The organism is Pseudomonas sp. S1_G07 (assembly GCF_054668565.1).
Genome location: NZ_CP162778.1, coordinates 5,998,701 through 6,055,664, shown reverse-complemented (window position 1 = coordinate 6,055,664; position 56,964 = coordinate 5,998,701). Strand labels below are relative to the sequence as shown.

Annotated in this window: 48 protein-coding genes, 3 tRNA genes, 3 rRNA genes and 3 pseudogenes (2 of these 57 running past the window's edge); 41 read left to right on the top strand and 16 right to left on the bottom strand. The window is 58.8% G+C overall.

Annotation, left to right across the window (positions count from 1 at the left end):
• The 7 genes from AB4O05_RS27665 to AB4O05_RS27635 all read left to right on the top strand — a co-directional run.
• Nucleotides 1-297: the 3' end of an LrgB family protein gene (locus AB4O05_RS27665; RefSeq protein WP_460134103.1), read on the top strand. The gene continues 390 nt to the left of window position 1, outside the view; only the last 297 of its 687 coding nucleotides appear in the window; its start codon lies beyond the left edge, outside the window; its stop codon occupies nucleotides 295-297.
• 147 nt (nucleotides 298-444) lie between these two features.
• On the top strand, nucleotides 445-1,227 hold the full coding sequence (locus AB4O05_RS27660; protein WP_460134105.1) for a class II aldolase/adducin family protein: 783 nt from the start codon (nucleotides 445-447) through the stop codon (nucleotides 1,225-1,227).
• Complete coding sequence (locus AB4O05_RS27655; protein ID WP_460134107.1) at nucleotides 1,227-2,153, top strand: alpha/beta fold hydrolase; 927 nt, start codon at nucleotides 1,227-1,229, stop codon at nucleotides 2,151-2,153. The genes AB4O05_RS27660 and AB4O05_RS27655 overlap by 1 nt, the downstream gene beginning before the upstream one ends.
• A gap of 112 nt (nucleotides 2,154-2,265) precedes the next feature.
• Nucleotides 2,266-3,177 (top strand): SDR family oxidoreductase, encoded by a 912-nt coding sequence (locus AB4O05_RS27650; RefSeq protein ID WP_460134109.1) that lies wholly within the window; start codon nucleotides 2,266-2,268, stop codon nucleotides 3,175-3,177.
• Between the two features lie 482 nt (nucleotides 3,178-3,659).
• Entirely contained in the window at nucleotides 3,660-5,441 is a 1,782-nt protein-coding gene (locus AB4O05_RS27645; RefSeq protein ID WP_460134111.1) for a DUF1302 domain-containing protein, read from the top strand.
• 26 nt (nucleotides 5,442-5,467) lie between these two features.
• Complete coding sequence (locus tag AB4O05_RS27640) at nucleotides 5,468-6,826, top strand: DUF1329 domain-containing protein (RefSeq protein WP_460134112.1); 1,359 nt, start codon at nucleotides 5,468-5,470, stop codon at nucleotides 6,824-6,826.
• Nucleotides 6,827-7,092: 266 nt separating this feature from the next.
• Nucleotides 7,093-9,594: a LuxR C-terminal-related transcriptional regulator gene (locus AB4O05_RS27635; protein ID WP_460134114.1), complete on the top strand. Its 2,502-nt coding sequence runs from the start codon at nucleotides 7,093-7,095 to the stop codon at nucleotides 9,592-9,594.
• On the opposite strand, the gene AB4O05_RS27630 is transcribed toward AB4O05_RS27635, so the two are convergent.
• The gene (locus tag AB4O05_RS27630) at nucleotides 9,591-10,463 is read right to left on the bottom strand and encodes a helix-turn-helix domain-containing protein (RefSeq protein ID WP_460134116.1); all 873 of its coding nucleotides are present in this window, start codon (nucleotides 10,461-10,463) and stop codon (nucleotides 9,591-9,593) included. The genes AB4O05_RS27635 and AB4O05_RS27630 overlap by 4 nt on opposite strands.
• Nucleotides 10,464-10,601: 138 nt before the next feature.
• On the opposite strand from AB4O05_RS27630, the gene AB4O05_RS27625 reads away from it, so the two are divergent.
• Entirely contained in the window at nucleotides 10,602-11,504 is a 903-nt protein-coding gene (locus tag AB4O05_RS27625) for a DMT family transporter (protein WP_460134117.1), read from the top strand.
• A gap of 47 nt (nucleotides 11,505-11,551) precedes the next feature.
• Here AB4O05_RS27625 and norR read toward each other — a convergent pair whose 3' ends face one another.
• On the bottom strand, nucleotides 11,552-13,093 hold the full coding sequence (gene norR, locus AB4O05_RS27620; protein WP_460134118.1) for a nitric oxide reductase transcriptional regulator NorR: 1,542 nt from the start codon (nucleotides 13,091-13,093) through the stop codon (nucleotides 11,552-11,554).
• A 148-nt stretch (nucleotides 13,094-13,241) separates the two neighbouring features.
• Here norR and hmpA point away from each other — a divergent pair, with 148 nt between their 5' ends.
• Both hmpA and AB4O05_RS27610 read left to right on the top strand, forming a co-directional pair.
• A complete protein-coding gene (hmpA, locus tag AB4O05_RS27615; protein ID WP_460134120.1) occupies nucleotides 13,242-14,423 on the top strand; it encodes an NO-inducible flavohemoprotein in 1,182 nt (393 codons plus the stop codon).
• Nucleotides 14,424-14,614: 191 nt separating this feature from the next.
• A complete protein-coding gene (locus AB4O05_RS27610; protein ID WP_460134123.1) occupies nucleotides 14,615-15,121 on the top strand; it encodes a disulfide bond formation protein B in 507 nt (168 codons plus the stop codon).
• 473 nt (nucleotides 15,122-15,594) lie between these two features.
• Here AB4O05_RS27610 and AB4O05_RS27605 read toward each other — a convergent pair.
• Nucleotides 15,595-15,885: pseudogene (locus tag AB4O05_RS27605) on the bottom strand (hypothetical protein).
• Nucleotides 15,886-15,912: 27 nt separating this feature from the next.
• Between AB4O05_RS27605 and cyoA the strand changes: the two are divergent.
• From cyoA to AB4O05_RS27560, 9 genes are all read left to right on the top strand, one after another.
• On the top strand, nucleotides 15,913-16,854 hold the full coding sequence (cyoA, locus tag AB4O05_RS27600; RefSeq protein ID WP_460137728.1) for a ubiquinol oxidase subunit II: 942 nt from the start codon (nucleotides 15,913-15,915) through the stop codon (nucleotides 16,852-16,854).
• A gap of 3 nt (nucleotides 16,855-16,857) precedes the next feature.
• Nucleotides 16,858-18,876, top strand: coding sequence for a cytochrome o ubiquinol oxidase subunit I (gene cyoB / locus AB4O05_RS27595; RefSeq protein WP_460134125.1), 2,019 nt, complete (start codon nucleotides 16,858-16,860; stop codon nucleotides 18,874-18,876).
• A gap of 3 nt (nucleotides 18,877-18,879) precedes the next feature.
• Nucleotides 18,880-19,506 (top strand): cytochrome o ubiquinol oxidase subunit III, encoded by a 627-nt coding sequence (locus AB4O05_RS27590; RefSeq protein WP_003176004.1) that lies wholly within the window; start codon nucleotides 18,880-18,882, stop codon nucleotides 19,504-19,506.
• Complete coding sequence (gene cyoD / locus AB4O05_RS27585; RefSeq protein ID WP_003176003.1) at nucleotides 19,506-19,841, top strand: cytochrome o ubiquinol oxidase subunit IV; 336 nt, start codon at nucleotides 19,506-19,508, stop codon at nucleotides 19,839-19,841. The genes AB4O05_RS27590 and cyoD overlap by 1 nt, the downstream gene beginning before the upstream one ends.
• 11 nt (nucleotides 19,842-19,852) lie before the next feature.
• The gene (gene cyoE, locus AB4O05_RS27580) at nucleotides 19,853-20,740 is read left to right on the top strand and encodes a heme o synthase (protein ID WP_460134128.1); all 888 of its coding nucleotides are present in this window, start codon (nucleotides 19,853-19,855) and stop codon (nucleotides 20,738-20,740) included.
• Between the two features lie 104 nt (nucleotides 20,741-20,844).
• Complete coding sequence (gene queC, locus AB4O05_RS27575; protein WP_460134130.1) at nucleotides 20,845-21,543, top strand: 7-cyano-7-deazaguanine synthase QueC; 699 nt, start codon at nucleotides 20,845-20,847, stop codon at nucleotides 21,541-21,543.
• Between the two features lie 286 nt (nucleotides 21,544-21,829).
• Nucleotides 21,830-22,546 (top strand): helix-turn-helix transcriptional regulator, encoded by a 717-nt coding sequence (locus AB4O05_RS27570; protein ID WP_460164820.1) that lies wholly within the window; start codon nucleotides 21,830-21,832, stop codon nucleotides 22,544-22,546.
• Between the two features lie 234 nt (nucleotides 22,547-22,780).
• Complete coding sequence (locus tag AB4O05_RS27565; RefSeq protein WP_460134135.1) at nucleotides 22,781-24,031, top strand: ATP-grasp domain-containing protein; 1,251 nt, start codon at nucleotides 22,781-22,783, stop codon at nucleotides 24,029-24,031.
• Entirely contained in the window at nucleotides 24,031-25,233 is a 1,203-nt protein-coding gene (locus AB4O05_RS27560; protein ID WP_460134136.1) for an MFS transporter, read from the top strand. The genes AB4O05_RS27565 and AB4O05_RS27560 overlap by 1 nt, the downstream gene beginning before the upstream one ends.
• A gap of 169 nt (nucleotides 25,234-25,402) precedes the next feature.
• Here AB4O05_RS27560 and AB4O05_RS27555 read toward each other — a convergent pair whose 3' ends face one another.
• The 7 genes from AB4O05_RS27555 to AB4O05_RS27525 form a co-directional block, all read right to left on the bottom strand.
• A complete protein-coding gene (locus AB4O05_RS27555) occupies nucleotides 25,403-26,119 on the bottom strand; it encodes a hypothetical protein (RefSeq protein WP_460134138.1) in 717 nt (238 codons plus the stop codon).
• 133 nt (nucleotides 26,120-26,252) lie between these two features.
• Nucleotides 26,253-27,503, bottom strand: coding sequence for a 2-aminoadipate transaminase (locus tag AB4O05_RS27550; RefSeq protein ID WP_460134139.1), 1,251 nt, complete (start codon nucleotides 27,501-27,503; stop codon nucleotides 26,253-26,255).
• 210 nt (nucleotides 27,504-27,713) lie between these two features.
• Nucleotides 27,714-28,727 (bottom strand): sensor domain-containing diguanylate cyclase, encoded by a 1,014-nt coding sequence (locus tag AB4O05_RS27545; protein ID WP_460134140.1) that lies wholly within the window; start codon nucleotides 28,725-28,727, stop codon nucleotides 27,714-27,716.
• Between the two features lie 115 nt (nucleotides 28,728-28,842).
• Nucleotides 28,843-30,741, bottom strand: a complete 1,899-nt coding sequence (locus AB4O05_RS27540; protein WP_460134141.1) for an alkaline phosphatase D family protein — start codon at nucleotides 30,739-30,741, stop codon at nucleotides 28,843-28,845.
• Nucleotides 30,742-30,885: 144 nt separating this feature from the next.
• Nucleotides 30,886-33,129 (bottom strand): ATP-binding protein, encoded by a 2,244-nt coding sequence (locus AB4O05_RS27535; RefSeq protein WP_460134142.1) that lies wholly within the window; start codon nucleotides 33,127-33,129, stop codon nucleotides 30,886-30,888.
• A complete protein-coding gene (locus tag AB4O05_RS27530) occupies nucleotides 33,126-33,740 on the bottom strand; it encodes a biliverdin-producing heme oxygenase (RefSeq protein WP_460134144.1) in 615 nt (204 codons plus the stop codon). Before AB4O05_RS27530 ends, AB4O05_RS27535 begins: the two co-directional genes overlap by 4 nt.
• A gap of 215 nt (nucleotides 33,741-33,955) precedes the next feature.
• Nucleotides 33,956-34,315 carry a response regulator gene (locus tag AB4O05_RS27525; protein ID WP_460134145.1) on the bottom strand — a complete coding sequence of 120 codons (360 nt, stop codon included), beginning with the start codon at nucleotides 34,313-34,315 and terminating at the stop codon, nucleotides 33,956-33,958.
• 176 nt (nucleotides 34,316-34,491) lie between these two features.
• Here AB4O05_RS27525 and AB4O05_RS27520 point away from each other — a divergent pair, with 176 nt between their 5' ends.
• Nucleotides 34,492-34,923 (top strand): bleomycin resistance protein, encoded by a 432-nt coding sequence (locus AB4O05_RS27520; RefSeq protein WP_460134148.1) that lies wholly within the window; start codon nucleotides 34,492-34,494, stop codon nucleotides 34,921-34,923.
• 43 nt (nucleotides 34,924-34,966) lie between these two features.
• A complete protein-coding gene (locus tag AB4O05_RS27515) occupies nucleotides 34,967-35,347 on the top strand; it encodes a c-type cytochrome (RefSeq protein ID WP_460134149.1) in 381 nt (126 codons plus the stop codon).
• Between the two features lie 14 nt (nucleotides 35,348-35,361).
• On the opposite strand, the gene AB4O05_RS27510 is transcribed toward AB4O05_RS27515, so the two are convergent.
• The 4 genes and pseudogenes from AB4O05_RS27510 to AB4O05_RS27495 all read right to left on the bottom strand — a co-directional run bounded on the left by AB4O05_RS27510 (nucleotide 35,362) and on the right by AB4O05_RS27495 (nucleotide 37,615).
• Entirely contained in the window at nucleotides 35,362-36,057 is a 696-nt protein-coding gene (locus AB4O05_RS27510) for a ribonuclease T2 family protein (RefSeq protein ID WP_460134151.1), read from the bottom strand.
• A 274-nt stretch (nucleotides 36,058-36,331) separates the two neighbouring features.
• Nucleotides 36,332-36,694: pseudogene (locus AB4O05_RS27505) on the bottom strand (detoxification); the annotation flags it as partial.
• A gap of 137 nt (nucleotides 36,695-36,831) precedes the next feature.
• Entirely contained in the window at nucleotides 36,832-37,203 is a 372-nt protein-coding gene (locus tag AB4O05_RS27500; RefSeq protein ID WP_460134152.1) for a PH domain-containing protein, read from the bottom strand.
• A gap of 82 nt (nucleotides 37,204-37,285) precedes the next feature.
• Nucleotides 37,286-37,615, bottom strand: coding sequence for a hypothetical protein (locus AB4O05_RS27495; RefSeq protein ID WP_460134153.1), 330 nt, complete (start codon nucleotides 37,613-37,615; stop codon nucleotides 37,286-37,288).
• Between the two features lie 567 nt (nucleotides 37,616-38,182).
• Between AB4O05_RS27495 and AB4O05_RS27490 the strand changes: the two genes are divergently transcribed.
• From AB4O05_RS27490 to AB4O05_RS27465, 6 genes are all read left to right on the top strand, one after another.
• A 16S ribosomal RNA gene (locus AB4O05_RS27490) occupies nucleotides 38,183-39,719 on the top strand.
• 123 nt (nucleotides 39,720-39,842) lie between these two features.
• Nucleotides 39,843-39,919: transfer RNA gene (locus tag AB4O05_RS27485), tRNA-Ile, on the top strand.
• A gap of 10 nt (nucleotides 39,920-39,929) precedes the next feature.
• A tRNA-Ala gene (locus AB4O05_RS27480) sits at nucleotides 39,930-40,005 on the top strand.
• Nucleotides 40,006-40,245: 240 nt separating this feature from the next.
• A 23S ribosomal RNA gene (locus tag AB4O05_RS27475) occupies nucleotides 40,246-43,137 on the top strand.
• A gap of 170 nt (nucleotides 43,138-43,307) precedes the next feature.
• A 5S ribosomal RNA gene (gene rrf, locus AB4O05_RS27470) occupies nucleotides 43,308-43,423 on the top strand.
• Together the 16S, 23S and 5S rRNA genes with 2 tRNA genes alongside form the textbook arrangement of a ribosomal RNA operon.
• 367 nt (nucleotides 43,424-43,790) lie before the next feature.
• Nucleotides 43,791-44,309 carry an isochorismatase family protein gene (locus AB4O05_RS27465; RefSeq protein ID WP_460134155.1) on the top strand — a complete coding sequence of 173 codons (519 nt, stop codon included), beginning with the start codon at nucleotides 43,791-43,793 and terminating at the stop codon, nucleotides 44,307-44,309.
• A gap of 287 nt (nucleotides 44,310-44,596) precedes the next feature.
• On the opposite strand, the gene AB4O05_RS27460 is transcribed toward AB4O05_RS27465, so the two are convergent.
• Nucleotides 44,597-44,681: transfer RNA gene (locus AB4O05_RS27460), tRNA-Leu, on the bottom strand.
• A gap of 108 nt (nucleotides 44,682-44,789) precedes the next feature.
• On the opposite strand from AB4O05_RS27460, the gene queA reads away from it, so the two are divergent.
• The 7 genes and pseudogenes from queA to AB4O05_RS27425 all read left to right on the top strand — a co-directional run.
• The gene (gene queA, locus AB4O05_RS27455; RefSeq protein WP_460134157.1) at nucleotides 44,790-45,839 is read left to right on the top strand and encodes a tRNA preQ1(34) S-adenosylmethionine ribosyltransferase-isomerase QueA; all 1,050 of its coding nucleotides are present in this window, start codon (nucleotides 44,790-44,792) and stop codon (nucleotides 45,837-45,839) included.
• A 5-nt stretch (nucleotides 45,840-45,844) separates the two neighbouring features.
• Nucleotides 45,845-46,960, top strand: coding sequence for a tRNA guanosine(34) transglycosylase Tgt (gene tgt / locus AB4O05_RS27450; protein ID WP_010565220.1), 1,116 nt, complete (start codon nucleotides 45,845-45,847; stop codon nucleotides 46,958-46,960).
• 43 nt (nucleotides 46,961-47,003) lie between these two features.
• Nucleotides 47,004-47,342, top strand: coding sequence for a preprotein translocase subunit YajC (gene yajC / locus AB4O05_RS27445; protein ID WP_003175975.1), 339 nt, complete (start codon nucleotides 47,004-47,006; stop codon nucleotides 47,340-47,342).
• Nucleotides 47,343-47,404: 62 nt separating this feature from the next.
• Complete coding sequence (gene secD / locus AB4O05_RS27440; protein ID WP_460134159.1) at nucleotides 47,405-49,273, top strand: protein translocase subunit SecD; 1,869 nt, start codon at nucleotides 47,405-47,407, stop codon at nucleotides 49,271-49,273.
• A 9-nt stretch (nucleotides 49,274-49,282) separates the two neighbouring features.
• Complete coding sequence (gene secF / locus AB4O05_RS27435; RefSeq protein WP_460134160.1) at nucleotides 49,283-50,197, top strand: protein translocase subunit SecF; 915 nt, start codon at nucleotides 49,283-49,285, stop codon at nucleotides 50,195-50,197.
• 123 nt (nucleotides 50,198-50,320) lie between these two features.
• Nucleotides 50,321-50,863, top strand: a complete 543-nt coding sequence (locus AB4O05_RS27430; protein WP_460134161.1) for a glycine zipper 2TM domain-containing protein — start codon at nucleotides 50,321-50,323, stop codon at nucleotides 50,861-50,863.
• A 113-nt stretch (nucleotides 50,864-50,976) separates the two neighbouring features.
• A pseudogene (locus AB4O05_RS27425) lies at nucleotides 50,977-51,330 on the top strand (transposase); the annotation flags it as partial.
• Between the two features lie 219 nt (nucleotides 51,331-51,549).
• Here AB4O05_RS27425 and suhB read toward each other — a convergent pair.
• A complete protein-coding gene (gene suhB, locus AB4O05_RS27420; protein WP_017846186.1) occupies nucleotides 51,550-52,365 on the bottom strand; it encodes a type III secretion system regulator SuhB in 816 nt (271 codons plus the stop codon).
• Nucleotides 52,366-52,510: 145 nt separating this feature from the next.
• Between suhB and trmJ the strand changes: the two genes are divergently transcribed.
• The 7 genes from trmJ to hscB form a co-directional block, all read left to right on the top strand.
• Nucleotides 52,511-53,281, top strand: a complete 771-nt coding sequence (gene trmJ / locus AB4O05_RS27415) for a tRNA (cytosine(32)/uridine(32)-2'-O)-methyltransferase TrmJ (protein WP_460134162.1) — start codon at nucleotides 52,511-52,513, stop codon at nucleotides 53,279-53,281.
• A 2-nt stretch (nucleotides 53,282-53,283) separates the two neighbouring features.
• Entirely contained in the window at nucleotides 53,284-54,069 is a 786-nt protein-coding gene (gene cysE, locus AB4O05_RS27410; RefSeq protein WP_460134163.1) for a serine O-acetyltransferase, read from the top strand.
• Nucleotides 54,070-54,296: 227 nt separating this feature from the next.
• Nucleotides 54,297-54,788 (top strand): Fe-S cluster assembly transcriptional regulator IscR, encoded by a 492-nt coding sequence (iscR, locus tag AB4O05_RS27405; RefSeq protein ID WP_003194020.1) that lies wholly within the window; start codon nucleotides 54,297-54,299, stop codon nucleotides 54,786-54,788.
• 50 nt (nucleotides 54,789-54,838) lie between these two features.
• Nucleotides 54,839-56,053: an IscS subfamily cysteine desulfurase gene (locus tag AB4O05_RS27400; protein WP_460134165.1), complete on the top strand. Its 1,215-nt coding sequence runs from the start codon at nucleotides 54,839-54,841 to the stop codon at nucleotides 56,051-56,053.
• Nucleotides 56,054-56,152: 99 nt separating this feature from the next.
• Nucleotides 56,153-56,539, top strand: a complete 387-nt coding sequence (iscU, locus tag AB4O05_RS27395; RefSeq protein ID WP_460134166.1) for a Fe-S cluster assembly scaffold IscU — start codon at nucleotides 56,153-56,155, stop codon at nucleotides 56,537-56,539.
• Between the two features lie 28 nt (nucleotides 56,540-56,567).
• A complete protein-coding gene (gene iscA, locus AB4O05_RS27390; protein WP_010565230.1) occupies nucleotides 56,568-56,891 on the top strand; it encodes an iron-sulfur cluster assembly protein IscA in 324 nt (107 codons plus the stop codon).
• A gap of 7 nt (nucleotides 56,892-56,898) precedes the next feature.
• On the top strand, nucleotides 56,899-56,964 hold the beginning of the coding sequence (gene hscB / locus AB4O05_RS27385; protein WP_460134167.1) for a co-chaperone HscB. 456 nt of this gene lie beyond the right edge of the window; the window shows 66 of its 522 coding nt (coding positions 1-66); it begins with the start codon at nucleotides 56,899-56,901; its stop codon lies off the right edge, out of view.

Sequence of the window (56,964 nt, the reverse complement as noted above, 5' to 3'; positions counted from 1 at the left end):
ACCACGCCATTCGCCATGCCCGTCTCCTCCGACCTCGGTGGCGTGCCGGAGCTGACTGCGGTGTTCGTGATGTTCACCGGTGTGTTCGGCGCCATGCTCGGCGGTGTGTTGCTCAAGTGGTTGCCGCTGCGTACCCCGCTGGCGCGCGGTGCGTTGTTTGGCGTGGGGGCCCACGGCGCCGGCGTCAGCCGGGCCCATGAGGTGGGTGGCGAAGAAGGCTCGGTGGCAGGCTTGGTGATGGTCTTGACCGGTTTGCTCAACCTGTTCGCCGTGCCTTTATTGGCGGCGCTTCTCTGACGCCGGTTACATGAATTTGAACTATCCTCCAGGCTGACTCGCAGGGTCACCAAGCTGGCTGCGAAGGCGACTACTTCCGCCAGGGTGTCTGACTAGACTGGCCCATCACAAAAAAATAATAACAAGTGCGCCAAGGAGGTCGTTGCCGTGAGCCTAACCCCGGTTGTATCGCCACAGAATGTCAAAGACCAGGTCAGCGCGGCCGAGTGGCAAACCCGTGTCGACCTGGCGGCCTGTTATCGCCTGGTGGCTTCGCATGGCTGGGATGACCTGATCTTCACGCATATTTCGGCCAAAGTGCCGGGCGCCGATGCGTTCCTGATCAACCCCTATGGGCTGATGTTCCACGAAGTGACCGCCTCGAACCTGGTCAAGGTTGACCTGGCCGGCCACAAATTGATGGACAGCCCCTATGAGATCAACCCGGCGGGCTACACCATCCACAGCGCCATCCATGAAGTGCGTCACGATGTGAGTTGTGTGTTGCACACCCATACGGCGGCCGGTGTCGCGGTGGCTGCGCAAAAGCAGGGGGTGTTGCCCATCAGCCAGCAATCGTTGTTCGTGCTCTCGAGCCTGGCCTATCACGCCTACGAAGGCGTGGCATTGAACCACGACGAGAAAGCCCGTCTGCAGGCCGATTTGGGCGATAAGAATTTCCTTATGCTGCACAACCACGGCCTGCTGACCTGCGGTGAAAGCATCGCCGACACCTTCCTGATGATGTTCATTTTCCAGCGCGCCTGCGATATCCAGGTGCTGGCGCAAAATGGCGGCACGCCATTGATCAGCATCGAGCCGCAGATTCTTGCCGGTGCCAGGGCGATGGTGGCGGCTGTGACAAAGAGCGCCCAAGGCATGGGCGGTGCACTGGCCTGGCCGGCACTGCTGCGCAAGTTGGACAGTCAGGACCCGGGGTACAAAAGCTGATGCCGCTCTCCGAGATCCCGCTCAGTGCCTGGCGCAAACACGGCCAGAGTTTCGTCTTTCATGGGCGTACCCTGCGTTACTGGGTGGCGGGGCAGGGCGAACCGTTGCTGCTGATCCACGGCTTCCCCACCGCCAGCTGGGACTGGCATTACCTGTGGCAACCGCTGGCCCAGCGCAATCTGGTGATCGCCTGCGACATGCTTGGCTTCGGCGACTCGGCCAAACCTCTGGACCACGGTTATTGCCTGCTGGAACAGGCGGATGTGCAACAGGCCCTGCTCGACCATCTGGGGGTACGGCAACCGGTGCATGTGCTGGCCCACGACTACGGTGACAGCGTCGCCCAGGAACTGCTGGCCCGCCACTATGAAGGCCGCTTCCAGATGGCCAGTTGTGTCTTCCTCAATGGTGGCCTGTTCCCGGAAACCCATCGTTCGGCGCTGATTCAAAAGCTCTTGCTCAGCCCCGTTGGCTGGATGATCGGGCGAGCGTTCGGGCGCAATGCCCTGGCCGACAGCTTCAGCCAGATATTCGGCCCCGACACCCGCCCCAGCGAAAGCGCTCTGGATGACTTCTGGAGCCTGATCGACTGCAATGATGGCCCCCGCATCCTGCACAAACTGATCACCTACATCCCCCAACGCCGGCGTTTGCGTGAGCGTTGGGTGGCGGCGATGCAGCAGGGCGACGTGCCGTTGCGGGTGATCAATGGCGAGGTGGACCCGATCTCCGGCGTGCATATGGTGGAGCGGTATCACCAATTGGTGCCTCACGCCGACACAGTGCTGTTGGCCAATATCGGCCACTACCCGCAGATCGAGGCGCCGGTGCAGGTGCTCAAGCACTATTTGGCGTTCCGGGATCGGATTGTGCAGCCTGTAATGTGGGACAAAGCCCCGGTCCTTGGATCTTCATTGGGCCGTTGACGATCATCCCCCTGCCTTATCGAGCACCATTCAGCCCTGGCCGACTTTATTGTGACCAAAGGCCCCGTGCCTGACACTCGACCCATTCCCATTGTCGCCATTGGAGTTCGGTATGAGTGAGTCAGTGCAGTTTCAGGATAAGGTCGTGATCGTCACCGGTGCCGGCGGCGGCTTGGGCCGCGCCCATGCGCTGCTGTTCGCCAGGCATGGTGCCAAAGTGCTGGTCAACGATCTTGGCGGCTCTACCCAGGGTGAAGGCGCCAATGCCTCGGCGGCTGATCGGGTGGTGGCTGAGATTCGCCAGGCGGGCGGTATCGCCGAAGCCAACCATGACTCTGTCACCTACGGTGACAAGGTTGTGCAGAATGCGCTCGACGCCTTTGGCCGCATTGACGTGGTGGTCAATAACGCCGGCATCCTGCGCGACAAAACCTTCCACAAGATGGACGACAGCGACTGGGACCTGGTTTACCGCGTGCATGTCGAAGGCGCCTACAAAGTCACCCGTGCCGCCTGGCCCCATCTGCGTGAGCAAGGTTATGGCCGGGTGATCTTCACGGCGTCCACCTCGGGTATCTACGGCAATTTCGGCCAGTCCAACTACGGTATGGCCAAGCTCGGCCTGTACGGTTTGACCCGCACCCTGGCGCTGGAAGGGCGCAAGCACAACATCCTGGTCAACGCCATCGCCCCCACCGGCGGCACGCGCATGACCGAAGGGCTGATTCCGCCGCAGGTGTTCGAGCGCCTCAAACCGGAACTGGTCAGCCCGCTGGTGGTGTACCTGGGCAGTGAGGCGTGCGAGGAAACCTCGGGGCTGTTCGAGGTGGGCGGTGGCTGGATCGGCAAGACCCGCTGGGAGCGCAGCCTGGGCGTGGGCTTTGATCCGCAGGCGGGCTTCTCGCCCGAGGACGTGGCGGCACACTGGCAGCAGATCTGCGACTTCGAAGGGGCCGCCCACCCCAAGGATAATATCGAGGCGTTGAAGGAAATGATGGCCAACTTGCAGAAGTACAGCCTGTGATCATTGCCTGAAAGGCTGTGAATCCTACGGGGCGCTGATAGCGCCCCGTTTTATTTCAGGCATAAAAAAGGCCGCTGCATAGGCAGCGGCCGAAGTAAGACGTTGGATTAAGGAGCGACAAATCAACGTCAGTGAACACCGGTAACAGATTGAAAAATGGCCTCAATCCATCTGAATCTGGCTCTTCTTCCTGTTGTGGAAGCGGGCTGTCTGCCCTGAAAGCCCGGTCAGAATAATCGCTTGCAGCAAAATGAGTAATAGCGGTTCAGGACAAGGACTGTTACGCAAACAGCAACGGTCATGCGCCGACCATCCATGCCCCTGATAACCCGCTATCCAGCCGCTGCATGCCCCCGCCCAGACCCAGGCCAGAGCGCCCTGTCATCCTTTCGAGCGACAACACGAATCCCTCCTTGGTGCGCTTATCGCTCCTGATGCGCGGCAGTAGGGTGGGGCCTTCTGTCACTCACCGGGGAAGACGCATGACAAAAACAACAATGCGCGCCATCTTCACGCCACAGGCGCTGGCCGCTGCGGTTGCGTTGGGTTGCTGTGCCCAGGCACAGGCTGTTTCCTTCAACATTGGCGAGATCGAAGGGCAATTCGATTCCTCGTTGTCGGTCGGCTCGAGCTGGGGCATGCGCGATGCCGATAAAAAACTCGTGGGCACCGTCAATGGCGGCACGGGTCAGGCTTCCACGGGGGATGACGGGCGTCTCAACTTCAAGAAGGGCGAGACCTTCTCCAAGATATTCAAGGGCCTTCACGACCTTGAACTGAAATACGGCGATACCGGTGTGTTCGTGCGTGGCAAGTACTGGTACGACTTCGAGCTCAAGGACGAAGACCGCGAGTTCAAACAGATCAGCGACCACAACCGCAAGGAAGGCGCCAAATCCAGCGGTGCGCAGATCCTCGATGCGTTCGTCTACCACAACTACTCCTTGGGTGACCTGCCAGGCACGGTGCGTGCCGGTAAGCAGGTGGTCAGTTGGGGCGAAAGCACCTTCATCGGCAACTCCATCAACAGCATCAACCCTATCGACGTGTCGGCGTTCCGTCGGCCCGGTGCCGAGATCAAGGAAGGCCTGATCCCGGTGAACATGCTGTTCGCCTCCCAGAGCCTGACCAACCAACTGACCGTGGAAGGCTTCTATCAGTTGGAGTGGGACCAGACCGTGCTGGATAACTGCGGCACCTTTTTTGGCAGTGACGTGGCGGCGGATGGCTGCACTGGTAACTACACGGTGGGCAACCCGGCGATTGCGCCGCTGCAACCGATCGCGGCGGCACGCGGCCAAGGCTTTGTGGTGACCCGCGAAGGCGTAGTGGTGCAGCGCGCCGGTGACCGCGATGCGCGGGACTCCGGTCAGTTCGGTGCCGCCTTGCGCTGGCTGGGCGATGACACCGAGTACGGTCTGTACTTCATGAATTACCACAGCCGCACCCCCACCGTGGGCACCATCACCGCCAACACCAATCTGGCGACCATCGGCGGTATCGCCGCTGCCGCCCCGGCGGGCTTCGGTTCGGCCCTGGCCCAGAGCACCATGCTAGGCCGCGGCCAGTACTACCTCGATTACCCGGAAGATATCCGCCTGTTCGGTGCCAGCTTCTCCACCACCTTGCCTACCGGCACGGCGTGGACCGGCGAGATCAGCTACCGCCCGAATGCACCGGTGCAGCTCAATACCACGGACTTGACCCTGGCCCTGATCAACCCGATTGCCGGCAACGCGGCGTCGCCGATCCGTTCCTCCTTCGGTGCCGACAACAAGGGCTACCGCCGCAAGGAAATCACCCAGATCCAAAGCACCATGACCCAGTTCTTCGATCAGGTGCTGGGCGCCGAACGCCTGACCCTGGTGGGCGAGGCCGCCGTGGTCCATGTGGCCGGCCTGGAGGACAAATCCAAACTGCGTTACGGCCGCGACTCGGTGTACGGCGCCTACGGTTTCCAGGGTGACACCGACGGTTTTGTCACCGCCACCTCCTGGGGCTACCGCGCGCGGGCGATCCTGGACTACAACAACGCTATTGCCGGGGTGAACCTCAAGCCCAACCTGTCCTGGTCCCATGACGTGGCCGGCTACGGCCCCAACGGCCTGTTCAACAAAGGCGCCAAGGCCATCAGCGTCGGGGTGGATGCGGACTACCGCAGCACCTACACCGCCAGCCTCAGCTACACCGACTTCTTTGGCGGCGACTACAACACCCTGACCGACCGCGACTTCCTCGCCCTCAGCTTCGGCGTGAACTTCTGATTTGGCTTAAAGAAGGACAAGAACTTATGCGTAAGACAATTGCAGTGTTGGCCCTGAGCCTGTTGGCCGCCCATGTGCTGGCGGCGGTGTCGCCGGACGAGGCGGCCAAGCTGGGCACCACCCTCACGCCGGTCGGCGCCGAAAAAGCCGGCAACGCCGACGGCTCGATACCGGCCTGGACCGGCGGCATTCCGAAAAACGCCGGCGCGGTGGACAGCAAGGGCTTTCTCGCCGACCCGTTCGCCAGCGAAAAGCCGCTGTTCGTGATTACCGCGGCCACCGTTGATAAGTACAAGGACAAACTCTCCGACGGCCAGGTGGCGATGTTCAAGCGCTACCCCGAGACCTACAAGATCCCGGTGTACCCCACTCACCGTACCGTCAACCTGCCGCCGGATATCTACGAGTCGATCAAGCGCAGCGCGCTGAACGTCAAGGCGATCAATGACGGCAACGGCCTGGAAAACTTCACCGGCAACCGTTACTACGCGTTCCCGATCCCAAAGAATGGCGTGGAGGTGCTGTGGAACCACATCACCCGTTACCACGGCGGCAATCTGCGTCGCATCATCACCCAGGCCACGCCGCAGACCAACGGCAGCTACACGCCGATCCGCTTCGAGGAAGAGGTGGCGGTGCCCCAGGCTATCCCGGATATCGACCCGGCCAAGGCGGCCAACGTGTTGAGCTATTTCAAACAGTCGGTCACGGCCCCGGCGCGGTTGGCGGGCAACGTGCTGCTGGTGCACGAAACCCTCGACCAGGTGAAGGAGCCGCGCCTGGCCTGGATCTACAACGCCGGCCAGCGCCGCGTGCGGCGTGCGCCACAAGTGTCCTATGACGGCCCGGGCACCGCGTCCGATGGCCTGCGCACCACCGACAACTTCGATATGTTCTCCGGTGCCCCCGACCGCTACGACTGGAAGCTGGTGGGCAAGAAAGAGATGTACATCCCCTACAACAGCTACAAGCTCGATTCGCCGTCACTCAAGTACGACGACATCATCAAGGCTGGCCATATCAACCAGGACCTGACCCGCTACGAGCTGCACCGCGTGTGGGAGGTGGTCGGTACCGTCAAGCCCGGCGAGCGGCACATCTACGCCAAGCGCCACATGTACATCGACGAAGACAGCTGGCAAGTGGCGCTGGTGGATCACTACGACGGCCGGGGCCAACTGTGGCGTGTCGCCGAAGGCCATGCGCAGTTCTATTACGATCATCAGGTGCCGGCCTACACCGTCGAAACCCTGTACGACCTGATTGCCGGGCGCTATATCGCGCTGGGCATGAAGAACGAGGAGAAAAGCAGCTTCGTATTCGGCTTCGCGGCGAAGGCAGCGGATTACACCCCGGCTGCGTTGAGGGCTGAAGGCGTACGCTGATATTCACTTGAAAGGCAATCAAACTGTAGGAGCTGGCTTGCCTGCGATAGCGGTGTATCAGTAACACATGAGCTGGCTGACCCCCCGCTATCGCAGGCAAGCCAGCTCCTACATTGACCGTGTTTGAGAATTGATGCCGGAGCCCGTCGGGCTCCCGGCTTTTTTATGCCCGCCAATCACCCCGCTGAATACTTCTTCAACAACCGCCCGCCACGGGACTAGGGTAGCTGTCAGGTTGCATAACAATAAGAACGCAGGATGCAGCAATGACCGCCATGACACGCTGCCTGGACCGCCCCGGATTCATGCCTCGGCTGTCCGCCCATCATCTGCTGCGCCCGCGCCTGGCCGAACCTTTGTTGGCGGCGCAGGCACGGGTCAAGTTGCTGTGCGCGCCCGGCGGCAGTGGCAAGAGTGCATTGCTCGCCGAGTGCGCATTGCAGGCGCCCAAGGGGTGCCAGGTGTACTGGCTGCCGCTCAATGGCGTGACCCTCAGCCCGCTCGATCTGTGCCAACGCCTGGCGCAAACCCTGGGTTTGCCGTTTACCGATGAAGCCACGCTGCTGCTGGATCTGAGCCGCTGGCAGAGCTCGGCGTGGTTGTTCCTCGATGATTTTTGCCGCCTGCCGGCTGCCGACACCGACGCTTTGCTCGACCGCCTGCTCGCCGCCACCAGCCCGGCGTTGACCTGGTGGTTGGCTGCGCGGCGTCGCCCGGCCTGCAACTGGCCGCGCCTGCTGCTTGACGATGAGCTGCTGGAGTGTGGCGCCGAACTGGCGTTCAGCCCTGGAGAAATCCAGGCGCTGCTCGACCCGGCAGCCGGGCAGACGGTCGACGGCGTGTTGCAGTTCAGCGCCGGCTGGTGCGCCGGTGTGCGTATCGCCTTGCTGGGCGACGGTCATCCCGAAAAGACATTGCTCGACTATCTGCAACACGAACTCTTCAGCACGCTACCGCCCGAACTGGCCGAAGCCTGGTGCGTGCTGGCCCATCTGCCGCGTTTTAACATTAGCCTGTGCGAGCACTTGTTCGGTGCTGGCGATGGCGATCAGTACCTGCGGGATCTGCAGGCCTTCGGTGCGTTTATCCAGGCGTGGGAAGACACCGAGTGGCTGCAGGTTTTCCCGCCTCTGGCGCAACTGATGCGCGACGCCCCCTGGCCAGCCAAACGCTCGTGGCACCGCCGTGCCTGCCAATGGTTCTGCGCCGAGCAGGACTGGCAGGCCGCTTTCGAACAGGCGCTGCTGGCTGAAGAATATGAAGTGGCGGTGAGCCTGTTGCAGCACTTCAGTTTCGAAGACCTGTTCCGCCAGCACAACGCGGTGTTGCTGTTGCGTCTGCATGAACAGCATGGCGATGAATTGATGTTGGGCTCGGCGCAATTGGTGGGGCTGGTCACGGCGGCGCTGTTGTTTGCCGGGCGCTTCGAGCAGGCGGCGGTGTGCATCGACCAGCTCTCGCGCTTCACCCCGCAACCCACGGCGGCGCAACAGCGTTATCTGCTGGCGCGCTGGCAGGCGCAGTGGGGCTGGTTGCTGCACTTGGGCGGGGATGCCGAGGGGGCCCGCGTGCATTTTCTCGAGGCACTGCAAGCCTTGCCCGACAGCGCCTGGACCTCGCGCCTGATGTGCCTGTCGGGGCTTACCCAGCAGGCCCTGCTGCGCGGTGAACTGGATGTGGCCCAGGGCCTGAACCGCGAAGCGCTGTGCCTGGCCCGCGCCCATGGCTCGTTGCTGCTGGAGGCGTTGCTGGAACTGGACCATGCGCAGTTGCTGGAGCAGCGCGGCGCCCCTTACCGCGCGCAGAGCCTGCTGGAGCAGGTGCAGGCGATGTTACTCAAGCAGCGGCTCAAGGCCGGGCCATTGCTGGGGCGTATCGCCCTGCGGCGCGGGCACCTCGCGTTGCGCCAGGGGCAGGATGCCATCGCCGCCGAATGTTTCGAGGCTGGCTTGAAGATGTGCCTGCACAGCCAGGACAAACGCGTGCTATACGGGTTTCTTGGCCTGGCGTTGCTGGCGGCCAACCAGGGCGACTATGCCCAGGCCTTTGTCCACCTGCGCGAGGCCGAGCGGCTGATGCAACAGCGCCAGGTGCCGGACACCGTGTATCGCGCGGTGCTGCTGTTGGTCAGTGGGCATTTCTGGTTGCAGCAGGGGCGCGCCGAATTGACCGTGCAGGCAGTGCGGCGCGTGCTCCGCCATTTTCGCGGGCCCCAGGCCAAGCAAGCGCCGCCGGCCACCCTGGAACTGATCCCGCGTCTTGAATACCTGCTGGTGTTGGCGGAGGTGAAGCTGGGCTGCGCCGAGGAACCCGTGGCACGGCTCAGTGCGCTGCTGGAAGCCACTCACCAGCGCGGCATGCTCTGCCTGGAAACCGAACTGCAGTTGGTGCTGGGTGAAGTCGCCTGGCAAGTGGGCGACGCCGCTTTGGCGCGCCGCTCGCTGCAAACCGGGCTGGCGTTGGCGGAGCGTTGCCAACTGCAACAAGCGGTTCGAGAACTGCGTTTGCGTTCGCCGGGGCTGCTGAGCGCGCTGGGCATGGAGCCCCAGGCGTCGACCTCGTGCGTGGTGGAAAACCCCTTGAGCCAGCGTGAACTGGAGGTGTTGCAGCTGATCGCCCTGGGCAGCTCCAACCTGGAAATCGCCGACCGGCTGTTTATCTCCCTGCACACCGTCAAGACCCACGCACGGCGTATCCACAGCAAGCTCGGCGTGGAACGGCGCACCCAGGCTGTCGCCAAGGCCAAGACGCTGGGGTTGATGGTTTAGCGAAAGGCTTGGCGGTAGTCGCCGGGCGTGGCACCCACGGCCTGGCGGAAGCGATGAGTGAAGTGGCTGGCGCTGGAGAAACCGCACAGCAAGGCTATCTCGCCCAGGGGCAAGGCGCCGCTGCGCAGCAGGTGTTGCGCGCGGGTGAGGCGACGCGCGAGCAGGTACTGATGGGGCGGCAGGCCGAAGCTTTGGCGGAACATGCGGGCGAAGTGATATTCCGACAGCGCGCACATCCCGGCCAGTTGCCCGAGGCTGATCGGGTCTTGCAGGTGCTGCTCGATGTAGTCCACCAACAGCCGGCGCTGGTACGCCGCGAGCCCGCCTTTCAAGCGCAGGCCCTCACGGGCGCCCACTTGGCTGAGCAGGGTGTGGCTGAGCAGTTCATGGGCCAGGCTGCTGGTCAGCAGGCGTTCGGCGGGTTCGTGCCAGTTGAGGGCGATCAGTTGGTGAAAGCGCCGAGCCTGGCTTGCGTCTTCGAGGAAGGTGCTTTCGCGCAACGCCAGCGCACGCGGTTCGCGGTCGAACAGGGTGATGCAGCCAAGGGCAAATTGCTCCGGGCTGAAATACACATGGGCCAGGCGAATGTCGCCGTTGATCACCCACGCCGACTGGTGCTCGGCCGGCAGGATGCATAATTTGTCGGGGCCGCCCTTGGTGCCCGGCTGGTCACGCCGAAACGTACCGGTGCCGCCGCCGATGTAGCAGGACAAGGTGTGATGGCCGGGCGCCTGGTAATCCTGGGCGTCGTGATGGTTGCTCCACAAGGCCGCAGACAAGCCGTCACCGAGCTCGGCGCAGGCTTCCAGGCGGGCGTGGGGCGAGCGATTAAGGGCTTGAAAGACTTGCAGGGATTCCAGCTCTGGCATGGTGAGTACTCTCCGACGCCTTGCATCCTACTCCGGGCTGCTGGCGCTGTGATCCCGTCGCCCGACAAAAGCGCAAGAATGTGCAAGCGCCTTCCCATGGATGAAGACGACACTGTGGCTCAATCGACGGAGCCCGCCATGAACCTATTCCTGTATTTACTCACCGTGCTGATCTGGGGCACCACCTGGATCGCGCTCAAGTGGCAACTGGGCGTGGTGGCGATTCCCGTGTCCATCGTCTACCGCTTCGCCCTGGCGGCGCTGGTGCTGTTTGTGGTGCTGCTGCTCAGCCGCAAGCTGCAGGTGATGAACCGGCGCGGGCACTTGATTTGCCTGGCCCAGGGGCTGTGCCTGTTCTGCGTCAACTTCATGTGTTTCCTCACGGCCAGCCAGTGGATCCCCAGCGGCCTGGTGGCGGTGGTGTTTTCCACGGCCACGCTGTGGAACGCACTGAATGCCCGGGTGTTTTTCGGCCAGCGCGTGGCACGTAACGTGTTGCTGGGCGGCGGCCTTGGCCTGGCGGGCCTGGGCCTGCTGTTCTGGCCGGAACTGGTGGGCCATACCGCCAGCCCGCAGACCTTGCTCGGGCTGGGCTTGGCGTTGCTGGGGACGATGTGTTTCTCGGCGGGCAATATGCTCTCGAGCCTGCAACAGAAGGCCGGACTCAAACCCCTGACCACCAACGCCTGGGGCATGGCCTATGGCGCTGCGATGCTGGCGACGTATTGCGCAGTGCGCGGGATTGCATTCGACATGGACTGGAGCGCGCGGTACATCGGCGCCCTGTGGTACCTGGTGATTCCGGGCTCAGTGATCGGCTTTACCGCTTACCTCACGCTGGTCGGTCGCATGGGCCCGGAGCGGGCGGCGTATTGCACGGTGCTGTTCCCGGTGGTGGCGCTGAACGTGTCGGCATTTGCCGAGGGCTACCAGTGGACCGCGCCGGCGCTGGCGGGGTTGGTGCTGGTGATGTTGGGGAATGTGTTGGTGTTTCGTAAGCCTAAGGTTGTGAGCCCGGTTTTCAAGGCGAAGGCAGTCTAGTGTGAGAGCAGGCAAGTCAGCTCCCACAGTTGATCGAGGTATTTGGGTTATTTGAGACCCAGGCGCTTGGCCATTCGCCCCAGGTTGGCGCGGTCCAGCCCCAGTTCGCGGGCGGCGCTGGCCCAGTTGTGTTGATGGCGTTCCAGGCAGGCGCTGATGATTTGGCGCTGGTAGTGCTCGGTGGCCTGGCGCAGGTCGTTGGTGATCGGCGCGACCTGGGTGGGTTCCTCAAGCAGCGGCGCGCTGACATCCGGCAAATCCAGGTCCTGGGCACTCAGGCTGAGGATCTTCGGACGCTCGCGACAGTTACCCAGGGCCTTGAGCGCGCTGCGTCCGATCAAATGCTCCAGCTCCCGCACGTTGCCCGGCCAGTTGTAGGCCAGCAGCGCCGCCTGGGCATCGGCGGTCAGGCGCAGGCTGCCCAGGCCCATGCGCGAGCGGTTCTGTTCGAGGAAGAAGCCCGCCAGCAGCAGCACATCGCGCCCGCGTTCGCGCAGGGCCGGCACTTGCAGCGGGTACACGCTCAAACGGTGGTAGAAGTCGGCGCGGTAGCGGCCGTTGCGCACCTCAAAGGCCAGGTCGCGGTTGGTGGCGGCGATCAGGCGCACGTCCACCTGATGCTCCTTGTCCGAGCCCAGGCGCTGCAACTGGCCGCTTTGCAGGACCCGCAGCAGCTTGGCCTGCACGGTCAGCGACAGTTCGCCCACTTCGTCGAGGAACAAGGTGCCGCCGTTGGCCAGCTCGAACTTGCCCCTGCGCTCATTCAGCGCGCCGGTAAACGCGCCGCGCACATGCCCGAACAGCTCGCTTTCCACCAGGGTTTCCGGCAGGGCGGCACAGTTGAGGCTGATCAGAGGCTTATCCGCGCGGGACGACGCAGCGTGGATCGCCTGCGCCACCAGCTCCTTACCCACGCCGGTTTCGCCAGTGATCAGCACCGTCAGGTCGCTGCCACCCACCAGGTTGATCTCTTCGACCAGGCGTTTGTGGGTCTTGCTCTGGCCGATCATTTCCTTGTGCTGCTGGCCGCTGGCCTGGCGGTAGATCTCGGCGCGCTGGTGTTCGTCTTCGGCGCGCAGGGCCAGGCGTTCGATGCGTTCGGCCACGTTGACGGTGGCGGCGGCGAGGCTGGCGAAGGCTTGCAGGGCCTCCAGTTCGACCCGTTCGAAGCGCTCGGTGTCGAGGGCGTCCAGAGTCAGCAGGCCCCAGGGTTGGTCATCGACGAACAGCGGGCAGCCCATGCAGTCGTGCACTTCCAGATGCCCGTGCAGGCCATCGACCAGACCGTCGTAGGGGTCGGGCAATGGGCTGTCGCTGTCGAAGCGGGTCGGGCCTGGGCCGCTCAGCAGTATGGCGAAGCGCGGGTGTTCGCTGACCTTGAAGCGCCGGCCCAACGTGTCGGTGCTCAAACCATCCACCGCCAGCGGCACCAGCGATTCTCCATCCAGGCGCAACAGCGCAGCCGCATCGCAGGGCAGCAGGGTGCGCATGGCTTGCAACAAGCGGCGGTAGCGTTCGCCTTCGGGCAGGTCGCGGGACAGGTCGGCGACCAGAGGCAGCAGGGTAGTGAGCAGCGATTGCGCAGTCATAATGACTCCTTGTAGTCCTTGTGACTATAAGGTGTAGGAAGTCATATCGACTACAGTAAATTCAACTGACTGAAAAATAACGAGTTATTAGTTGGCACGAATACTGAGTAGGTAAAGGCAATTCGTAAAGAAGCCCAGGAGGCTCCCCATGCTGAGTGCCCAAGACCGTGCCATCGTCAAATCCACCGTGCCCTTGCTGGAAAGCGGCGGCGAGGCGCTGATCACCCATTTTTACCGCATGATGCTGTCTGAATACCCCGAGGTTCGCCCGCTGTTCAACCAGGCCCACCAGGCCAGCGGCGATCAGCCCCGTGCCTTGGCCAATGGTGTATTGATGTATGCGCGGCACATCGACCAGCTCGACCAATTGGGCGACCTGGTGGCGAAGATTATCAACAAGCACGTGGCCTTGCAGATCCTGCCGGAGCACTACCCGATCGTGGGTGCCTGCCTGTTACGGGCGATTTCGCAAGTGCTGGGCAGCGAGATTGCCACCCCAGAGGTGATGAACGCCTGGGGCGCGGCTTATGGCCAGTTGGCGGATATCCTGATCGGCGCCGAAGCCGCCATTTATGAAGAGAAAGCCCAGGCACCGGGTGGCTGGCGCGGCGCGCGGGCGTTTACCGTGGTCAAGCGCGTGGAAGAGAGTGCCGAGATCACCTCCTTTTATTTCGCCGCGGTGGACAACGGGCCGATTCTCGCTGCCGCGCCCGGCCAATACATCGGTATGAAGCTGGTGCTGGACGGTGAAGAAGTGCGCCGCAACTATTCCTTGTCGGCGTTGAGCGATGCCGGCCAGTACCGCATCAGCGTCAAGCGCGAAGCCGGTGGGCGGGTGTCCAACTATTTGCATGATCAGTTGCAGGTGGGTGCGACGATTGACCTGTTCCCGCCGTCGGGCGAGTTCACGCTGGTGGCCAGTGATAAGCCTCTGGTGCTGATCAGTGGTGGCGTGGGCATCACGCCCACCCTGCCGATGCTGGAAGCGGCGCTGGCCACTCAGCGTCCGGTGCACTTTATCCACTGCGCGCGCAATGGCGGGGTGCATGCGTTTCGTGACTGGGTAGACGGCCTGGCGGCCAAGCACCCACAGCTCAAGCGCTTTTATTGCTATGCCGAGGACGACGGCGTGAGCCCGGCGGCGGATACAGTCGGCCTGCTGAGCCAGGAGCAACTGGCTGCGTGGTTGCCGCAGCAGCGCGACATCGACGCCTACTTCCTTGGCCCCAAAGGCTTCATGGCTGCCATCAAACGCCACCTCAAGGCGCTGGGCGTACCTGAGAAACAAAGCCGCTACGAATTCTTCGGCCCGGCGGCTGCTTTGGAGTAAGTCCTTTGGGGGAGTAGGAAGCAGCAAGCTGCAAGCGACAAGTAAAACCCGGATCGAAGCCCGCTTTTACTACTTGCAGCTTGAAGCTTGCAGCTATCCCCAATTAATCCCCCGTTAACCCCCCTCTGTTTAAACCACTCTCTGTGTGTAAACTTGCGGCCATAGGCACAACCAAACAAAGGGATACGGGGATGAGTGACGAAATGCGTTTAGGCAGGGAGCGGCGCTTTCTGGTGTTGCTGGGCATCATCTGCCTGGCGTTGATCGGCGGCGCGTTGTACATGCAGGTGGTACTGGGCGAGGCGCCATGCCCGCTGTGCATCCTGCAACGCTACGCCTTGCTGTTGATTGCGATCTTCGCCTTCATCGGCGCGGCCATGCGCACCAAGGGCGCAATCACCTTCTTCGAAGGCCTGGTGGTGCTCAGTGCCCTCGGCGGGGTGGCGGCGGCGGGGCACCATGTGTACACCCAGTTCTTCCCACAGGTCAGTTGCGGCGTCGATGTGCTGCAACCGATTGTCGACGACCTGCCCCTGGCCAAGATCTTCCCCCTGGGTTTCCAGGTCGACGGCTTTTGCAGCACCCCATACCCGCCGATACTCGGCCTGTCCCTGGCGCAATGGGCGCTGGTGGCGTTTGTGTTGACGGTGATCCTGGTACCCCTGGGCATCTATCGCAACCGCCGCCGCCACGCCTGAGCGGTTCACGGAAACGCCCCGGTCCTTCTGGAGGGAAGGCCGGGGCGTTTTTGTTTGTAGGGTTTTGTGAACAGAGCGTGACGCCGGACAATTTCAGGTGCGCGCAGCGTGCGACATGTTGTCACACGGAAGCTGTCGCAGGAGGTTTCTGACTCGCCAAACCGCCGCTTAAATTTGCATCGGGCGGCCAAATTGTGCTGTCAGTTCGTGGTGTGCGCGATGCCTTGGATCTCGTGCCGTTCAAGGCTTTAGGTGATGTCCCAATGCCTTGTTTTATGGGGACTTGGATACGATTGGCAGGCCCTTACTGCAGGTAAGGCCTGTGGCGGTTTGCCCTATAACACGGTAATTTTTGTGGTTTTTGTTGAGAATCGAACGCGATAAGATCGCGAACCTTTACAAAATTGGTGAAGGATTATTGCTGTAATCGATAAAAATTATTTCTTTATAAGACATGGTTTATACATCGCCAGCTAACTACAATCGCCCGCACTGAATGTCCGGTGCTGTTCAATCTTTGAGCATTGGAGCGGTCGAGGGGCAGATGGATGGCTCTGTGCGACCCCTGGTTCCGGCAGCCTTTCAACTATCCGCACCAAATGGAATTGGTCTGTAACAAGGCCTTTAACCACGAAGTCGAATAAGAACTCACCGCAGGTCCGTGAAACGTAGCGTTATGGCGTGACGGGCAGGCTCTTATTCAATCGAAGAGAAATGCCAACCCTTGGCAGGGTGAAGTGTTGGCGATCAAAACCCAACTGCATTGCGCAAGCTGCTTTAGAGGTCGTGAGATGAGTAAAAACAGGTACCCCCGATTACTAGGCTTTTTGCCGCTGCTTGGCATGATGTTAATGCTGGGAGGCTGCAAGTGGACCTTGCTCGACCCAAAAGGACAGGTCGGTCTGGATGAACGAAACCTGATCATCACCGCCACCCTGCTGATGCTGCTGGTCGTGGTCCCTGTGATCATCATGACCTTCGCCTTCGCCTGGAAATACCGCGCGTCGAACACCAGCGCTACCTACGCGCCGAAGTGGTCGCACTCCACCAAGATCGAAATCGCGGTGTGGCTGGTCCCGATCCTCATCATCATTGCCCTGGGTTATGTGACCTACAAGTCGACCCACGCGCTCGACCCGTACCGTCCGCTGGAATCCGACGCCAAGCCGATCAACATCGAAGTGGTCGCGCTGGATTGGAAGTGGCTGTTCATCTACCCGGACCTGGGTATCGCCACGGTGAACCAGATCCGCTTCCCGGAGCACACCCCGCTTAACTTCAAGATCACCTCCGATGCCGTGATGAACTCGTTCTTCATCCCTGCGCTGGGCGGCCAGATCTACGCGATGGCAGGTATGCAGACCAAGCTGCACCTGATCGCCAACCAGAAAGCTGAAATGGAAGGCATCTCCGCCAACTATAGCGGCGCTGGCTTCACCGGCATGAAATTCAAAGCGATCTCGACGAGCCAGGAAGAATTTGACGCCTGGGTAGCCGAAGTCAAGGCCGCACCTAAACAGCTTGATCAAGCTGAATACGACGCCCTGACCAAACCGAGCCAGAACAACCCTGTCGCCCTGTACTCCGCGTATGAGCCGAACCTGTTTCAGAAAATCGTCGACAAGTACGAAGGCATGAAACCAGGCAAGCCGGTCAAGCACGAGAAGAAAGAAGTGGCCGCGGTTGAAGGTTCTGACACGGGCGCGCATTCAACTGCTGGGGCAGAGGAGTAAACGATGTTTGGTAAATTAAGTTGGGATGCGGTCCCGTTCCACGAGCCGATTGTGATGATTACCATCGCCATGATCGCGCTGGGTGGTCTGGCACTGTTTGCAGGTATCACCTACTTCAAGAAGTGGACCTACCTGTGGACCGAGTGGCTGACGTCGGTCGACCACAAGAAAATCGGCGTGATGTACATCATCGTGGCCATGGTCATGCTGCTGCGCGGTTTTGCCGACGCCATCATGATGCGTACCCAGTTGGCCATGGCCACCGAAGGTTCGCCGGGCTACCTGCCGCCTGAACACTATGACCAGATCTTCACCGCCCACGGTGTGATCATGATCATCTTCATGGCGATGCCTTTCTTCACCGGCCTGATGAACCTTGCAGTGCCGCTGCAGATCGGCGCGCGTGACGTTGCCTACCCGTTCCTGAACTCCCTGAGCTTCTGGCTGCTGGTGTCCGGTGTGGTGCTGATCAACGTGTCCCTGGGCGTCGGCGAATTCGCCAAGACCGGTTGGGTTGCGTATCCGCCATTGTCGGGCATCCAGTACAGCCCTGGCGTGGGGGTGGACTACTACATCTGGGCGCTACAGTTATCAGGGCTCGGGACGACGCTGACGGGGGTCAACTTCCTGGCCACCGTGCTGAAAATGCGCGCCCCAGGCATGAAACTGATGGACATGCCGATCTTCACCTGGACCTGCACCTGGGCCAACGTGCTGATCGTGGCTTCGTTCCCGATCCTCGCCGCTACCATGGCGCTGCTGTCGCTTGACCGTTACCTGGATTTCCACATTTTCACCAACGAACTTGGTGGTAATCCAATGATGTACGTGAACCTGTTCTGGGCATGGGGTCACCCTGAGGTGTACATCCTGATCCTGCCAGCGTTCGGTATCTTCTCCGAAGTGATCTCGACCTTTACCGGCAAGCGCCTGTTCGGTCACCACTCGATGGTCTACGCCTCCGGCGCGATCTCCGTACTGGGCTTCATGGTGTGGCTGCACCACTTCTTCACCATGGGTTCGGGGGCCAGCGTCAACGCCTTCTTCGGCCTGGCGACGATGCTGATTTCCATCCCGACGGGGGTGAAGCTGTTCAACTGGCTGTTCACCATCTATCACGGTCGTCTGCGTATGACCAGCCAGGTGCTGTGGACCCTGGGCTTCATGGTGACCTTCGCCATCGGCGGCATGACCGGCGTACTGCTGGCCATCCCGGGTGCTGACTTCGTGCTGCACAACAGCCTGTTCGTGATCGCTCACTTCCACAACGTGATCATCGGCGGCGCGGTATTCGGTTACATCGCAGGCTTCAGCTTCTACTTCCCGAAAGCGTTCGGCTTCAAGCTGCACGAAGGTTGGGGCAAGGCTGCATTCTGGTTCTGGATCTCGGGCTTCTTCGTCGCGTTCATGCCGCTCTACGCACTGGGCTTCATGGGCATGACCCGTCGTCTGAATGCCACCACCAACCCTGAGTGGGTGCCGTACCTGTACGTCGCCATGTTCGGTGCAGTGATGATCGCGGTGGGTATCGCCTGCCAACTGATCCAGCTGTATGTCAGCGTGCGTGATCGCAAGCAGAACATGTGCGAATCCGGCGACCCATGGAATGGCCACACCCTGGAATGGTCGACCTCTTCGCCACCGCCGTTCTACAACTTCGCCGTGATCCCGACTGCGAACACCATCGATGCGTTCACCGAAGCCAAGGAAGACGGTACTGCGTACCAGAAGCCTAAGCACTACGAACCGATCCACATGCCAAGCAACACCGCCACTGGCGTGGTGATGGGTGCGCTGTTGACCGTGTTCGGTTTCGCGATGATCTGGCACATCTGGTGGCTGGCAATCGTGAGCCTGGTAGGCACCATCGGTTACTTCATCATCCACGCTGCACGTGATGATCAAGGCTACATGGTGCCGGTCGAGACGATCGAGCGCATCGAAGCCGAGCAGCACGCTCGCCTGGTAGCCGAGAAGAAAATCCCGGCCAACCGTGTAGAAACCTCGTTGGAACAGGCTTAAACCATGTCGAACTTAGTGACCAATGCTGGACACGCCCATGTCGATGACCATGGGCACGATGACCATCACCACGACTCGGGGCCAATGACCGTCTTCGGTTTCTGGCTCTACCTGATGACCGACTGCATCTTGTTTGCGTCGATCTTCGCGGTGTACGCGGTACTGGTAAACAACGTAGCGGGTGGCCCGTCGGGCCACGACATCTTCGAACTGCCTTACGTGCTCGGCGAAACCGCCTTGCTGTTGTTCAGTTCGATCACCTACGGCTTCGCCATGTTGGCCTTCTACAAGGGCAACAAGAAGGGCGTGCTGAGCTGGCTGGGCCTGACCTTCCTGTTCGGCCTGGGCTTCATCGGCATGGAGATCAACGAGTTCCACCTGCTGATCTCCGAAGGCTACGGCCCGCACCGTTCGGGCTTCCTGTCGGCGTTCTTCACGCTGGTCGGCACCCACGGTCTGCACGTATCTGCTGGCCTGCTGTGGATGGCGGTGATGATGTATCAGGTCAATAAACACGGCCTGACCAACACCAACAAGACCCGCCTGAGCTGCCTGAGCCTGTTCTGGCACTTCCTGGACGTGGTCTGGATCTGCGTATTCACCGTCGTTTACTTGATGGGGACTCTGTAATGGCTAATGCACACTCCCATGACAGCCACGATGCAAGCCACGGCAGCGTAAAGTCTTACGCGATCGGCTTCATCCTGTCGGTCATCCTGACCCTGATCCCGTTCGGCCTGGTGATGTACCCCACCTTGCCGAAGTCGATCACCTTGATGATCGTTCTGGCGTTCGCAGTGATCCAGGTGCTGGTTCACCTGGTGTACTTCCTGCACCTGGACCGTTCCGAGGCCCAGCGCGAGAACGTGATTGCGTTCGTGTTCGCAGGCCTGGTGATCGTTCTGCTGGTTGGTCTGTCGCTGTGGATCATGTTCAGCATCCACACCTACATGATGGCGAAGTGAGGTAAGACCCGATGTCGCTTAAGCACTTTATCCAAATCACCAAACCGGGGATCATTTTCGGTAACGTGCTTTCTGTGGCGGGCGGTTTCTTCCTGGCCTCCAAGGGACATGTCGATCTGGCCATCTTCCTGGCTGCGATGATCGGTACGTCCCTGGTGGTTGCTTCCGGTTGTGTCTTCAACAACTGCATCGACCGTGACATCGACGTCAAGATGGAGCGCACCAAGAATCGCGTGCTGGTCCAGGGCCTGATCTCCCTGAAGCTGGCACTGATCTATGCGACCGTGTTGGGTGTTGCCGGTGTAGCCCTGTTGTACAAGGTGGCCAACCCGTTGGCGGCGCTGTTTGCCGTGATCGGCTTTGTCATCTACGTCGGCCTTTACAGCCTGTACCTCAAGCGCAAGTCGGTGCACGGCACGCTGGTGGGCAGTCTGTCGGGGGCGATGCCGCCGGTGATTGGTTATGTGGCTGTGACCAATAGCTTCGACATGGCCGCGCTGACGCTGCTGGTGATGTTCAGCCTGTGGCAGATGCCGCATTCCTACGCCATCGCGATTTTCCGCTTCAATGACTACCTGGCTGCGTCGATTCCGGTATTGCCGGTCAAACGTGGCATTCAGGTGGCCAAGAAACACATCCTGCTCTACATCCTGGCCTTCCTCGTGGCGACCTTGATGTTGACCTTCAGTGGCTACGCCGGCATGAGCTACCTCGCCGTCGCGGCGGCCATGGGCATGTACTGGTTGTACATGGCCTGGACCGGCTACAAGGCGGTGGACGACACCGTCTGGGCGCGCAAGCTGTTCGTGTTCTCGATTTTCACCATCACCGCGCTCAGCGTGATGATGTCCCTGGATTTCCAAGTGCCGAAAGAGCTGTTGCTGACCTACGCACCCTGAATGGTCCGAGCCATAAAAAGCCCCGCCTTCGCAAGAAGCGCGGGGTTTTTTATGGCATGCCCTTTAAACTATTGCCCAATTCTACGAATGCAGGAAGCCATGCAATGAGTAAAAAAGCCGTTATGGTGTTCAGTGGCGGGCAGGACTCAACGACCTGTCTGATCCAGGCACTGCCGCTGTACGACGAAGTGCACTGCATAACGTTCGACTATGGTCAGCGCCATGTCGCGGAAATCGAAGTGGCCCGCCAGCTTGCCAAGCAACTGGGGGCCACCGTTCACAAAGTGATGGATGTATCCCTGCTCAACGAGCTGGCCATCAGCAGCCTGACCCGCGACAACATCCCGGTACCCACCGTGAACAGCTCAGGCGAAAGCCTGCCGAGCACCTTCGTGCCTGGGCGCAACATCCTGTTTCTGACCCTGGCGGCGATTTATGCGTACCAGGTCAAGGCCGAGACGGTCATCACCGGCGTCTGCGAAACCGACTTCTCCGGCTACCCCGATTGCCGCGATGAGTTCGTCAAGGCGTTGAACCAGGCGCTCAAGCTGGGCATGGAATATGACGTGCGCCTGGACACCCCGTTGATGTGGCTGAACAAGGCCGAGACCTGGGCATTGGCCGACTACCACCACCAACTGGAGCTGGTTCGCCAGCAGACGCTGACGTGCTACAACGGCGTCATCGGCACTGGTTGTGGTGAATGCGATGCGTGCAACCTGCGCGCACGGGGCTTGAATGACTACCTGCAGAACAAGTCCGACGTCATGCACAGCTTGAAGCACAAGTTGCAGTTGAAATAACGCAGATCCTTGTAGGAGCACGCTCGCTAGGCCGGTATGCGCCTGGGCTTGGCGCTCGGCCATCCGGCGCTGCCGGGGCGGCTGGCGCAAGCCTGGAGGACACCGTCTGCCCACTGTCGACTCCTTCTCGGAAGCACTGGACAAGGTCGGCAGGGCGTGTTTCATTCTTGTCCTTTATTCGGGAAATTTCCTATGGTGCAGGTCGACTCGATGAGATGCTTCAGGATTGAAGCGCTTCTGTCACATCGTTAGTCTCCCCCGTTGTCACTCATCAGGGACGATATTCATGCGAAGCGATAATCAAGCCAATAACAACACGCCCATGCAACCTACCGACGTTCACCAATTGCTCGATGTCGAGCTGAGCCGACGTGGTCTCGGGCACTTCGAGGTCTACCAGTGTGGGCCGACGCTGGATGAGGCGGAAATCATCACCAATTACCCCGATGCGTTGGACCGCGGTGATTTCGCGGATGACTTTTACCAACGCGGTCAATTGCTGTCTTTGTCCAAGCGCCGCATAAAACCGTTTTTCTGGAGCGATGAAAACATCCTTGCGCCTGCAGCAGAAGCGGTCCCGGTGCCGGGGCCTTGTGCGCCCGTTGGCGAGGGCGCCAGTTTTATCGTGCATGGTAACCGTGGTTTTTACTCCATCCTCAACCTGTGCAGCTTCGGCGAACACCAACAGTTTCGCGAAAGAGTGCTGGCGAACAAAAGTGAACTGCAGATGCTGCTGGTCTCGGTCTACGACGAGGCACTGGAAAGCGATGTAGCCATGCTGCCCCCAGTTCTACGGGAAACCGTGCTCACGCCTCGGGAAACGGAGGTGTTGTCCTGGACCAGCCTGGGCAAGACATATAACGAAATAGCGCTCGTGGTCTCAATGAGCCCGCGCACCGTCAAGTTCCATATGAAGAATATCTTCAGCAAGTTGGATGTCACCAACGGAAAAGCCGCCATTCGCAAAGCTTTGCAGTTGGGCTACATCCGCGAACAGGCCTGATCCGCAGGCACTCCTTTGTCCAATGCGAACGCCCGCCGGTGAATTTTCACCGGCGGGCGTTCGCATGTGCGCGTGATTTGGCGCTACCTGTCTAAAAGGGCAGCTTGTTCGCTATCAAGCGGTGCTTTAGTTTTTTTGCAGTTGAGTTTGTGCAGAACATTTCCTGGCGCTGGACGACATGGTTTCTCCACGGATCTCTGAAACCGCCACTCAATACTGAAAAGGGACATTCTTATGAAGCAGTACGTTGCATTGGTGGATGTCTACTCAAGCGGTAATTTCCTGCCGCAGTATTTCCGGGATGCCGGCTTCAGCCTGATCCATGTACAGAGTACCCCCGAGTTGATGCCGAGCATGCTCGGGCCGAACCTGTCGGAGTTTGAGCAAAATTTGGCGCTCAACGACAACGCCGAAGAGCTCGTGCGACGCTTGCGTGAATTCAACGTGGTTGCCGTCATTGCCGGCCAGGAGCCTGGCGTGCCATTTGCCGACTACTTGAGTGAACAGTTGCAATTGTCCACCTCCAACGGCAGCGCAGGCTCACGCGCTCGCCGCGACAAGTTTGAGATGAGCAGCAAGGTCGCCGCCGCAGGCCTGTTAACGGCACGCCAGCTCAAATCGGCGGACCCCGCCGAACTGCTGGCCTGGGTAGAGTCCGGCCAAGTGTTTCCCTGCGTGATCAAACCGCTGAGCTCGGCTTCGACCGACGGGGTTTCGATCTGCCACAACGCCGAAGACGTCAAGCGTGCTTGTGAGGAAGTGGTGTCCAACCTGGATATCTTCGGCCTGGCCAATACCGAGATTCTTTGCCAGTCCTACCTCAAAGGCCCGGAGTACATCGTCGATACCGTCAGCCGTGATGGGCAGGCCTACGTCTGTGGGATCTGGCGCTACGTGAAGCGCGAAATCAGCGGCGGTAAGAATATCTACGACCGCGACGTGCTGATTGCCTCGGACAGTGCCGAGGCTAACGTGCTGGTGGACTATATCGTGCAGGTGCTCAAAGCGTTGGGTATCAATAACGGTCCGGCCCATTCGGAAGTGATCCTCACCGAAGCCGGCCCCGCGCTGGTGGAAGTCGGTGCTCGCTTGAACGGCAACATGGAACCCAAATTCCATGACATCAGCCTGGGCGGCAACCAGGCACAGCTTACTTACCTCGCGTACTGCGACGGTGAGGCGTTCAAGGCAAACTACGCTGGCAAGCGCTACCACAAGCTCAAGGAAGCCTGCGTCATCAACACCGACACCACGCTGCAAGGTGAGGTTACCGGCTTCAATGAAGAGGCCATCCAGCTGATCGAAGGGTTGCCCTCTGTGCATAAGCTGAGCGTCAAATACAAGGCCGGCAAACTGATGAAAAGGACCGTGGACCTGCTCAGCCGCCCGCTGCGGGTATTCCTGGTATCGGAGAGCCAGCGCGATATCGACCAGGATTACGAGCTGATCCGCCAGTACAAAGACAACGTCTACGTGATCCGCTGATGATGGGCACTTATCGCGCGTTGCGCGGGCTCAGCGCTCGCTTGCAGTTGCTGTTCCTGATCACCCTGGTGTTCCGCATGGGCACCATGGCGTTCCCTTTCTATGCGGCGTACCTGATTCATCAGCATGCCGTATCGGCAGGCACCGCAGGTTTGCTGGTGGGCGTTTATGGCGCGGGTGCGTTGTTTGTGGACTTGATCATCGGTGGGGTGATCAAGCGGTGTTCCGCCAACCGGGTGATCCTCGGTTCGTTGTTGCTCAACGCGTTGCTGCTGCTGATCATCCCATCGGTGGATAACACCGTGGTGCTGTTTGTGCTGTCGTTTCTGTGGGGGGGCTGTTACGAGGCATTCACTCCCGCGACGTTCTCCGAAACAGTCAGCCACAGCAGTAGTGAGTCGCGCAAAGTGGCGTTTTCTTGCAACCGCCTGGCGATCAACATCGGCATGGCGATCGGGCCACTGCTGGGCAGTCTGATTTTCCTGAGTAACGCCGACGCGGTGTTCTACATCAACGCGGCGTTGTCCCTGGTGGCCTTCGTCGCGTGCCTGCGTTTCGGGCGTGCGGTGCCGGCGACGGAAGGGGCTGCGGTCGTCAGCAAGGGCAATGGTTTGCCGGAGAGCGCATTGCACGAGCGCTCGCGCTTGCTGGTAATTTTGCTGGCGGCATTGCCGGTGCACATCGCCTATGCGCTGCCGCCGACTTTTCTGTCGGCCTACATCATCAACTACACCGAATTGCCGGCGTACTACGTCGGTATCATCTTTTTCATCAATGCACTGTTGGTGATTCTATTCGAAGTGCCGATCAACCAGCGGATGTCGCACCTGTCGAGCAGCCGGTCGCTGGTGGCCGGTTTCCTGGTGGCGGGCGTGGGGTTCTTCCTGATGGGCTTCAGCCATATCGGTGTGTTGTTACTGGTGGCTACGGTGCTCTGGAGCCTGGGGGAGATGATCGTGTTTCCCGGCATCACCCACTACGTCAGCAGTATCTCAAGCCGTCACACCGTGGATCGCAACCTCGGCTATTACTCGGCGGGAGTCAATATCGGCGTGATGATTACGCCGTCGCTGGCGTTCATGCTGGTGTCACAGCCATCCCTGCCATCGCCGTGGCTGCTGGCGGGTACGGTATTGGTGCTGTTCGCGGTGGCGGTGGGGGTAATGAAAGGATCGACTGTTTTGTGGAACAAGGAAGTGTGAAGTGACGGCCAGTTCCGCGAATGGGGGGCGGGCACTGCCGCCCATACCCCTTTGCTGCTCAAGGACCTGGGCGTCACACACTTCGTGCGCGCCTCAGTGAGTCGGCAAATCGCCCTCGCCCAGGTTGAACAGGCTCTGGTGACCCTGCGTAGTCTTTAGCACCCGGTACTTACTGGACGGCGATGGTGTAGCCGTCAAAGGCGCTTTGCTGTTGCAGCGCGGTCACGATGCTCTTGCGCGTGACCGGCTGCTCCATGCCGCTGTTGTCGACGAAGGTTTCACTCTCCAGTTCCGCCTCGCTGCCTTCACCCACAAAGGTAAAGCCGAGGAACTCCAGCGCTTCGCGGTCCACATTGAGCTTGGAACGTGGCGTGCGTAGCGGCAGGCTGACGCTGATGCCATCCTTGCTGATCACAAACACTTCGGCTTCTTTCTTGGCGCGTGCGGCCTTGCCCTTGCCGGCGCTTGGGTTGCTGATGGCCTGGTGGGTCTGGTTCAGCACCTTGAGGGCCAGGCCGTAGACCAGTTCCTGGAACTGTGGGTCGTCCTTGAAGCTGGACAGGATGCGGCTGATCGAGAATTTGCTGCTCAGGTCTTCCAGGGCGATGTTGTCGGCGGCTTCGGCGTCCTTGAGTTGCTTGAGCTGGCCCATCAGGTCGTAGGCCGTGTCGTCGTCGAAAGCGTCGTGGGCCTGGCGGATGGCGATGCGCAGTTCGCGGATCTGATCGCTTTCTTTCGAGGTGTGGAACGCGTCCAGTACCATCTCGCTGATGGTCTTGGCGGCCGGCACATGCTGTGAAAGATTGATGGCGTTTTCGTATTCAGCTTTGGCGCGCAAGGTGACTACGGATTCTTCGGCGGATTTATCAGTGTAGGAATCGGACATTAACATTTCACTACTTCAGTAAGCGGAACAAAAAAGCGTCGGGCATTTTCAGGGGGAGGGGGTTCAGGTCAAGGCAGCACAATACCCTTATCCTGGCGCAATGCGTTCAGCGCCCGTAGCCGCGCTGATGGCGCTAAACCAAGCGCTTGAGACACGCTTGCAGGATATCCAAGCCTTCCTCCAGCACCGCAGGCTCAATGGTCAGCGGTGCCAACAAGCGAATGATGTGCCGTGACTTGCCGCTGGGCATCAGCAGCAGGCCGGCGTCCCGCGCCAGGCCCAGCAACTGGGCCAGTTGTTTTGGCGCGGGCGTGCCGTCAGCGGTGGCCAGTTCGATGCCGCGCATGGCGCCTACACCCGTCAGGCGGCCCAGATAGGGGGAAAGCCGCTGCGCGCGCCAGGCTTCATAGCGGCCGACAATCGCGGCTTCCTGCCGCGATCCCCACGCCTGTAAATGTTCATCCGTCATCACGTCCAGAGTGGCCAGCGCTGCTGCGCAGGCAATGGGGTTGCCGGAGTACGTACCGCCCAGCCCGCCTTTGGGCAGGTTATCCATCAAGGCCTTGCGCCCGGCCACCGCCCCCAGCGGCACACCGCCGGCGATGCTTTTACCGAGCAGGATCAAGTCCGGCTCGATGCCCAGGCGCGAGAATGCGAAGCGCTGACCGGTGCGGCCAAACCCTGACTGGATCTCGTCGGCGATCAGCAGGATGTTGTGCGCATCGCAGAAGCGCCGCAGGGCTTGGGCGAACTCGATATCCAGCGCGAGGAAGCCGCCTTCGCCCTGTACCGGCTCGATGATGAAACAGGCCACGTCGTTCACGTCGATTTCCACGCTGAACAGGCGCTCCATGGCGTTGAGCGCATCCACGCAGCGCACGCCGTTATCGGCGCTGGGGTAGGGCAGGTGATACACCGGGCCAGGCAGTACGCCGACCTTTTGCTTATAGGGTGCGACCTTGCCATTGAGGTTGAGCGTGGCCAGGGTGCGGCCGTGAAAGGCGCCGTCAAAGGCAATCACGGCCGTGCGGCCGGTGGCGCCGCGCACGATCTTCAAGGCATTTTCCGCCGCCTCCGCACCGCTGTTGGTGAGCATGCCGCTGACGGGGTAGCCCACTGGGATAAACGTGCTCAGGCGATCCATGAACTCGAGATAGGGTGTATGGGGCGCGGCGTTGAACGCATAGTGGGTCAGCTGTGTCGCCTGTTCACGAATCGCCGCCACCACCGCCGGATGGCAATGGCCGAGGTTGAGCACCCCGATGCCGCCGACAAAGTCGATGTAGCGCTTGCCCGAGGTGTCCCAGACTTCGGCGTTCCGGCCATGGCTGAGGCTGATGGGGTGAACGATGGAAATTGACTGGCTGATGGTTTCGCGGCTCATGAATCCGGGGCTCGGCAGGGGTGGGCGTGTTTTTATCTAAGCCGCGTACCGGGCCCTGCCGCAAACGAAATAAAGTCGCCGGGTCATTCCAAATCGGAAGGAGCTGTGGCCAACAGGCTGTGTGTGGCCACGCTCACTGCCGTTAATACCGCCGGTTGCCATCGAAACGCGGTGCGGGTTGCGCGGCGCCGGTGCGCTGACACGGAGTACCTACGCTGACAATCCATCTTTCCCTGCCGCTTTGGCGCGATACAGCGCCTGGTCGGCACGCGCCATCAGGGCGGCGGGGGATTCATCTCTCTGCCGCTCGGCAACGCCCAGGCTCAGGGTCACCTTGACGTTGCTGTGCAGGGTGAGGGTGCGCATCCTGCGGCAGATCGTCTCGGCCAATGCTTTGGCGGCGTCCAGCGAGCTTTCGGGCAGGACCACCATGAACTCGTCGCCGCCCCAGCGCGCCAGCAGGTCACCAGGGCGGATGCAGGTCTCCAGGCATTCCACGACCTGCAGCAGGGTCTGGTCGCCCACGCCGTGACCGTGCTGATCATTGATCGGCTTGAAGTCATCGATGTCCATCGCGATCAGTGCCAGCGGCAGGCGAAAGCGCTGGGCACGGTCGCATTCTGCCAGCAGTACTTTTTCCAGGCGGTAACGATTGGCGATCAGGGTCAGTGCGTCCCGTTCGGCCAGGGAACGGTTTTCCTCCAGCTGCAGTTGCAACTGCTGGTTGACCCGTGACAACTCGCGCGTGCGTTCGGCCACCAGTGCCTCCAGGGAGAGGTTGCGCCGTTCCAGCTGTTCGATGGAGTGTTTGCGCGCGTGAATGTCACGGTGGGCCCCCACCATCCGCGCCACCGAACCGTCGGGGTTGCGTGCAACCACGTAGCCGCGGTCCTCGATCCACAGGTAGCTGCCATCTTTTTTGCGGCAACGGTATTCGGCTTGGTAGTGGGGGGCGCGACGATTGATGTAGTCATCGAACATCGTCATGACGAGGTTGTAGTCGTCGGGATGAATCACGTTTTCCCAGGTGAATATCGTGTTCTCCAGGGAATGGCGGGGATAGCCAAGCATTTCGTACCAGCCTGGGTTGCGGTAGACGAACCCGGTGTTGGCGTTCCAGTCCCAGATCCCGTCGCTGGAGAGCTCGAGGATGGTGTGCAACATATCGGCGTTGAGGTGAGAAAAGTCAGGGTTCAGCGGACTTTCGCCGGGAATATCGTCCATTTTCGCGATCCTTGCGTGGGCCGGCGTTAAGGGCCGGCCAATGTTGACACCGATACTCCGTGGCTGGCGCTACTGTACAACGCGGGCTGGGCGCTTTGAATAGGGCGATGTGTTGTTATTGGTTGGGCGCCATCAACTTCGTGCGTGGCATTCCATTGGCGTTGTGCTGGTAAATCGCTTCTGGCTGGCCCTGATCATTGAAAAACACCTGGCCGATCCCCGCCGAATTCCACAGGCGCTCACCGGCTTCGGCATGTTCGGGGATATGCGGCACCACCTGCATGGTGCGCCGTCGGGTGAACCAGTTGAGGGGCGAGCGTGGCGAGTACAGCCAACGGTTGAGACGGTCGAACCATTCCAGCAGGCGTGGCGGAAATTCATTCTTGATACCGCTGCTGGTGATCTGCCAGATCCTGGGGCCGGCGTTTCGATGGCGGATCAACACTTCATAGACGAACGAGTAGTGCACGTCGCCCGAGAGGATCACGTAGTTACCCGGCGTGCGCGAGTGGCGAAAGATGTTGAGGATCACCTGGGCGGCACCGCGATGGGCCATCCAGTTTTCTGCGTCCACCAGCAAGGGGTGGCCGCACCAGCTGAAAATCTTTTGCACGGTCTCGATCAGCTTCACGCCAAAGATCGGGGCCGGCGAGACGATGATCGCCGAGGGATGGTCGAGCAGTTCCTGTTGCAGTTCGCTCAAGGCTTCCCAATCCAGCAGCCCGGACGGCTGCTTGAGCGTGAATTCGCTGCGCCAGCGGCGAGTGCGGGTGTCAAGCACCACCAAGGCGGGGGTAGTGGGCAGTACGTAGTGCCAGTGCTGGAACTTCAATAGCGCTTCGAGCAATTGATCCTGTGCGGTCGGGTTCAGATGGTTGCTTTGCACCGGGTCCGTGAGTGCCTGGGTTTGACTCAGCAGCGCCTTGAACGCGTTCGGGTTGTTACCCCAGCCCTGGCACAGCAGGTACGCCAGCAGGGCATTGCCGATGATGCGCTTGGAGAACGGATGGCCATAGGCGGTTTCTTCCCATTGGGCGCTGAGGTTCCAATCATCGGTGATGTCGTGATCGTCAAAGATCATCAAGGTGGACAGATGCGCTAGCACCCGCGCGACACCCGGCAGGCCGGTGCGGAATTTATCCATCTGCACCTGCTCGTGGGCATAGCGCGTTGATTCATCGGTGCTCAGTTGCGGTGGCTGCGGGTCGATCAGGTTCCAGGCGGTGGGCGACCATACCAGCAAGTACATCGCCATCACTTCGGCGAACGTCACCAGGTGGTTATCGGCGGTGCTGCTGGTGAAGATCGGCTTTTTTACGCCGCCGAAAAAGCGCTCGCGCAGCGTCTCGTTGCTGTCCAGCGCCGGGAGCAGGTCGGCCCGATGGTAGTAGCTGGCGCGATGCCCGTAGAGGCTGGCGCTGTCATCCACCACCGCGCCTTCCAGGTACTCGTCGAACAGACCCAGGCGTGCAATCAGCACATGGATCGCCCGCAACATCGGCCCGGCCACGTCGTCGGCGTACACCTGGTCGCCGCTCATCATCAGTAACGCTGGGCGTTCGGCCGGGGTGGCGGCGTCGGCCAGCAAGCGATCGACGCAGAGCAAGCCTTCGTCGGCACGGTGGTGAGGTTTGCGGCATGAGCCATGTACCAGCTGATGGAGACGACTGTGCAGCACAAAATTCGGCTGTTGCGCATTGGCATACAGCAGGTGCGGAGCCCATTGGGCAATGCCGGCGCCATCGATCAGCAGGTCATAACTGATGACCACATCCTGCGGCAGCGCCTCGCCCAACCCGACGTCAATCAGATGGATAAAAGCCCGCTGCCCCACCGGTACCACCTGGCACTGGCCCTGGTTCAGCGGGATATCCAGGTGTCGCTCGGCAAATTGCAGCCTCAGCGTCAAGACCAGCACTTGGCTGCCCACCAGCCACAGCACCAGGCGCTGGGGTTCCAGGCGCCGCAGCAGGGGGCCGGCGAGTACGGCGGGCAAGGTGTCGGGATGTGGCATGCAGGAAATGGCTCCGGTAAGGCGGTGCCGGCAACCTTAGCGCAGGGGATGTCAGTGTTTTGTTAAGGCGTTGGCGATTGGCGTGCAGAAATGTGTCAGCGTTTTTTCCACCGTTTCCTGACCGCAGAAAAACCACGGATCGCATCAGATACGCGAATCTTCGTTCACCCTCGGTACCGTAAAGCGGAACTCACTGCCACGCCCCACTTCGCTCTCGGCAACAATCCTGCCACCGTGGGCCTGGACGATGCCCTGGGTGATATACAACCCCAAGCCACTGCCGGTGGGGTTGTTTTCAGTCTGCGTCCAATAGCGGTCAAATACATAGGGCAATTGCTCCGGCGCAATGCCTTCACCGGAGTCGCGCACCGAAAACACGATTTCTTCGCCATTGCTCATGGCGCTGATACCAATGCTGCCTTGGCGCGGAGTGAACTTGATGGCGTTGCCGATCAGGTTCGACAGAACCTGGAACAGGCGTTCGGGGTCGCCGTTGATCTGCAGGCCGGGCTCAGCGTTGAACGACAGGTCAATGCCTTTTTCCATGGCCAGCGGTGTCAGCAGGGAATACGCTTCCTCGAACATCTGGCTCACATCCAGCGCCACCGGTTTGACCACATAGCGTCCGGCCTCGATTTTCGAAGTGTCGAGCAGGTCTTCCAGCAGCACATTCATACGCCCGGCGGCCTGTTGCATGGTGTCGATGGCCGAGGAAATGCGCCGTGAGGTGTGTGGGCCGTCGGAGCTGAACGCTTGTTGCATCATGCCGCAGAGCATGGAGATGACGGTCATCGGGTTACGCAAATCGTGGGACACCACCGCCACCAGGTCATCACGTGCGCGCACGGCTTGTTGTTCGCGCAGCACCTGGCGGGACAAGTCATTTTCCAGGGCGGAACGGCGCAGATCATTGGCGGCAAACAGATCTCCATGGCTCCACTTGGTGGAGATGCCGGCCATTTCCTCTTTCCAGATTTCAAACGAGGTGCGTGGGCAAAGACGCAGACCTGCGTCGGAGTTCTCCAGTGCCAGCGGTTTTCTCGGGTCGCCGCTCCAGTTGATGTTTGCCTTCACTTCCGGGCGGAACCACAGCACGCCGTTGTCCACGGGCTTTGGCAGACTCATGGCCAAGACACCGCTGGCCACCTGCTGAAACTCAGTGGCGGGCGGGTAGACCGACGCCAGGTTGTGGCTGGAAAACACCGGCTCGCCGCTCTCTTGCAGCCATTTGTGCAGCGCACGGATCTGCTCCGGTTCCGGGCAGTTGCCGTAGCGGTGCAAGTGTTTGTCTTCGATGATCGCCACGCCGCCGGACAAGGTGAGGTCCATCAGCAATTGCGGTTGCTGGGCCAGGCCGTCAAACACGTTGTCCGCCGCGGCCTTCATCGCCTGGTCCAGCCGGGCCAGGGTCTCGACTTTTTCTTCACGCTGAAGGCTCAGGTCCAGGGCTTCCATGGCACTGATCTGCAAGGACAGTACCTGACCGATGGTCTGGCACGCGGTGCGTAAATCGTTCGGCACCAACAACGGCTCACGGTTGCCGCAACTGATCAAACCCCACAGCTTGTCGCCATTCATCAGGGAAATGCTCATGGACGACAGCACGCCCATGTTCTGCATGTACTGGCAGTGAATCGGCGACACGCTGCGCAGCGTGGCGAAGCTCAGGTCCAGCGGCTCGCCGGTGTCCGGGCGCAACGTGGGCAACAGTGGCACCGGCTCGTAGGCCGCGTTCGGGATAATGCGCAGCCAGTTGGTGCGGTACAGCTCTCGAGCCTGCTCGGGAATGTCGGACGCGGGGAAGAACAGCCCGTTGAACAATTCCATGGAGGGCGCCGAGGCTTCGGCAATCACCTGGCCGTGGCCTTCTTCTTCGAAGCGGTAGATCAGCACCCGGTCGTAGCCGGTCATGGCCTGGATTTCATTCACGCTGATTTCGTACAACGCTTGCAGGGTTTTCGCCGACTGCAAACGTTGCAGCATCTTGCCCAGGTCGCTGGTGCGAGCATTCAGTGCGCGCGGCTGGAAGTTCTCCAGCAAGGGTTCGAACTCCAGCACCAGCACGCCTTGGTGTCGATGCAGCAGGCCGTCGAACTTGGCGCCGTTGAAGGTCACGTGCAATGGCGGCGCGTCGATGAAGTGGTCGTGCTCGAGCATGCTTTGCACCGCAGCGACAGGCTCGGCGCCCAGCAATGTCTGCAGTGGCTGGCCCAGCAGCGCCTCGGGCGCGTGGTTGAACTGCGTGCCGACGTTGGCGCTGACCTGGATGATCCGCAGGTCAGGCTCGGACAGCGTCAGCAACACACCATGAGGTTGGATCGCCCCCGGAAAACGAATGGGTTCGTTGGCGCAGTTGGCAAGCAGCTCTTCAAAATCTTCGGGTTTCATAGCAGTACCTCCTGGCTGTCGAGCCATTGCTCAAAGCAGCGGAATGTCGAACGTGCAGCCATCACCGCGCGCTGTCTGGCGTCGGCGTCGAGCGTCTGGTTGTGCAAGTAGTCGAGAAAGTCTTTCCAGCGCCGACCGGTCTCGGCACCGTAGACGTTGAGAAACGCACCGCCGTTGCTGGCGTCCAGGCCCAGGCGCCGGGCCATTTCCCGGCGTAAAACCTGGCCGCCCAGCGTCGCGCCTTCCAGTACATAAAGGGCGCCGAGGCAGGCGGCTGGGGTATCGAATGACGGCAGTTCGGCACAGCGCGGCAGGGCGCGGATTGCGTCGTCATTCAGGCCCAAGGCGTGAAGATCGTCCAACAGTGTCGGCGTTTTCATCCGCGGTGCCAGGTCTAAACCAGCGGGGATCAGCCCGCAGTCGTACAATGCCGCTTCTATTGGGCCGTAAAACCCGTAGTACGCCTGGAGCAGGCGCTGGTATCCGTCTGAATCCAGGCATTCGGAGAAAAACGGCAGGCGCTTTTCCAGCGCCACATGCAACAGGGCCGTACCAGTGCGCAACGCTTCCAGCAATGAGGGCGCACCAACGTCATGGGCCTGTGAATGCATTCGATAAGCTCGAGCTATGGGCCTGCCGGCCATGAATGACGCAAGAAAATGGGCGACGATTCTACACAACTCATGGCCGTTGACTGTACGCACAAGACGAAAAGCCTGACCGACGGATCAGAAAAGTCGCTCCCTGCTCATTAATGACCGTAGCGGCTACCTTGAAGTTCGGTTCAAGTAATATCGCGGCAATATCAATGCATGGACAGCCCCTGTCAGGTCAGCGCCGATTGCACGCACTCAAGCAGATGCTCAGTACTCCACGGCTTGGGCAAAAAACGCACCGACCCACCCAATTGCGCCGCCATCTTGGTATTACCGGACGTCAGCACCACCTGCATCTGCGGCCAACGATGGGCCACCACCCGGCTCAGGTCATAACCATTGAGTAAACCCGGCATCTGAATATCACTGACAATCAGGTCCACCGGCTCATCGCCCCGTTCCAGGTAAATCATGCCTTCATCCGCCGAAGGGAACGAGGTGACCACCGCGCCGAAATCTTCCAGTACATCCACCATTAACGAGCGAATGATCTCGTCGTCTTCCAGCACCAAAATCGATGGCTGAGCCATGATCCTTACTCCACCATCAGGGTTCAGTAAGGTGGAGTGGGGCGCGGCTGGATAGGTTCGATTGAATATGTCTTAAACGATGGGTGGTCATTCAAAGTGTCTAGGTTGCGTATTTGCCGGGTGGTGCGGCACGATGCCCGCGCCACGCGTTGAACGCGAACTCGTAAAGGATTGCTATGTTTAGCCGTAACGCCCTCGTTCCTGAACTCATCGTAACCACGCTCGCCACCAGCTTGGGTTTCTGGGTGGACCAGTTGGGGTTCGCCATCGCCTACCAGCGCCCCGAAGAAGGTTTTGCCTACCTCGACCTGCATGGTGCACAAATCATGTTGGAGCAGTACGACCCCGACGCAGGTCAGTGGCTGACTGCGCCGCTTGCTCCACCGTTCGGACGTGGCATCAACCTGCAAATCGACGTATCGGCCGTATCGCCTATCCTGCGGCGCCTGGCAGTACTGGGTTGGCCGTTGTTCCGTGACGTTGAAGATGCCTGGTACCGAGCGGGAGAAGTCGAGACGGGGCAGCGCCAGTTCATCGTGCAAGACCCCGACGGTTACTTGGTGCGCCTGGTTGAGCGGCTGGGGGAGCGGCCATTGAAACAGGCATAATGGCGCCGACCGTTGCCGCTGAAACACCTGACGTGGAGTGCCCATGAAGTACCGTGCCGTGATGACCCTTGCCCTGATTTTCAACACCGCCCCGTCTCTCGCGGCAGGCGATGCCGAGGCCGGCGGCAAGCTCTTTACCAAGACCTGCGGTGGCTGCCATAGCGTAGGCGAAGGCGCACGCGGTGGGTTTGGCCCGCAACTTAACGGCATCATTGGCCGGCCTGCCGGCACCACCACTGACTATCAGTACTCCGATGCGATGAAAAACTCCGGTGTGGTCTGGACCCGGGACAAACTCGCTGCTTATATCGAGGCACCGAAAAAAGTGGTGAGCGGTACGCGGATGATCTTCTGGGGCATCAGTGATCAGGAGACGATTGAAAATATTCTGGCGTACCTCGGGACTTTTCAAGAGGCGCAATAAAACGTCCGGTTCGTTCAAGCACCGTCAGGAACGAACGTCGGCTGAGATTTGCAGGGAATACCAATCTGTAGCGATGGGTCTCCCTCATACGGTTTACCTTGGTCGGTGATGCGGTAGAACACCTCGTGCAGGTATTGCTTGCCGTCTTGTTCAAAGCAACGGAAGGACGCGTTGTCAGGAAATGCCTTTTTGAGTTGGTCGAACGTCACGCTGTCGCCCACCCAACCTTCAAACATACTCTCGTTGTATCGGACGACGTGCCTGAGTTTGAAGATGTCGTTGAAGTATTCCTCTTTAGTTTTGCCCGAACAGGTACCGTGCTTTTCCCATTCGTGCTTGAACATGCCTTCCGGTTCAGGGGTGACTAACTTGGCGATCGCGGGGTTGCCTGCGATTTCTTTGAGGTCGCTGGAGCTGATCTCACATGCTGTCCCCTGCTCACAGCTGCAAAAGGCTGGATGACGATTGGTTTTCTCTTGAGTGCTATGGTTGTATGGCCAGATACCGTGGGTAAGAAAACGTGCGGGAGGCGAAGTACAACCCGTTGTCTTGGGTTTCAGCTTGCAGAAGCTGGGTTGCCACGTAACGGAGTAAACCCAATATTCGCCTTTATTGGCCGGGGTGATTTCCTCGTTGTTGTCCAGCGCCTGAACGGCGTTACATTCCAGGATCAGGACAATGGCTGCCAGAGTGCTTGCTGAGAACTTCATGAATTATTTCCTGTCGTTGAGGAGCAGGTTTGATAAGGCCATGTCGAGAGCGTCTGCTCAGTTCTGCGCGAAGTCTACTGTCAGAACTAACAGGTAGCCCGACAGCTCCGTGAGCGTTTGTGCAGTGTATAAATGGGTCCAGTCCTTACGCCCAATCACCTCGATAAGGACATCTGCCGTGAAGCGAGTCACGCTTCGGGCCAGTAACGAGTACGTTCAGCTTGGGCTCCGCCAACATCCCACTGACCATAGCCCCTGTGGCAGCAGCGGCCTACTCCAGTACGGCTGTTCGCAAGGTCAATTACCCCACGCCAGCGGGCAAGGTATCGCCACCGATCTTGCGCAAGGCCACGGTGCCCCGAGCATCCACCTCGCGTCCGCACAACAGGCTGAAGTGGCCGTACTCCTTGATCAGTTCCAGCGGTACGTAACCGTCTGTGTAATGATTGAGACCATCGGGCAGTTGGCAGGGTTTGATGAAGGTGCAGCCTGGAGGTTTGTCGAACGTGGGCGTTGGGGCGGGCAATGGAGTGAACAAATCGATAGGCGGCAAATAGGGCACGCGCGATGGTTGCGGGGTCAGGATTCGTCGTTTGAGTTGTTCTTCTTCGGTGATGGGGTACGCGCGTTCAGACATGACGGGCTCACTTCCTTGTGCGGGGGAGTGAGCCTACGAGAAGGGGCGGGGCGCGGGAATTGGTATTGTTCGGTGGGGCGCGTGGGAAAAGTAGACAGAAACCGCTCCCACATTTTGATCCGGTGTATATCCGCAGATCAGGTCAGCAGGTGCTTGGAAATCAGCCGGGAGATTTCAACAATCGAGGTTTTGCCAGTGAATTCAAATTTCACTTTGCCCAGCGACGAAAAGTAAATCTCCAGTTCCGAGTCCAAGTCAAACGTGCCGGACGTTTCCACCGAGTACGCGACGATGTTTTTGTACGGTAGTGAGGTGAAGTCTTTCTTGCTGCCGGTAAGGCCTTGCACGTTCACCGCGATGATGCGCTTGGTGGTGAAGACCACGCCGTCGCGCATGGCTTTGTAGGCGTCGATGACTTCTTCACCATCCAGCAGCAGGGCGGCGACGCGTTCGGCGTATTCGTTGTTTTGTTTTAGTTTGAAGAAGCCTTTGTTGTTGAAGTCGATCATTTTCCGGTCCTTATGATAGGTCAATGAGGGGGCTGTGATTATGACGCCCATCGCGGGCAAGCTCGCTCCCCAGGGGCACGCGTCACTGGATAGCTTTGAGGTAGTCCTTGAGTGCGTCGAGCGGTAGGGTGAGTTCCTCCAGCGTAGAGGCTTTATGCAGGTCATTCGTCAATCGCCGCAATTCCCGACCCAGCACCGTGTCAGCTCCACCCAACGCATCCAGCGCCTGCACCAGGCACTCATTCGTTTTGAGTTGAATCGCCGGCAAATCTGCTTGCCTCACCAATAACCCAAACACCTCCCGCTCATATCCATCCATCACCAGGTCATCACGCAAAACCGGGCTGCCGCCATCGGTCTCGTGCACCAGTTTCAGTGCAAAGAGTGCAACCGCCTCCAGCGTCAATTCCATGGTCTCGTATCCTCAGGTTTTTGGGCGGAAGTTGAGGAGGGCGATGATCACTGTTCTGTGGTGGAAAAAAAAGCCTGGGCATCAGCGCTGGCGTTGTCGAGCAGCTCCAATATGGCCCGAGTAGAAGGATGGCGCGGGGCGGGGGCATGAGCCTCTTCTGCGGAGCTTGCGCCTTTACTATATAGAGGCGGCATTGAGGTATTCATAAAGAACAAAGAATATTCAGTTAGGGGTTGACCCGGTAATTTAATCCTGTAGTATTCGCCTCCCGCTGACGAGAGATCGGAAGCGCAAGTGGTTGAAGTTGTTGAAGAATTCTTCGAAAGCTTCTGAAAATAACCGCTTGACAGCAAATGAGGGTGCTGTAGAATGCGCGCCTCGGTTGAGACGAAAGCTCTTAACCAACCGCTCTTTAACAACTGAATCAAGCAATTCGTGTGGGTGCTTGTGGGGTCAGACTGATAGTCAACAAGATTATCAGCATCACAAGTTACTCCGCGAGAAATCAAAGAATAACCAACGATTGCTGAGCCAAGTTTAGGGTTTCTTAAAAACCCAAAGATGTTTGAACTGAAGAGTTTGATCATGGCTCAGATTGAACGCTGGCGGCAGGCCTAACACATGCAAGTCGAGCGGTAGAGAGAAGCTTGCTTCTCTTGAGAGCGGCGGACGGGTGAGTAATGCCTAGGAATCTGCCTGGTAGTGGGGGATAACGTTCGGAAACGGACGCTAATACCGCATACGTCCTACGGGAGAAAGCAGGGGACCTTCGGGCCTTGCGCTATCAGATGAGCCTAGGTCGGATTAGCTAGTTGGTGGGGTAATGGCTCACCAAGGCGACGATCCGTAACTGGTCTGAGAGGATGATCAGTCACACTGGAACTGAGACACGGTCCAGACTCCTACGGGAGGCAGCAGTGGGGAATATTGGACAATGGGCGAAAGCCTGATCCAGCCATGCCGCGTGTGTGAAGAAGGTCTTCGGATTGTAAAGCACTTTAAGTTGGGAGGAAGGGCCATTACCTAATACGTGGTGGTTTTGACGTTACCGACAGAATAAGCACCGGCTAACTCTGTGCCAGCAGCCGCGGTAATACAGAGGGTGCAAGCGTTAATCGGAATTACTGGGCGTAAAGCGCGCGTAGGTGGTTTGTTAAGTTGGATGTGAAATCCCCGGGCTCAACCTGGGAACTGCATTCAAAACTGACTGACTAGAGTATGGTAGAGGGTGGTGGAATTTCCTGTGTAGCGGTGAAATGCGTAGATATAGGAAGGAACACCAGTGGCGAAGGCGACCACCTGGACTGATACTGACACTGAGGTGCGAAAGCGTGGGGAGCAAACAGGATTAGATACCCTGGTAGTCCACGCCGTAAACGATGTCAACTAGCCGTTGGGAGCCTTGAGCTCTTAGTGGCGCAGCTAACGCATTAAGTTGACCGCCTGGGGAGTACGGCCGCAAGGTTAAAACTCAAATGAATTGACGGGGGCCCGCACAAGCGGTGGAGCATGTGGTTTAATTCGAAGCAACGCGAAGAACCTTACCAGGCCTTGACATCCAATGAACTTTCTAGAGATAGATTGGTGCCTTCGGGAACATTGAGACAGGTGCTGCATGGCTGTCGTCAGCTCGTGTCGTGAGATGTTGGGTTAAGTCCCGTAACGAGCGCAACCCTTGTCCTTAGTTACCAGCACGTAATGGTGGGCACTCTAAGGAGACTGCCGGTGACAAACCGGAGGAAGGTGGGGATGACGTCAAGTCATCATGGCCCTTACGGCCTGGGCTACACACGTGCTACAATGGTCGGTACAGAGGGTTGCCAAGCCGCGAGGTGGAGCTAATCCCATAAAACCGATCGTAGTCCGGATCGCAGTCTGCAACTCGACTGCGTGAAGTCGGAATCGCTAGTAATCGCGAATCAGAATGTCGCGGTGAATACGTTCCCGGGCCTTGTACACACCGCCCGTCACACCATGGGAGTGGGTTGCACCAGAAGTAGCTAGTCTAACCTTCGGGAGGACGGTTACCACGGTGTGATTCATGACTGGGGTGAAGTCGTAACAAGGTAGCCGTAGGGGAACCTGCGGCTGGATCACCTCCTTAATCGACGACATCAGCTGCTCCATAAGTTCCCACACGAATTGCTTGATTCATTGAAGAAGACGATAGAAGCAGCTTTAAGCTCCAAGCTGATAGCTCCAAGCTAACAGTTACGCGCTCGAAATTGGGTCTGTAGCTCAGTTGGTTAGAGCGCACCCCTGATAAGGGTGAGGTCGGCAGTTCGAATCTGCCCAGACCCACCAATTTTGTTATGGGGCCATAGCTCAGCTGGGAGAGCGCCTGCCTTGCACGCAGGAGGTCAACGGTTCGATCCCGTTTGGCTCCACCATTAACTGCTTTTACTTGTTAGAGTTTAGAAATGAATATTCCGGCGTGAATATTGATTTCTAGTCTTTGATTAGATCGTTCTTTAAAAATTTGGGTATGTGATAGAAAGATAGACTGGACGTTACTTTCACTGGTAACGGCTCAGGCTAAGGTAAAATTTGTGAGTATCTCTTAATTGAGTATTATCGAATTTTCGGCGAATGTCGTCTTCACAGTATAACCAGATTGCTTGGGGTTATATGGTCAAGTGAAGAAGCGCATACGGTGGATGCCTTGGCAGTCAGAGGCGATGAAAGACGTGGTAGCCTGCGAAAAGCTTCGGGGAGTCGGCAAACAGACTTTGATCCGGAGATGTCTGAATGGGGGAACCCAGCCATCATAAGATGGTTATCTTGTACTGAATACATAGGTGCAAGAGGCGAACCAGGGGAACTGAAACATCTAAGTACCCTGAGGAAAAGAAATCAACCGAGATTCCCTTAGTAGTGGCGAGCGAACGGGGACTAGCCCTTAAGTGGCTTTGAGATTAGCGGAACGCTCTGGAAAGTGCGGCCATAGTGGGTGATAGCCCTGTACGCGAAAATCTCTTAGTCATGAAATCGAGTAGGACGGAGCACGAGAAACTTTGTCTGAATATGGGGGGACCATCCTCCAAGGCTAAATACTACTGACTGACCGATAGTGAACTAGTACCGTGAGGGAAAGGCGAAAAGAACCCCGGAGAGGGGAGTGAAATAGATCCTGAAACCGTATGCGTACAAGCAGTGGGAGCCCACTTTGTTGGGTGACTGCGTACCTTTTGTATAATGGGTCAGCGACTTATTTTCAGTGGCGAGCTTAACCGAATAGGGGAGGCGTAGCGAAAGCGAGTCTTAATAGGGCGTCTAGTCGCTGGGAATAGACCCGAAACCGGGCGATCTATCCATGGGCAGGTTGAAGGTTGGGTAACACTAACTGGAGGACCGAACCGACTACCGTTGAAAAGTTAGCGGATGACCTGTGGATCGGAGTGAAAGGCTAATCAAGCTCGGAGATAGCTGGTTCTCCTCGAAAGCTATTTAGGTAGCGCCTCATGTATCACTGTAGGGGGTAGAGCACTGTTTCGGCTAGGGGGTCATCCCGACTTACCAAACCGATGCAAACTCCGAATACCTACAAGTGCCGAGCATGGGAGACACACGGCGGGTGCTAACGTCCGTCGTGAAAAGGGAAACAACCCAGACCGTCAGCTAAGGTCCCAAAGTTATGGTTAAGTGGGAAACGATGTGGGAAGGCTTAGACAGCTAGGAGGTTGGCTTAGAAGCAGCCACCCTTTAAAGAAAGCGTAATAGCTCACTAGTCGAGTCGGCCTGCGCGGAAGATGTAACGGGGCTCAAACCATACACCGAAGCTACGGGTATCACGTAAGTGATGCGGTAGAGGAGCGTTCTGTAAGCCTGTGAAGGTGAGTTGAGAAGCTTGCTGGAGGTATCAGAAGTGCGAATGCTGACATGAGTAACGACAATGGGTGTGAAAAACACCCACGCCGAAAGACCAAGGTTTCCTGCGCAACGTTAATCGACGCAGGGTTAGTCGGTCCCTAAGGCGAGGCTGAAAAGCGTAGTCGATGGAAAACAGGTTAATATTCCTGTACTTCTGGTTATTGCGATGGAGGGACGGAGAAGGCTAGGCCAGCTTGGCGTTGGTTGTCCAAGTTTAAGGTGGTAGGCTGAGATCTTAGGTAAATCCGGGATCTTAAGGCCGAGAGCTGATGACGAGTCATCTTTTAGATGACGAAGTGGTTGATGCCATGCTTCCAAGAAAAGCTTCTAAGCTTCAGGTAACCAGGAACCGTACCCCAAACCGACACAGGTGGTTGGGTAGAGAATACCAAGGCGCTTGAGAGAACTCGGGTGAAGGAACTAGGCAAAATGGCACCGTAACTTCGGGAGAAGGTGCGCCGGTGAGGGTGAAGGACTTGCTCCGTAAGCTCATGCCGGTCGAAGATACCAGGCCGCTGCGACTGTTTATTAAAAACACAGCACTCTGCAAACACGAAAGTGGACGTATAGGGTGTGACGCCTGCCCGGTGCCGGAAGGTTAATTGATGGGGTTAGCTAACGCGAAGCTCTTGATCGAAGCCCCGGTAAACGGCGGCCGTAACTATAACGGTCCTAAGGTAGCGAAATTCCTTGTCGGGTAAGTTCCGACCTGCACGAATGGCGTAACGATGGCGGCGCTGTCTCCACCCGAGACTCAGTGAAATTGAAATCGCTGTGAAGATGCAGTGTATCCGCGGCTAGACGGAAAGACCCCGTGAACCTTTACTATAGCTTTGCACTGGACTTTGAATTTGCTTGTGTAGGATAGGTGGGAGGCTTTGAAGCGTGGACGCCAGTTCGCGTGGAGCCAACCTTGAAATACCACCCTGGCAACTTTGAGGTTCTAACTCAGGTCCGTTATCCGGATCGAGGACAGTGTATGGTGGGTAGTTTGACTGGGGCGGTCTCCTCCTAAAGAGTAACGGAGGAGTACGAAGGTGCGCTCAGACCGGTCGGAAATCGGTCGTAGAGTATAAAGGCAAAAGCGCGCTTGACTGCGAGACAGACACGTCGAGCAGGTACGAAAGTAGGTCTTAGTGATCCGGTGGTTCTGTATGGAAGGGCCATCGCTCAACGGATAAAAGGTACTCCGGGGATAACAGGCTGATACCGCCCAAGAGTTCATATCGACGGCGGTGTTTGGCACCTCGATGTCGGCTCATCACATCCTGGGGCTGAAGCCGGTCCCAAGGGTATGGCTGTTCGCCATTTAAAGTGGTACGCGAGCTGGGTTTAGAACGTCGTGAGACAGTTCGGTCCCTATCTGCCGTGGACGTTTGAGATTTGAGAGGGGCTGCTCCTAGTACGAGAGGACCGGAGTGGACGAACCTCTGGTGTTCCGGTTGTCACGCCAGTGGCATTGCCGGGTAGCTATGTTCGGAATAGATAACCGCTGAAAGCATCTAAGCGGGAAACTAGCCTCAAGATGAGATCTCACTGGAACCTTGAGTTCCCTGAAGGGCCGTCGAAGACTACGACGTTGATAGGTTGGGTGTGTAAGCGCTGTGAGGCGTTGAGCTAACCAATACTAATTGCCCGTGAGGCTTGACCATATAACACCCAAGCAATTTGCTTGCTTCAAGCCGAAAGGCAAAAGAGCACCAGATTGCGGTGTGTGAAGACGACATGAACCGAAAGTTCGACGCTCACAAAACACCGAAAGCTGTCACATACCCAATTTGCTGAAGCGCGGCCAGCTGGCCACGATTCGGTACCCGAATTTCTTGACGACCATAGAGCATTGGAACCACCTGATCCCATCCCGAACTCAGTAGTGAAACGATGCATCGCCGATGGTAGTGTGGGGTTTCCCCATGTGAGAGTAGGTCATCGTCAAGATTAAATTCCGAAACCCCTGTTTGCTAACGCAGACAGGGGTTTTGTTTTGGACGCTCGAAAAAAGTCTATGACTGTTTTTCAGTGAGCTCACGAACTTTTCCACTGTACGTACCGGGGATGTTGCCAGCCAGGAACGTGCTCTGCCTGAAGCAATCGCATCCAGGATGCTGGCTTGTCAGCGCGAAGCGATATTGCTAGTGTCGATTTATGACTAACTATTGCCTCTCCCCAGCCGCCACCACTACCGCCAAAAGCGGAGCGTGCGAGGTGTTGTGAGCTATAGCATACGAACTTCAAAGGCCCGCCAGCGATGGACAGGGCCTTTTTTATGTCCGTGTCGCAGGCTCACACGCAAGGAGATGCACCCATGTACGCCCTGTTGATACTCGATATCCAAGTCGGGCTTGTGCACGGCCCGGAAAAACCATGGCGCTGCGTAGAGTTGTTGGACACTGTGAATACCCTGATGAGCAAGGCGCGCAGCGCGGGGGCTCCGATTTTTCTCGCGCGCCACAACGGGCCCGTTGGATCTCCTATCGAGCCAGGCAGCCCGTTGACGATGATTGCGCAGGAGTTGAAGCTCTTGGGGGGAGAGGTAGTATTCGACAAATCGCGGCCCAACGCTTTCGAAATGTCCGGTCTGGCAGGCAATTTGCGCGCTCGCGGGGCCACTGGCGTGGTAATCACTGGGATGAAAACTCAATATTGCGTCGACAGCACTTGCCGTGTTGCCCGTGACCTTGGCTTCGATGCAGTGCTTATCGCAGAAGGTCACACCTGTTCAGACACTCCAGTTATGAGCGCTAAGGATATCATCGCTCATCACAACGCAACGCTTGCTGGGCCGTTCTGTCAGCTAATTCACGCTGACCAGTGGAGCTTCTAGCAGGGCATGATGCTGAATGATCCAAAAGAGTATGCCTGGCAAGAGGCTGCGAGAGGTTTTCGCGCTCCTAAGCCCTGTGTGGCCTATAAGGGGGCTCACAGGCTTACAGCGCAAAAAAGGTACCTGTTTGTCTGGACTCGTCTTCGAGTGGGCTTCTGGCGCCCTGGGGGATGTCGCTCAGCTGGTGAGGGCGCTCAAGCGCTCACTGAGGTGTCTTCTGAGCGCAAGCGTCTGACTTTTTTACAGGCGAAAAAAAAGACCTTGAATTTCAAGGTCTTTTTTTAAGATGGTGCCCCGAGGGAGACTCGAACTCCCACTCCTTTCGAAAACGGATTTTGAATCCGCCGCGTCTACCAATTCCGCCATCAGGGCTCAATGGCGGCGAAGTATAGAGATGAGATTACCGTTGGTCAATCACGTTTCATGGTCAATTTTGACTATTTCCGCTAGACTTCCCGGCCCTGCTAGACGAACCCCATCATGCGCGTTGCTGACTTTACTTTTGAGCTCCCTGATTCGCTGATCGCTCGCCACCCTTTGGCCGAGCGTCGCGCCAGCCGACTGCTGACCCTGGACGGGGTGAGCGGTGCCCTTGCACACCGTCAATTCACTGATTTGCTTGAGCATTTGCACCCAGGCGATTTGATGGTTTTCAACAATACCCGTGTGATTCCGGCACGTTTGTTCGGCCAGAAAGCTTCCGGCGGCAAGTTGGAAATTCTGGTTGAGCGAGTGCTGGACAGCCATCGCGTGCTGGCCCATGTGCGCTCCAGCAAGTCGCCTAAACCGGGTTCGAGCATTCTCATCGATGGCGGTGGCGAAGCCGAGATGGTGGCGCGCCATGATGCGTTGTTCGAGCTCAAGTTTGTCGAAGAGGTTTTGCCTCTGTTGGATCGCGTCGGCCATATGCCGTTGCCTCCCTATATTGATCGCCCCGACGAAGATGCGGACCGTGAGCGCTATCAGACGGTTTATTCCCAGCGCCTCGGTGCGGTTGCCGCGCCAACGGCAGGGTTGCACTTCGACCAGCCACTGCTGGATGCGATCGCCGCCAAGGGCGTCGAGACCGCGTATGTGACCCTGCACGTGGGGGCCGGCACGTTTCAGCCGGTGCGTGTGGACAACATCGAAGACCACCACATGCACAGCGAATGGCTGGAAGTCACCCAGCAGGTCGTGGACGCTGTAGAAGCATGCAAGGCGCGCGGCGGGCGGGTGGTGGCGGTGGGCACTACGAGTGTGCGCTCCCTTGAAAGTGCAGCTCGTGACGGCGTACTCAAGCCGTTCAGTGGTGACACCGATATCTTTATTTTCCCTGGCCGGCCATTCCATGTGGTCGATTGCCTGGTGACCAACTTCCATTTGCCCGAGTCCACCCTGTTGATGTTGGTGTCGGCATTTGCCGGTTATCCGCAGACGATGGCCGCTTACCAAGCAGCCATCGACAATGGATACCGTTTTTTCAGCTACGGTGATGCGATGTTTATCACCCGCAATCCGGCGCCGCGCGGCCCAGAGGAAACCTTATGAGTCGTATGTCGTTTGAACTGCTGGCCACCGATGGCAAGGCCCGTCGTGGTCGCCTGACCTTCCCGCGTGGCACCGTCGAGACGCCGGCGTTCATGCCAGTGGGCACCTACGGCACCGTAAAGGGCATGCTGCCGCGCGACATCGTCGCCACTGGCGCCGAGATCATCCTCGGCAACACCTTTCACCTGTGGCTGCGCCCGGGCACGGAAGTGATCAAGAAACATGGTGACCTGCATGACTTCATGAAGTGGCAAGGCCCGATCCTCACCGATTCCGGGGGATTCCAGGTGTTCAGCCTGGGTGCCATGCGCAAGATCAAGGAAGAGGGCGTGACCTTTGCCTCGCCGGTGGACGGCTCCAAAGTATTCATGGGGCCGGAAGAGTCCATGCAGGTGCAGCGTGACCTGGGCTCCGACATCGTGATGATTTTTGACGAATGCACACCGTACCCGGCGGACGAAGATGTCGCGCGAGTTTCCATGGAGTTGTCGCTGCGTTGGGCTCAGCGCTCGAAGAACGCCCATGGTGACAACACCGCTGCCCTGTTCGGGATTGTGCAGGGCGGCATGCATGAAAGCCTGCGCAAACGCTCGTTGGAAGGTCTCGACAAAATCGGCTTCGACGGCCTGGCCATCGGCGGCTTGTCGGTCGGCGAGCCCAAGCACGAAATGATCAAGGTGCTCGATTACCTGCCGGGCCTGATGCCTGCTGACAAACCTCGTTACCTTATGGGCGTTGGCAAACCGGAAGATCTCGTAGAGGGTGTGCGCCGCGGTGTGGACATGTTCGATTGCGTGATGCCAACCCGTAATGCCCGCAATGGGCATCTGTTCATTGATACAGGCGTGCTGAAGATCCGTAACGCGTTCCATCGCCATGATGATTCGCCGCTGGATCCCACCTGTGATTGCTACACCTGCCAGAACTTCTCCCGTGCTTATCTGCACCATCTGGACAAGTGTGGGGAAATGCTGGGTAGCATGTTGAATACCATCCACAATTTGCGTCACTACCAAGTCCTGATGGCTGGTTTGCGCGAGGCTATTCAACAGGGTACATTGGCCGCCTTCGTCGATGCCTTCTATGCCAAGCGCGGGCTCCCTGTGCCGCCCTTGGACTGAGTTTCCCGACCCTAAGATTCACTATTTGCAACTGGAGTGCTAAATGAGCTTTTTTATCTCTAACGCGATGGCTGACGCCGCTGCGCCTGCTGCTGCCGGCCCTATGGGTGGTGGTTTCGAGTGGATTTTCCTGGTCGGCTTCCTGGTCATCTTCTACCTGATGATCTGGCGTCCACAGGCCAAGCGTGCCAAAGAGCAGAAAAACCTGCTGGGCAGCCTGCAGAAAGGTGATGAAGTTGTCACCACTGGCGGTATTGCCGGCAAGATCACCAAGGTTTCCGATGCTTTCGTGGTTCTGGAAGTCTCCGACACCGTAGAAATGAAGTTCCAGAAGGGCGCCATCGCCGCTACGCTGCCTAAAGGCACGCTCAAAGCGATCTAAGTTCCAACCTTTACCAATCGACGGGGCGCGCAAGGCGCCCCGCGTTATAAGCGGGCGGCGTGATGCTGAACAAATACCCTCTGTGGAAATACGTACTGATCCTGGCGGTGCTGGCGATCGGTTTTATTTATTCCGCTCCCAATCTCTATCCTGATGACCCTGCGATCCAGATATCTGGCGCCAGCACTTCGCTGCAGGTCACCCAGGCTGACCTGGAGCGCGCGAGCAAAGCGCTGACCGATGCGGGTATCCAGGTTAAAGCGGCAACGTTGGCGGCTGGTGCGAAGGGCGGGTTGTTGCGCCTGACCAAGCAAGAAGACCAATTGCCGGCAAAAGATGTCGTGCGCAAGGTCATGGGTGACGACTACGTCGTTGCGCTGAACCTGGCACAGACCACGCCGCAGTGGTTGCGCAGCATTGGCGCGCACCCGATGAAGCTGGGTCTGGACTTGTCCGGTGGCGTGCACTTCCTGCTGGAAGTCGACATGGATAAAGCCCTCGACGCACGCCTGAAAGTCTACGAAGGCGACGTGAAGAGCCTGCTGCGCAAAGAGAAGTTGCGTTATCGCAGCCTGCCGCAACTCAACGGTGCCATCCAGCTGGGCTTCGCTGACGAAGCTTCCCGCGAGCAGGCCCGTGCGCTGATCCGCAAGAACTTCAACGATTTCGACATCGTACCGGCCGACCTGAATGGTCAGGCGGTACTGCGTCTGGCGATGAGCCCGGCGAAGATCGCGGAAATCCGCGAATACTCCATCAAGCAGAACTTGACCACGGTGCGTAACCGCGTCAACGAGCTGGGTGTGGCTGAGCCGATTGTGCAGCGTCAGGGTGCCAACCGTATCGTGGTTGAGTTGCCTGGTGTGCAGGACACCGCTGAAGCCAAGCGTATCCTGGGTAAAACCGCCAACCTGGAATTCCGTCTCGCGGCTGAGCCGGGTGCTTCCCGCGCCACTTCCGAGGAATTCGAGTTCCGTGAAGGCAATCGTCCTCCGGCGTTGATCGAGCGTGGCTTGATTATCACGGGTGACCAGGTGACCGACGCCAAGGCTGGTTTTGGCGAGCACGGCACCCCTGAAGTGAACATCCGCCTGGATGGCCACGGCGGCGAACTGATGAGCCGCGCCACGCGCAGCAACGTTGGTCGCAGCATGGCGGTAATCTTCATCGAGCAGCGCCCTGTTACCACTTACACCAAGCAGGTCATCAACGGCGTCGAGAAAGACGTGCCGGTGCAGACCTTCAAGGAAGAGAAGAAGATCATCAGCCTGGCGACCATTCAGTCGCCGCTGGGTGCGCAATTCCGCATCACTGGCCTGAACGGCCAGGGCGAATCCTCCGAGCTGGCACTGCTGTTGCGTGCTGGTGGCCTGGCAGCGCCGATGTACTTCGCTGAAGAGCGTACCATTGGCCCGAGCCTGGGCGCCGACAACATCACCAAGGGCGTGGATGCCGCGCTGTGGGGCATGCTGTTCGTGTCCCTGTTCATCATCGCCATCTACCGCTTCTTCGGCATCATTGCCACCGTGGCCCTGGCGGGCAACATGGTGATGCTGCTGGCCCTGATGTCGCTGCTGGGGGCAACGCTGACCCTGCCGGGTATCGCCGGTATCGTGCTCACCATGGGTATGGCGGTGGACGCCAACGTCCTGATCTTCTCGCGGATTCGTGAAGAGATCGCCGCCGGCATGACTGTACAGCGTGCAATCAACGAAGGCTTCGGCCGGGCATTTACCGCGATTCTCGACTCCAACCTGACCACTTTGCTGGTCGGCGGGATTCTCTTTGCCATGGGCACCGGCCCGGTCAAAGGTTTTGCGGTGACCATGTCCCTCGGTATCTTTACCTCGATGTTCACGGCCATCATGGTGACCCGCGCAATGGTCAACCTGATCTTTGGCGGACGTGACTTCAAGAAGTTGTGGATTTAAGGGGCTGCCATGTTACGTACAATCAACTTCATGGGCGTTCGCAACATTGCGTTCGGCATCACCGTGCTCCTTACCGTTCTGGCGTTGTTCAGCTGGTTCCATAAGGGCCTGAACTACGGTCTGGACTTCACCGGCGGCACGCTCATCGAGCTGACCTACGAGAAGCCGGCCGACGTTACCCTGGTGCGCAATGAGCTGGTCAAGGCTGGCTATCACGAAGCCATCGTACAGAGCTTTGGCGCCACCACTGACCTGCTGGTGCGTATGCCTGGCGAAGACCCGCAGTTGGGGCACCAGGTAGCCGAGGCCTTGCAGAAGGTCGGCGGCGACAACCCGGCATCGGTCAAGCGCGTCGAGTTCGTGGGCCCGCAAGTGGGTGAGGAACTGCGCGACCAGGGTGGCCTCGGCATGCTGATGGCTTTGGCCGGCATCATGATCTACCTGGCATTCCGCTTTCAGTGGAAGTTCGGCGTGGGGGCGATTGTCTCGCTGATCCACGACGTGGTCGTGACGGTGGGGATCCTGTCCTACTTCCAGGTTACCTTCGACCTGACCGTGCTGGCCGCGGTGCTGGCGATCATTGGTTACTCCCTCAACGACACCATCGTGGTATTCGACCGGGTTCGTGAGAACTTCCGTGTACTGCGCAAGGCGACGTTGATCGAGAATATCAACATCTCCACCACTCAGACCCTGCTGCGGACCATGGCGACCTCGATCTCCACCTTGCTGGCGATCGCCGCACTGATGATCTTCGGTGGCGACAACTTGTGGGGCTTCTCCCTGGCGCTGTTTATCGGCGTCCTGGCGGGTACTTACTCGTCGATCTACATCGCCAACGTGGTGCTGATCTGGCTGAACCTTAACAGTGAGGATTTGATCCCTCCGGCCAGCACTGACAAGGAGGTCGACGACCGTCCTTGATGGCTGGTTGTTATCTGCTGTTACAAGAAAGGCACGAGTATTGAACTCGTGCCTTTTTTTATGCTCCAAGGCTGGGTATAGCGCGGATCGTTCGGTCCGTTTGTGATGGTCAGGAGGTTCAACGTGAACAAGTCGTTACTGGTTGGTGCGGTATTGGGTGCTGTCGGTGTGACTGCCGGGGGTGCTGTTGCCACCTACAGCCTGGTAAAAAGCGGCCCTGAGTATGCGCAAGTACTGGCGGTGCAGCCGGTAAAAACCCAGATCAAGACCCCTCGCGAAGTCTGCAAGGACGTCGCTGTAACCCGGCAAAGGCCGGTAGAGGATCAGCATCAGATCGTCGGTACTGTGGTGGGTGCCTTGGCCGGTGGCCTGCTGGGCAACCAGATTGGCGGCGGTAACGGTAAGAAGTTGGCCACCGTGGCCGGTGCGGTCGGCGGTGGTTACGCCGGCAACAAGGTTCAGGAGGGTATGCAGAACCGTGATACCTACACCACCACCCAGACTCGCTGCAATACCGTCAACGACATCAGCGACAAGGTAGTCGGCTACGATGTGCGTTACACCCTGGATGGCAAAGAAGGTTCGGTGCGCATGGATCGTGACCCAGGCGGCCAGATCCCGGTCGACAAGGACGGGCGTTTGGTTCTCGGCCAGAACCAGCAGTAACCAGTTCTTCAGGCATAAAAAAAGCACCCCTTGCAGACTGTGTGAAAACCTAGCAATCTGCGCAGCGCTAAAAGAAAATGCTCCGTATCGAAAGATACGGAGCATTTTTCGTTATGGCTTACATTCAAGGAGAGTCCCGTAGCCAGACCAGTCTTTTCCCGGTCTCGCTGGAGGAACTGATCCCCGAGGATCACCTCGTTCGCGTCATCGACCTCTACGTCGCCAAGCTGGATCTGGTGCAACTGGGCTTCGATAAAGCGCTGTCCAAAAGCACCGGTCGCCCTGCTTATGATCCTGCCGATCAGCTAAAACTCTATCTCTACGGTTATTTCCAGCGGATTCGCTCATCGCGGCGCCTTGAAGCCGAGTGTCAGCGCAACATCGAAGTGATGTGGCTGATCAATCGACTCAAACCCGATTTCAAAACCATCGCCGACTTTCGAAAAAACAACAAACTCGCTTTTGTGGAAAGCGGAAATGGCCTTGGCGGTGAACGCTTATAACCTCAAGCGAGCAATTAGCGTGCTGGGAGCCCGCCAGCTGATGGCGCTGATGGACTGAAAGGCCTTTTTTCGTCTATTGCCCGCACAAAAACAAACGCCCCGAACAAGTCGGGGCGTTTGTTGGGCAGGCCTTCAGTGCGTTTTCACACAGTCTGATTGGGGTGCTTTTTTGTGCTCGCTCGCTTAGCGCTTCAGCGAAGCCGGCAGGTGCGGCTGAATCGCCGTCAGTACCGCCTTGAAGCATTTGGTGTTGCCAGCCACTACATGGCCTTTTTCCAGGAAGTCGTGACCGCCGGTGAAATCGCTCACCAGGCCGCCGGCCTCTTGGATCAGCAGGGCACCCGCTGCCATGTCCCACTCGGACAGGCCCGACTCCCAGAATGCGTCGAAGCGACCGGCAGCCACGTAGGCCAGGTCCAGGCTGGCAGCGCCTGCGCGACGGATACCGGCGGTCTGGCCAACCAGCGCGCGGAACATGCCCAGGTAGTTGTCCAGGTTGTCCATCTGGTCGTCACGGAACGGAAAGCCGGTACCCAGCAGGGCGCCGTCCAGGCTGGTGCGGCCGCTGACACGTAAGCGACGGCCATTGAGCTGAGCGCCACGGCCGCGGCTGGCGGTGAATTCTTCCTGGCGAACCGGGTCGAGAACGACAGCGTGTTCCAGGCGGCCACGGTATTTGCAGGCAATGCTCACGGCAAAGTGTGGGATGCCACGCAGGAAGTTGGTGGTGCCATCCAGTGGGTCGATGATCCACAGGTAGTCTTCGCCTTCGCCGCTGCCTTTGTGCAAGCCGGTTTCTTCACCGAGAATGCCGTGGGTAGGGTAGGCCTTGCGCAGCGCGTCGATGATTTTCTGTTCGGCGGCACGATCTACCTCGGAGACATAATCCTTGGCGTCTTTTTCGTCGACCTTGATGGTATCCAGGCGCTCGATGGAGCGGAAGATCAATTCACTGGCGCTGCGGGCGGCGCGCAGCGCGATATTCAGCATGGGCTGCATGGATGTGTCACCTAAGGTTGTTAAAGAAAGCCGAGCATTCTAGCAGAAACTTTCTTCAGGTGAAGGACGACGTTCGCTTTCATGGCATAACCTTAGGCTGTTCTGTAAGATTTGCTCCCCTTTCCCGTGTCCGAGAGCGCCTCCCTTGCTGCAAAACATTCGTGTCGTCTTGGTCAATACCAGTCATCCCGGCAATATCGGTGGGGTGGCGCGAGCCATGAAAAACATGGGGCTGACGCGCCTGGTGCTGGTCGAGCCGCGCGTGTTCCCGCACCACGAGGCTGATGCTCGCGCATCCGGCGCCAATGACCTGCTTGAAAAAGCCCAGGTCGTCGCCACGTTGGAGGATGCCCTGGTCGGCTGCAACCTGGTGCTTGGTACCAGCGCTCGTGATCGTCGTATCCCCTGGCCGCTGCTGGATCCGCGCGAGTGCGGCAGTAAAGTCGTGGAAGAGGCCGCTGGTGGCGCTGAAATCGCCTTGGTATTCGGTCGCGAAGATTCCGGTCTGACCAATGAAGAGCTGCAGCGATGTCACTACCACGTGCACATTCCATCAGACCCTGAATTCAGCTCGCTGAACCTTGGGGCGGCGGTGCAGGTGTTGACTTATGAAGTGCGCATGGCTTGGCTGGCTGCTGCAGGCCAGCCAAGCAAAATGGAGAAGGAAGAAGTTGCTTCGACCAAGAGTGGCGAGCTGGCCACAATGGACGAATTGGAGCGATTCTATGAGCACTTGGAGCAAACCCTGGTAGCCATTGAATTCCTCGATCCGGAAAAACCACGGCACTTGATGGCGCGCCTGCGTCGGTTGTACGGACGCAGCTCGGTCAGTCGAGCAGAAATGAATATATTGCGTGGCATCCTCACGGAAACCCAGAAAGCGGCCCGTGGCGAGCTTCTTAAGCGGAAGGATTAAAAATGTTCGAGCGTTTGCGAGAAGATATCCAGAGTGTTTTCCACCGTGATCCGGCGGCGCGCAACGCCTTTGAGGTGTTGACCTGCTACCCGGGCATGCACGCGATCTGGATCCATCGCCTGTCCGGCGCGCTGTGGGGGATGGGTTGGAAATGGCTGGCGCGGCTGGTGTCGAACTTCGGCCGCTGGTTGACCGGGATCGAGATTCATCCGGGGGCCAAGGTTGGGCGGCGCTTCTTCATTGACCATGGCATGGGGATCGTCATTGGCGAGACCGCCGAAATCGGTGATGACGTAACCCTGTACCAGGGCGTGACTTTGGGCGGTACCAGTTGGAACAAGGGCAAGCGTCACCCGACCCTGGAAGATGGCGTGGTGGTCGGGGCGGGCGCCAAAGTGCTCGGGCCCTTCACCGTGGGGGCTGGCGCCAAAGTGGGTTCCAATGCCGTGGTGACCAAGGCCGTTCCGCCTGGTGCGACCGTGGTGGGTATCCCTGGCCGGATCATCGTCAAGCCTGAGGTCGGCAATGAGCAGGAAGCCAAGCGCAAGGCCATGGCCGAGAAGATCGGCTTCGACGCCTACGGCGTCAGCGAAGACATGCCCGACCCGGTCGCCCGTGCCATCGGCCAGTTGCTCGACCACCTGCAGGCCGTGGATGGCAAGCTGGACGGTATGTGCGGTGCGCTGAAAGAGCTGGGCAGCAGTTACTGTGCCAAGGACCTGCCTGAGCTGCGCGAAGAAGACTTCGCCGAGATCAAGGACGAAGCCTCTGCGACTAAAGCTGGCTGAATGCGCTCCCCCTGTGGGAGCAGGCAAGCCAGCTTCCACAGGTGATATCCATAGGTCGTGCAATTGTCGCTCGGCCCTGTTCCCGCTGTTCGATTCCGCCCCGTCCTGCTATGATTCGCGCGCCCTTTTTGCGGGTAATCCTGACTAAAGTACTAGGTCTTATAGTTGACTTAAATACTCGGGAATCGCATACTTGCTCCCATTCTGAAACACCTTGGTACTTGTCCATGAGACTGACTACAAAAGGCCGATACGCGGTAACCGCCATGCTTGACCTGGCTTTGCACGCGCAAACTGGGCCGGTGTCCCTGGCCGATATCTCCGAGCGCCAAGGCATTTCCCTGTCCTACCTTGAGCAGCTGTTCGCCAAATTGCGCCGTAGCAATCTGGTTTCCAGCGTGCGTGGGCCAGGAGGTGGCTATCAGCTTTCGCGCGATATGCAGGGCATTCAGGTGGCCCAGGTGATCGATGCTGTCAACGAATCCGTCGATGCCACCAAATGCCAGGGTTTGGGTGACTGCCATGCCGGCGACACCTGCCTGACCCACCACTTGTGGTGTGACTTGAGCCTGCAGATCCATGAGTTTTTGAGTGGTATCAGCTTGGCTGATCTTGTAACTCGCCGTGAAGTACAAGAAGTAGCCCAGCGTCAGGACCAGCGCCGTTGCAACACCAAGGCGCCGCGTCTGGACAAGATTGAAGCGTCTGCCGTCGAGTGACAGCCGAAGAGCTAACGGCACGCCAGCCAGCCTGATTTAGGAGAAAGTCCATGAAATTGCCGATTTACCTTGATTACTCAGCGACCACCCCGGTTGATCCGCGTGTCGCGCAAAAGATGAGCGAATGCCTGCTGGTTGACGGAAACTTCGGCAATCCAGCCTCCCGTTCCCACGTATTTGGCTGGAAAGCCGAGGAAGCGGTCGAGAACGCTCGTCGCCAGGTCGCCGACCTGGTTGGCGCGGACCCGCGCGAAATCGTCTGGACCTCCGGTGCCACCGAGTCCGACAACCTGGCAATCAAGGGGGCCGCGCATTTCTACGCGACCAAGGGCAAGCACCTGATCACCACCAAGATCGAGCACAAGGCTGTCCTCGATACCATGCGCCAACTTGAGCGTGAAGGTTTCGAAGTCACCTACCTTGAGCCGACCACCGACGGTATCGTCACCCCGGCCATGATCGAAGCGGCGATGCGTGAAGACACCATCCTGGTTTCCGTGATCCACGTGAACAACGAAATCGGCACCATCAACGACATCGCGGCCATCGGCGAGCTGACCCGTTCCAAAGGGGTGCTGCTGCACGTCGATGCCGCCCAGTCCACCGGCAAGGTCGACATCGACCTGTCCAAGCTGAAAGTCGACCTGATGTCGTTCTCGGCCCACAAGACCTATGGCCCTAAAGGTATCGGTGCCCTGTACGTGAGCCGTAAGCCTCGTGTGCGCATCGAAGCCACCATGCACGGCGGCGGTCACGAGCGCGGCATGCGTTCGGGCACCCTGGCGACTCACCAGATCGTCGGCATGGGCGAAGCCTTCCGTGTAGCCAAGGAAGACATGGCTGCCGAAAACGTGCGTATCAAGGCCCTGAGCGACCGCTTCTTCAAGCAGGTCGAGAACCTTGAAGAGCTGTACATCAACGGCAGCATGACTGCTCGTGTACCGCACAACCTGAATTTGAGCTTCAACTACGTCGAAGGCGAGTCGCTGATCATGGCGCTCAAGGACCTGGCGGTTTCGTCCGGTTCGGCCTGCACCTCGGCTTCTCTTGAGCCGTCCTACGTCCTGCGTGCCCTGGGCCGCAACGATGAACTGGCGCACAGCTCGATCCGCTTTACGTTCGGCCGCTTCACCACCGAAGAACAAGTCGACTACGCCGCGCAGAAAGTCTGCGAAGCCGTCAACAAGCTCCGCGTTCTGTCGCCGCTGTGGGACATGTACAAGGACGGTGTCGACATTTCCAAGATCGAGTGGGCGGCACACTAACTATAGAAGCCGCCACCCAAGCTCTGTAGGAACGTGGCGGAAAACGCAGGCGTTTTTACAGGGTTCCAGAGCGGCCCTGATGAGTGAGGATTCAGTACCATGGCTTACAGCGAAAAGGTCATCGACCACTACGAAAACCCGCGCAACGTCGGCAAGATGGACGCGGAAGATCCTGATGTCGGCACCGGTATGGTCGGCGCCCCGGCGTGCGGCGATGTCATGCGCCTGCAGATCAAGGTCAACGAGGCTGGCGTTATCGAAGACGCCAAGTTCAAGACCTACGGCTGCGGTTCGGCCATCGCCTCCAGCTCCCTGGCGACCGAATGGATGAAAGGCAAGACCCTGGATGAAGCTGTCACTATCAGCAACACCCAGTTGGCCGAAGAGCTGGCCCTGCCGCCAGTGAAAATCCACTGCTCCGTACTCGCTGAAGACGCCATCAAGGCGGCTGTTCGCGACTACAAGCAGAAGAAAGGCTTGAACTAAGCATTTGGCGACGAGTAAGGAGTCAACGATGGCTATCAGCATGACAGAAGCGGCTGCGCGGCACGTGCGACGCTCCCTGGATGGGCGCGGTAAAGGTGAGGGGATTCGTCTGGGTGTTCGCACCACGGGCTGCTCCGGCCTTGCCTACGTGCTGGAGTTTGTCGACGAGGTGGTTGCGGAAGACCAGGTGTTCGAAAGTCACGGCGAGAAAGTGATCATCGACCCCAAGAGCCTCACGTACCTGGACGGCACCGAACTCGATTTCGTCAAGGAAGGGTTGAACGAAGGCTTCAAGTTCAACAACCCCAACGTTCGCGGTGAATGTGGCTGCGGCGAAAGCTTCAACATCTGAGGCTATTGTGGGTACTCCTTGTCATTTCGCTTTATTCGAGCTGCAGCCGGGTTTTCGGCTGGATCTCGAGCAG

Bases quoted from the DNA above. Each gene is read 5' to 3' on its own strand.
- AB4O05_RS27550 (WP_460134139.1), bottom strand. From the start codon at position 27,503: ATGAGCCGCGAAACCATCAGCCAGTCAATTTCCATCGTTCACCCCATC.
- AB4O05_RS27610 (WP_460134123.1), top strand. From the start codon at position 14,615: ATGAGTGACGAAATGCGTTTAGGCAGGGAGCGGCGCTTTCTGGTGTTG.
- cyoD (WP_003176003.1), top strand. From the start codon at position 19,506: ATGGCTAATGCACACTCCCATGACAGCCACGATGCAAGCCACGGCAGC.
- AB4O05_RS27525 (WP_460134145.1), bottom strand. From the start codon at position 34,315: ATGGCTCAGCCATCGATTTTGGTGCTGGAAGACGACGAGATCATTCGC.
- AB4O05_RS27510 (WP_460134151.1), bottom strand. From the start codon at position 36,057: ATGAAGTTCTCAGCAAGCACTCTGGCAGCCATTGTCCTGATCCTGGAA.
- AB4O05_RS27570 (WP_460164820.1), top strand. From the start codon at position 21,830: ATGCGAAGCGATAATCAAGCCAATAACAACACGCCCATGCAACCTACC.
- hmpA (WP_460134120.1), top strand. From the start codon at position 13,242: ATGCTGAGTGCCCAAGACCGTGCCATCGTCAAATCCACCGTGCCCTTG.
- cysE (WP_460134163.1), top strand. From the start codon at position 53,284: ATGTTCGAGCGTTTGCGAGAAGATATCCAGAGTGTTTTCCACCGTGAT.
- AB4O05_RS27635 (WP_460134114.1), top strand. From the start codon at position 7,093: ATGACCGCCATGACACGCTGCCTGGACCGCCCCGGATTCATGCCTCGG.
- AB4O05_RS27520 (WP_460134148.1), top strand. From the start codon at position 34,492: ATGTTTAGCCGTAACGCCCTCGTTCCTGAACTCATCGTAACCACGCTC.
- AB4O05_RS27565 (WP_460134135.1), top strand. From the start codon at position 22,781: ATGAAGCAGTACGTTGCATTGGTGGATGTCTACTCAAGCGGTAATTTC.
- AB4O05_RS27535 (WP_460134142.1), bottom strand. From the start codon at position 33,129: ATGAAACCCGAAGATTTTGAAGAGCTGCTTGCCAACTGCGCCAACGAA.
- AB4O05_RS27400 (WP_460134165.1), top strand. From the start codon at position 54,839: ATGAAATTGCCGATTTACCTTGATTACTCAGCGACCACCCCGGTTGAT.
- AB4O05_RS27465 (WP_460134155.1), top strand. From the start codon at position 43,791: ATGTACGCCCTGTTGATACTCGATATCCAAGTCGGGCTTGTGCACGGC.
- secF (WP_460134160.1), top strand. From the start codon at position 49,283: ATGTTACGTACAATCAACTTCATGGGCGTTCGCAACATTGCGTTCGGC.
- queA (WP_460134157.1), top strand. From the start codon at position 44,790: ATGCGCGTTGCTGACTTTACTTTTGAGCTCCCTGATTCGCTGATCGCT.
- iscA (WP_010565230.1), top strand. From the start codon at position 56,568: ATGGCTATCAGCATGACAGAAGCGGCTGCGCGGCACGTGCGACGCTCC.
- cyoB (WP_460134125.1), top strand. From the start codon at position 16,858: ATGTTTGGTAAATTAAGTTGGGATGCGGTCCCGTTCCACGAGCCGATT.
- yajC (WP_003175975.1), top strand. From the start codon at position 47,004: ATGAGCTTTTTTATCTCTAACGCGATGGCTGACGCCGCTGCGCCTGCT.
- cyoA (WP_460137728.1), top strand. From the start codon at position 15,913: ATGAGTAAAAACAGGTACCCCCGATTACTAGGCTTTTTGCCGCTGCTT.
- AB4O05_RS27560 (WP_460134136.1), top strand. From the start codon at position 24,031: ATGATGGGCACTTATCGCGCGTTGCGCGGGCTCAGCGCTCGCTTGCAG.
- AB4O05_RS27630 (WP_460134116.1), bottom strand. From the start codon at position 10,463: ATGCCAGAGCTGGAATCCCTGCAAGTCTTTCAAGCCCTTAATCGCTCG.
- AB4O05_RS27640 (WP_460134112.1), top strand. From the start codon at position 5,468: ATGCGTAAGACAATTGCAGTGTTGGCCCTGAGCCTGTTGGCCGCCCAT.
- cyoE (WP_460134128.1), top strand. From the start codon at position 19,853: ATGTCGCTTAAGCACTTTATCCAAATCACCAAACCGGGGATCATTTTC.
- queC (WP_460134130.1), top strand. From the start codon at position 20,845: ATGAGTAAAAAAGCCGTTATGGTGTTCAGTGGCGGGCAGGACTCAACG.
- secD (WP_460134159.1), top strand. From the start codon at position 47,405: ATGCTGAACAAATACCCTCTGTGGAAATACGTACTGATCCTGGCGGTG.
- tgt (WP_010565220.1), top strand. From the start codon at position 45,845: ATGTCGTTTGAACTGCTGGCCACCGATGGCAAGGCCCGTCGTGGTCGC.
- AB4O05_RS27645 (WP_460134111.1), top strand. From the start codon at position 3,660: ATGACAAAAACAACAATGCGCGCCATCTTCACGCCACAGGCGCTGGCC.
- iscU (WP_460134166.1), top strand. From the start codon at position 56,153: ATGGCTTACAGCGAAAAGGTCATCGACCACTACGAAAACCCGCGCAAC.
- AB4O05_RS27590 (WP_003176004.1), top strand. From the start codon at position 18,880: ATGTCGAACTTAGTGACCAATGCTGGACACGCCCATGTCGATGACCAT.
- AB4O05_RS27625 (WP_460134117.1), top strand. From the start codon at position 10,602: ATGAACCTATTCCTGTATTTACTCACCGTGCTGATCTGGGGCACCACC.
- AB4O05_RS27650 (WP_460134109.1), top strand. From the start codon at position 2,266: ATGAGTGAGTCAGTGCAGTTTCAGGATAAGGTCGTGATCGTCACCGGT.
- AB4O05_RS27515 (WP_460134149.1), top strand. From the start codon at position 34,967: ATGAAGTACCGTGCCGTGATGACCCTTGCCCTGATTTTCAACACCGCC.
- AB4O05_RS27655 (WP_460134107.1), top strand. From the start codon at position 1,227: ATGCCGCTCTCCGAGATCCCGCTCAGTGCCTGGCGCAAACACGGCCAG.
- norR (WP_460134118.1), bottom strand. From the start codon at position 13,093: ATGACTGCGCAATCGCTGCTCACTACCCTGCTGCCTCTGGTCGCCGAC.
- AB4O05_RS27530 (WP_460134144.1), bottom strand. From the start codon at position 33,740: ATGCATTCACAGGCCCATGACGTTGGTGCGCCCTCATTGCTGGAAGCG.
- AB4O05_RS27500 (WP_460134152.1), bottom strand. From the start codon at position 37,203: ATGATCGACTTCAACAACAAAGGCTTCTTCAAACTAAAACAAAACAAC.
- AB4O05_RS27540 (WP_460134141.1), bottom strand. From the start codon at position 30,741: ATGCCACATCCCGACACCTTGCCCGCCGTACTCGCCGGCCCCCTGCTG.
- AB4O05_RS27495 (WP_460134153.1), bottom strand. From the start codon at position 37,615: ATGGAATTGACGCTGGAGGCGGTTGCACTCTTTGCACTGAAACTGGTG.
- suhB (WP_017846186.1), bottom strand. From the start codon at position 52,365: ATGCAGCCCATGCTGAATATCGCGCTGCGCGCCGCCCGCAGCGCCAGT.
- iscR (WP_003194020.1), top strand. From the start codon at position 54,297: ATGAGACTGACTACAAAAGGCCGATACGCGGTAACCGCCATGCTTGAC.
- AB4O05_RS27555 (WP_460134138.1), bottom strand. From the start codon at position 26,119: ATGTCCGATTCCTACACTGATAAATCCGCCGAAGAATCCGTAGTCACC.
- AB4O05_RS27545 (WP_460134140.1), bottom strand. From the start codon at position 28,727: ATGGACGATATTCCCGGCGAAAGTCCGCTGAACCCTGACTTTTCTCAC.